49 protein-coding genes and 2 pseudogenes are annotated in these 56869 nt (G+C 68.9%); 21 read left to right on the top strand and 30 right to left on the bottom strand.

Translation table 11 applies throughout. The annotated features are described in order from the left end of the window. Positions 1–301: pseudogene (locus J1M36_RS10180) on the top strand (hypothetical protein); the annotation flags it as partial. Between the two features lie 120 nt (positions 302–421). On the opposite strand, the gene J1M36_RS10175 reads toward J1M36_RS10180, so the two are convergent. The 3 genes from J1M36_RS10175 to serS all read right to left on the bottom strand — a co-directional run bounded on the left by J1M36_RS10175 (position 422) and on the right by serS (position 3413). After that, entirely contained in the window at positions 422–1033 is a 612-nt protein-coding gene (locus tag J1M36_RS10175; RefSeq protein ID WP_064847367.1) for a hypothetical protein, read from the bottom strand. A gap of 73 nt (positions 1034–1106) precedes the next feature. Further along, positions 1107–2021 carry an HAD family hydrolase gene (locus J1M36_RS10170; RefSeq protein WP_098054238.1) on the bottom strand — a complete coding sequence of 305 codons (915 nt, stop codon included), beginning with the start codon at positions 2019–2021 and terminating at the stop codon, positions 1107–1109. An 87-nt stretch (positions 2022–2108) separates the two neighbouring features. Then, positions 2109–3413 (bottom strand): serine--tRNA ligase, encoded by a 1305-nt coding sequence (gene serS / locus J1M36_RS10165; RefSeq protein ID WP_064847366.1) that lies wholly within the window; start codon positions 3411–3413, stop codon positions 2109–2111. Positions 3414–3539: 126 nt separating this feature from the next. Between serS and J1M36_RS13130 the strand changes: the two genes are divergently transcribed. Next, positions 3540–4481, top strand: coding sequence for a diacylglycerol kinase family protein (locus J1M36_RS13130; RefSeq protein WP_206479315.1), 942 nt, complete (start codon positions 3540–3542; stop codon positions 4479–4481). 141 nt (positions 4482–4622) lie between these two features. Here J1M36_RS13130 and J1M36_RS10155 read toward each other — a convergent pair whose 3' ends face one another. The 4 genes from J1M36_RS10155 to J1M36_RS10140 form a co-directional block, all read right to left on the bottom strand. Continuing rightward, complete coding sequence (locus tag J1M36_RS10155; RefSeq protein WP_206479312.1) at positions 4623–6017, bottom strand: GntP family permease; 1395 nt, start codon at positions 6015–6017, stop codon at positions 4623–4625. 5 nt (positions 6018–6022) lie between these two features. Beyond that, positions 6023–7024 (bottom strand): prephenate dehydratase, encoded by a 1002-nt coding sequence (gene pheA / locus J1M36_RS10150; RefSeq protein ID WP_144998921.1) that lies wholly within the window; start codon positions 7022–7024, stop codon positions 6023–6025. Continuing rightward, positions 7021–7356, bottom strand: coding sequence for a rhodanese-like domain-containing protein (locus J1M36_RS10145; protein WP_064847362.1), 336 nt, complete (start codon positions 7354–7356; stop codon positions 7021–7023). Before J1M36_RS10145 ends, pheA begins: the two co-directional genes overlap by 4 nt. Positions 7357–7459: 103 nt before the next feature. Continuing rightward, positions 7460–7831, bottom strand: a complete 372-nt coding sequence (locus tag J1M36_RS10140) for a hypothetical protein (RefSeq protein ID WP_064847361.1) — start codon at positions 7829–7831, stop codon at positions 7460–7462. A 68-nt stretch (positions 7832–7899) separates the two neighbouring features. On the opposite strand from J1M36_RS10140, the gene J1M36_RS10135 reads away from it, so the two are divergent. Further along, entirely contained in the window at positions 7900–8709 is an 810-nt protein-coding gene (locus J1M36_RS10135) for a PLP-dependent aminotransferase family protein (RefSeq protein WP_206479896.1), read from the top strand. Between the two features lie 214 nt (positions 8710–8923). Next, complete coding sequence (locus J1M36_RS10130) at positions 8924–10552, top strand: amidohydrolase (RefSeq protein ID WP_206479310.1); 1629 nt, start codon at positions 8924–8926, stop codon at positions 10550–10552. Between the two features lie 133 nt (positions 10553–10685). Here the strand turns inward: J1M36_RS10130 and J1M36_RS10125 are convergent, their stop codons facing one another. Next, the gene (locus J1M36_RS10125; RefSeq protein ID WP_206479308.1) at positions 10686–11726 is read right to left on the bottom strand and encodes an Lrp/AsnC family transcriptional regulator; all 1041 of its coding nucleotides are present in this window, start codon (positions 11724–11726) and stop codon (positions 10686–10688) included. 356 nt (positions 11727–12082) lie between these two features. Here J1M36_RS10125 and J1M36_RS13035 point away from each other — a divergent pair, with 356 nt between their 5' ends. Both J1M36_RS13035 and J1M36_RS10120 read left to right on the top strand, forming a co-directional pair. After that, complete coding sequence (locus tag J1M36_RS13035; RefSeq protein ID WP_274606048.1) at positions 12083–12205, top strand: hypothetical protein; 123 nt, start codon at positions 12083–12085, stop codon at positions 12203–12205. A gap of 110 nt (positions 12206–12315) precedes the next feature. Then, the gene (locus tag J1M36_RS10120; RefSeq protein WP_206479306.1) at positions 12316–12651 is read left to right on the top strand and encodes a hypothetical protein; all 336 of its coding nucleotides are present in this window, start codon (positions 12316–12318) and stop codon (positions 12649–12651) included. A 105-nt stretch (positions 12652–12756) separates the two neighbouring features. On the opposite strand, the gene J1M36_RS10115 is transcribed toward J1M36_RS10120, so the two are convergent. Continuing rightward, positions 12757–14133, bottom strand: coding sequence for an NAD-dependent succinate-semialdehyde dehydrogenase (locus tag J1M36_RS10115; protein WP_206479302.1), 1377 nt, complete (start codon positions 14131–14133; stop codon positions 12757–12759). Between the two features lie 278 nt (positions 14134–14411). Here J1M36_RS10115 and J1M36_RS10110 point away from each other — a divergent pair, with 278 nt between their 5' ends. The 3 genes from J1M36_RS10110 (at position 14412) to gabT (ending at position 18956) form a co-directional block, all read left to right on the top strand. Next, positions 14412–15860 (top strand): APC family permease, encoded by a 1449-nt coding sequence (locus tag J1M36_RS10110; protein WP_206479301.1) that lies wholly within the window; start codon positions 14412–14414, stop codon positions 15858–15860. A 103-nt stretch (positions 15861–15963) separates the two neighbouring features. Continuing rightward, positions 15964–17439: an NAD-dependent succinate-semialdehyde dehydrogenase gene (locus tag J1M36_RS10105; protein ID WP_206479300.1), complete on the top strand. Its 1476-nt coding sequence runs from the start codon at positions 15964–15966 to the stop codon at positions 17437–17439. A gap of 173 nt (positions 17440–17612) precedes the next feature. After that, positions 17613–18956, top strand: coding sequence for a 4-aminobutyrate--2-oxoglutarate transaminase (gabT, locus tag J1M36_RS10100; protein WP_064847249.1), 1344 nt, complete (start codon positions 17613–17615; stop codon positions 18954–18956). A gap of 196 nt (positions 18957–19152) precedes the next feature. On the opposite strand, the gene J1M36_RS10095 is transcribed toward gabT, so the two are convergent. The 4 genes from J1M36_RS10095 to J1M36_RS10080 form a co-directional block, all read right to left on the bottom strand. Further along, a complete protein-coding gene (locus tag J1M36_RS10095) occupies positions 19153–19590 on the bottom strand; it encodes a hypothetical protein (RefSeq protein ID WP_144998911.1) in 438 nt (145 codons plus the stop codon). A 68-nt stretch (positions 19591–19658) separates the two neighbouring features. After that, complete coding sequence (locus J1M36_RS10090; RefSeq protein ID WP_206479294.1) at positions 19659–20477, bottom strand: AAA family ATPase; 819 nt, start codon at positions 20475–20477, stop codon at positions 19659–19661. Next, positions 20474–21880 carry a Mu transposase C-terminal domain-containing protein gene (locus J1M36_RS10085; protein ID WP_206479293.1) on the bottom strand — a complete coding sequence of 469 codons (1407 nt, stop codon included), beginning with the start codon at positions 21878–21880 and terminating at the stop codon, positions 20474–20476. The genes J1M36_RS10090 and J1M36_RS10085 overlap by 4 nt, the downstream gene beginning before the upstream one ends. A 1-nt stretch (position 21881) precedes the next feature. Further along, positions 21882–22484, bottom strand: coding sequence for a recombinase family protein (locus J1M36_RS10080; RefSeq protein WP_064847476.1), 603 nt, complete (start codon positions 22482–22484; stop codon positions 21882–21884). A 196-nt stretch (positions 22485–22680) separates the two neighbouring features. On the opposite strand from J1M36_RS10080, the gene J1M36_RS10075 reads away from it, so the two are divergent. The 5 genes and pseudogenes from J1M36_RS10075 to J1M36_RS13030 all read left to right on the top strand — a co-directional run. Then, complete coding sequence (locus tag J1M36_RS10075; protein WP_064847475.1) at positions 22681–23040, top strand: helix-turn-helix transcriptional regulator; 360 nt, start codon at positions 22681–22683, stop codon at positions 23038–23040. After that, the gene (locus J1M36_RS10070) at positions 23037–23636 is read left to right on the top strand and encodes a cadmium resistance transporter (protein WP_048683490.1); all 600 of its coding nucleotides are present in this window, start codon (positions 23037–23039) and stop codon (positions 23634–23636) included. Before J1M36_RS10075 ends, J1M36_RS10070 begins: the two co-directional genes overlap by 4 nt. A gap of 477 nt (positions 23637–24113) precedes the next feature. After that, complete coding sequence (locus J1M36_RS10065; protein ID WP_082943496.1) at positions 24114–25631, top strand: amidase; 1518 nt, start codon at positions 24114–24116, stop codon at positions 25629–25631. A 124-nt stretch (positions 25632–25755) separates the two neighbouring features. Then, positions 25756–27390, top strand: coding sequence for a phosphoglucomutase (alpha-D-glucose-1,6-bisphosphate-dependent) (gene pgm, locus J1M36_RS10060; RefSeq protein WP_098055800.1), 1635 nt, complete (start codon positions 25756–25758; stop codon positions 27388–27390). A 107-nt stretch (positions 27391–27497) separates the two neighbouring features. Further along, positions 27498–28058, top strand: a pseudogene (locus J1M36_RS13030) (GNAT family N-acetyltransferase); the annotation flags it as partial. 121 nt (positions 28059–28179) lie between these two features. Here J1M36_RS13030 and J1M36_RS10050 read toward each other — a convergent pair. The 3 genes from J1M36_RS10050 to J1M36_RS10040 all read right to left on the bottom strand — a co-directional run bounded on the left by J1M36_RS10050 (position 28180) and on the right by J1M36_RS10040 (position 31976). Beyond that, a complete protein-coding gene (locus tag J1M36_RS10050) occupies positions 28180–29715 on the bottom strand; it encodes a sulfatase-like hydrolase/transferase (protein WP_064847491.1) in 1536 nt (511 codons plus the stop codon). 246 nt (positions 29716–29961) lie between these two features. Beyond that, entirely contained in the window at positions 29962–30744 is a 783-nt protein-coding gene (locus J1M36_RS10045) for a metal-dependent transcriptional regulator (RefSeq protein ID WP_206479289.1), read from the bottom strand. Between the two features lie 377 nt (positions 30745–31121). Continuing rightward, positions 31122–31976 carry a 3-hydroxyacyl-CoA dehydrogenase gene (locus tag J1M36_RS10040; RefSeq protein WP_206479287.1) on the bottom strand — a complete coding sequence of 285 codons (855 nt, stop codon included), beginning with the start codon at positions 31974–31976 and terminating at the stop codon, positions 31122–31124. Between the two features lie 256 nt (positions 31977–32232). Between J1M36_RS10040 and J1M36_RS10035 the strand changes: the two genes are divergently transcribed. Next, on the top strand, positions 32233–33648 hold the full coding sequence (locus J1M36_RS10035; RefSeq protein ID WP_082943492.1) for a uracil-xanthine permease family protein: 1416 nt from the start codon (positions 32233–32235) through the stop codon (positions 33646–33648). Positions 33649–33656: 8 nt separating this feature from the next. Here the strand turns inward: J1M36_RS10035 and J1M36_RS10030 are convergent, their stop codons facing one another. Beyond that, positions 33657–34718, bottom strand: coding sequence for an enoyl-CoA hydratase/isomerase family protein (locus tag J1M36_RS10030; RefSeq protein WP_064847488.1), 1062 nt, complete (start codon positions 34716–34718; stop codon positions 33657–33659). 28 nt (positions 34719–34746) lie between these two features. Continuing rightward, the gene (locus J1M36_RS10025) at positions 34747–35769 is read right to left on the bottom strand and encodes a putative sulfate exporter family transporter (RefSeq protein ID WP_206479894.1); all 1023 of its coding nucleotides are present in this window, start codon (positions 35767–35769) and stop codon (positions 34747–34749) included. A gap of 274 nt (positions 35770–36043) precedes the next feature. Here J1M36_RS10025 and J1M36_RS10020 point away from each other — a divergent pair, with 274 nt between their 5' ends. Next, positions 36044–37012, top strand: a complete 969-nt coding sequence (locus J1M36_RS10020) for a LysR family transcriptional regulator (RefSeq protein ID WP_206479285.1) — start codon at positions 36044–36046, stop codon at positions 37010–37012. Here J1M36_RS10020 and J1M36_RS10015 read toward each other — a convergent pair. The 9 genes from J1M36_RS10015 to J1M36_RS09975 all read right to left on the bottom strand — a co-directional run bounded on the left by J1M36_RS10015 (position 36945) and on the right by J1M36_RS09975 (position 47389). After that, the gene (locus J1M36_RS10015) at positions 36945–38111 is read right to left on the bottom strand and encodes a serine hydrolase domain-containing protein (protein WP_206479283.1); all 1167 of its coding nucleotides are present in this window, start codon (positions 38109–38111) and stop codon (positions 36945–36947) included. The two genes, J1M36_RS10020 and J1M36_RS10015, sit on opposite strands and share 68 nt — an antisense overlap. 9 nt (positions 38112–38120) lie before the next feature. Further along, positions 38121–40238, bottom strand: coding sequence for an ABC transporter ATP-binding protein (locus J1M36_RS10010; protein ID WP_206479281.1), 2118 nt, complete (start codon positions 40236–40238; stop codon positions 38121–38123). Continuing rightward, the gene (locus tag J1M36_RS10005) at positions 40235–41098 is read right to left on the bottom strand and encodes an ABC transporter permease (protein WP_098055782.1); all 864 of its coding nucleotides are present in this window, start codon (positions 41096–41098) and stop codon (positions 40235–40237) included. The genes J1M36_RS10010 and J1M36_RS10005 overlap by 4 nt, the downstream gene beginning before the upstream one ends. Next, a complete protein-coding gene (locus tag J1M36_RS10000; protein ID WP_206479276.1) occupies positions 41095–42051 on the bottom strand; it encodes an ABC transporter permease in 957 nt (318 codons plus the stop codon). Before J1M36_RS10000 ends, J1M36_RS10005 begins: the two co-directional genes overlap by 4 nt. A gap of 4 nt (positions 42052–42055) precedes the next feature. Then, positions 42056–43588, bottom strand: coding sequence for an ABC transporter substrate-binding protein (locus tag J1M36_RS09995; RefSeq protein WP_131333465.1), 1533 nt, complete (start codon positions 43586–43588; stop codon positions 42056–42058). 510 nt (positions 43589–44098) lie between these two features. Beyond that, on the bottom strand, positions 44099–44998 hold the full coding sequence (locus J1M36_RS09990; RefSeq protein ID WP_206479275.1) for a glycerophosphodiester phosphodiesterase family protein: 900 nt from the start codon (positions 44996–44998) through the stop codon (positions 44099–44101). After that, positions 44991–45860, bottom strand: coding sequence for an HAD family hydrolase (locus J1M36_RS09985; RefSeq protein ID WP_064847467.1), 870 nt, complete (start codon positions 45858–45860; stop codon positions 44991–44993). Before J1M36_RS09985 ends, J1M36_RS09990 begins: the two co-directional genes overlap by 8 nt. Positions 45861–45863: 3 nt before the next feature. After that, positions 45864–46385, bottom strand: coding sequence for a YbhB/YbcL family Raf kinase inhibitor-like protein (locus J1M36_RS09980; RefSeq protein ID WP_064847466.1), 522 nt, complete (start codon positions 46383–46385; stop codon positions 45864–45866). A 71-nt stretch (positions 46386–46456) separates the two neighbouring features. Further along, positions 46457–47389: a carbohydrate kinase gene (locus J1M36_RS09975; RefSeq protein WP_144932031.1), complete on the bottom strand. Its 933-nt coding sequence runs from the start codon at positions 47387–47389 to the stop codon at positions 46457–46459. A 205-nt stretch (positions 47390–47594) separates the two neighbouring features. Here J1M36_RS09975 and J1M36_RS09970 point away from each other — a divergent pair, with 205 nt between their 5' ends. Continuing rightward, complete coding sequence (locus J1M36_RS09970; RefSeq protein ID WP_241247056.1) at positions 47595–49010, top strand: glyceraldehyde-3-phosphate dehydrogenase; 1416 nt, start codon at positions 47595–47597, stop codon at positions 49008–49010. A gap of 178 nt (positions 49011–49188) precedes the next feature. Here J1M36_RS09970 and J1M36_RS09965 read toward each other — a convergent pair whose 3' ends face one another. From J1M36_RS09965 to J1M36_RS09955, 3 genes are all read right to left on the bottom strand, one after another. Beyond that, positions 49189–50628: a M18 family aminopeptidase gene (locus tag J1M36_RS09965; protein WP_206479271.1), complete on the bottom strand. Its 1440-nt coding sequence runs from the start codon at positions 50626–50628 to the stop codon at positions 49189–49191. Next, positions 50618–51955, bottom strand: a complete 1338-nt coding sequence (locus tag J1M36_RS09960; protein WP_206479270.1) for a type II CAAX endopeptidase family protein — start codon at positions 51953–51955, stop codon at positions 50618–50620. The genes J1M36_RS09965 and J1M36_RS09960 overlap by 11 nt, the downstream gene beginning before the upstream one ends. Before the next feature lie 263 nt (positions 51956–52218). Next, positions 52219–52953 carry a glutamine amidotransferase gene (locus J1M36_RS09955; RefSeq protein WP_035959302.1) on the bottom strand — a complete coding sequence of 245 codons (735 nt, stop codon included), beginning with the start codon at positions 52951–52953 and terminating at the stop codon, positions 52219–52221. A 208-nt stretch (positions 52954–53161) separates the two neighbouring features. On the opposite strand from J1M36_RS09955, the gene uraD reads away from it, so the two are divergent. The 4 genes from uraD (at position 53162) to J1M36_RS09935 (ending at position 56584) form a co-directional block, all read left to right on the top strand. Beyond that, entirely contained in the window at positions 53162–53656 is a 495-nt protein-coding gene (gene uraD / locus J1M36_RS09950) for a 2-oxo-4-hydroxy-4-carboxy-5-ureidoimidazoline decarboxylase (protein WP_206479269.1), read from the top strand. Continuing rightward, entirely contained in the window at positions 53653–53979 is a 327-nt protein-coding gene (gene uraH / locus J1M36_RS09945; RefSeq protein WP_206479264.1) for a hydroxyisourate hydrolase, read from the top strand. The genes uraD and uraH overlap by 4 nt, the downstream gene beginning before the upstream one ends. A 77-nt stretch (positions 53980–54056) precedes the next feature. Then, positions 54057–54941: a factor-independent urate hydroxylase gene (pucL, locus tag J1M36_RS09940; protein WP_206479261.1), complete on the top strand. Its 885-nt coding sequence runs from the start codon at positions 54057–54059 to the stop codon at positions 54939–54941. 95 nt (positions 54942–55036) lie between these two features. Next, positions 55037–56584 (top strand): nucleobase:cation symporter-2 family protein, encoded by a 1548-nt coding sequence (locus tag J1M36_RS09935; protein ID WP_206479259.1) that lies wholly within the window; start codon positions 55037–55039, stop codon positions 56582–56584. The last annotated feature ends 285 nt before the right edge of the window (positions 56585–56869 follow it).

The raw sequence follows: 56869 nt of genomic DNA, 5'->3' as shown, positions 1-56869 counted from the left end.
CCCCCGCGACCCCTCTGACCGGCCCGGTGATCCCGCCCGCCCGGAGCCCGGAGGCACCGGCGTGGGGCTGTTCCAGCTCACGGACCTCGAGTCCTTCTGGGTCTTCGCCCCCGAGGCGGACGTCGCGGACATCATGGCGCGCTGCGAAGCGCTCGCCACCGATCACCCCGCCTTCACGTGGCTCACCGGGTACTTCGACGCCCGGGACATCGCCGGGTCACTGCGGCTGCCGTCCCCGTGCCTGCCCGTCCTGGAAGCGGACCTCGCGAGCGCGGGTTATGCCGTGGACACGTGGTGGTGACGCCGCAGCCACCCGCTCACGCGAGCGGGCATTGACGTGTTCGACCGCTGACCCGGCCGCCGTTCCCCGACCGGGCATCGCCTCGGACGCCCATAGCGCGGGTACCCATTGGCCCAGGGCTCACTCGCACAGGCGCAACAGCGTCGCGGCCGCCGGACGGGCCTGCCACTCCTCGTTCCACAGGGAGCGCACCACGGCCTTGGACACCGCTTGGGGTGTGATCCCGAGCTGCTGGGCCACGGTCTTCTGCTGACCTCTGGCTCCGGGGACCAGCAGGTCCACCACGCGCCACTCGGCCTCGCTGCGCTCGCTCACGATCCGGCCCACGAGCTTGAGCACCGCCTGGGCCTGCTCCGCGGCCGTCGCGTCCACCGCGCTGACCCGCACGGCCGCCCGCTCGGTGTCACGGCCCGGTTGCGCGGCGAGGTGACCGTGGTTCATGCCCGGCCCCTCGGCGGTCACGGCCACGCGGCCGTCCTCGTGGTCCACGCGCGTGAGGAACACGTCCCCCACGCCGATGCCCACCGCATAGCGGTCCTCGCGCACGGCGATCATGGCCGCCGCGACCGCGGCGTGGGCGTCCTCGGTCAGACCGCGCACCTCACCCGGCGCCATGGGCTGGAACGGGGCGCGCGCGGGCACGTCACGCAGGCGCCGACACAGTTCGTGGTCCATGGCGGGGTCGGGGCGGGACGCGTCCGCCACACGCTGGGTCAGGGTCAGGACGAACACGGTTCCAGTATCGCAGTTCCGCACCGGGCAACCCGGCCACGACGCCGCGCATTTCCCGAACCGGACGTCCCGCTCAGAGCAGCGTGCGCAGAATGGCCGCGGCGCCGTCGTCGTACACGCTGCCGGTGACCTCGCGGGCGACCTGCTCGACCTCGTCCGGGGCCTGACCCATGGCCACACCGCGCGCGGCCCATTGCAGCATCTCGATGTCGTTACGCCCGTCCCCCATGGCCACGGTGTGCGCGGGGTCCACGTCCAGCTGCTTGCGGATCTGCTCCAAAGCGCTGGCCTTGGAGACGCCGTTCGCGGCGACGTCGAGCCACGAGGACCAGCCCACGGAGTAGGCGACGCCGTGCAGACCGGCCTGCTCGATGGCCTGGGCGAAGTCCCCGGGGGCGTCCGTGGCGCTGTAGACCACGAGCCGCACCGCGGGCATCTCGGAGAGCTCCTGAAGGTCCACGCCCACGGCCTCGATCCCGAAGGACGAGTCCTGGAAGCGTTCGGTCGAGTAGAACTGCCCATCCACGCCCTCGAGGGCGAACTTGGCGGTGGGCAGCTTGCTGGACAGCGCCCGCAGCGCGTTGGATGGGTCGAAGCTCACGCGGTCGGTGATCTCGTAGCGCTGCTCGAGCTGCGGGTCCAATCGCAGGGTCACGCCCCCGTTGGAGCACACCGCGAACCCGGAGTGGATGTGGCCCTGGCGGATCACGGGCAGCGTGGCGCCTTTGGAACGGCCCGTGGCGATCACCACGTGGTGGCCGGCGCCCACGACGGCGCGCAGGGTGTCCTTCACGCCGCGGGACATGTGGCCGTCGTGGTCCACGAGGGTCCCGTCCACGTCCAGCGCCACGAGGTACCGGACGCCCTCTTCCCTGGTCCAGGAACTCGAACGGGGGGTCTGTATTTTCATGGGCGCGAACGCCGCTGCAGCACTCTGCGCCTTCTCCTCGGTGTGCCGGTCATCGATGCCGGCCTGGATATCAGTCATGACAGTCATGGTGTCACATCACCATCGATGTATGTCTTGCCATGGACCGCCCGGTGACGGGAGCATGAAGTTCCCGGGCGATGTGCGTCACCCGACCGGGCGCAGGACCTCCTGGCCGCGCAGGTACGGGCGCAAGATCTCGGGGACGACCACGGAACCGTCCTGTTGCTGATGAGTCTCGAGGATCGCCACGAGCCAGCGGGTCGTGGCGAGCGTCCCGTTGAGCGTGGCTACCGCGCGGGTCCCGCCCTTCTTTGTCCTGCCCTGGGCGTCCGTGGTCTCAGGCAGGCGTTCCCGGATGTTGAGCCGGCGCGCCTGGTATGTGGTGCAGTTGGATGTGGAGGTCAGCTCACGGTACTTGCCCTGGGTGGGGATCCACGCCTCGCAGTCGAACTTGCGGGCCGCGGAGGTCCCGAGGTCCCCGGCCGCGGTGTCGATCACGCGGTAGCTCAGCCCACACGCCCGCAACATCTGCTCCTCCCACGCGAGCAACCGCTCATGCTCGGCGGCGGCGTCCTCGGGGTGACAGTAGACGAACATCTCGAGTTTGTTGAACTGGTGCACGCGGATGATCCCGCGGGTGTCCTTGCCCGCGGAGCCGGCCTCGCGGCGGTAGCACGAGGACCAGCCGGCGTAGCGCAGCGGCCCGTCGCTGAGGTCCAGGATCTCATCCGCGTGGTAGCCCGCGAGCGCGACCTCGGACGTGCCCACGAGGTAGAGGTCGTCCTTGCCCACGCGGTAGATCTCGTCGTCGTGCTCCACGTCGAATCCCGTGCCGTTCATGATGGCCGGGCGCACCAGGTTGGGCGTGGACATGGGGATGAACCCGTTGTCCAGGGCGAGGTCCTGGGCCGCGAGCAACAGGGCCGTCTCGAGGCGGGCGACGTCCCGTTTGAGAAAGTAGAAGCGCGAGCCGGAGACCTTGGCCCCGCGTTCCATGTCGATCCCGTCCAGCAACTCCCCCAGCTCCAGGTGGTCCCGGGGTTCGAAGCCCTCGGCCTCGAAGTCGCGCGGGGTGCCCTCGGTGCGCAACAGGACGAAGTCGTCCTCGCCGCCGGATGGGATGCCCTCCACGATCAGGTTGGGGAACTGGGCCACGAGCTCCTGCTGGGTGAGCTGGGCGGCGTCTGCTTCCGCCTGGGCGGCCTTGACGTCCGCGGCGAGCTGCTTGACCTGGGCGAGCAACTGCTGCTTCTCCTCACCCTGGGCCTTGGCCACCTTCTTGCCGAACGCGTTCTGCTCCGCGCGCAGGGACTCGAAGTCGGTGATCGCCCCGCGCCGCCGGGAGTCCGCCTCCAGGATGCGGTCCACCAGTCCCGCGTCCGCCCCCCGGGCGGTCTGGGAAGCACGGTAGGTCTCAGGGTCGGCGCGCAGGTCGTTGATGTCGATCACCCGTCCAGGGTATCCAACGAAACGCACGGGTGCGCGATCCGACGTGGAGGCGGCGCCCGGCCCGCGCGCCAGTAGACTGGCCGCGTCCGACAGCCGCCTTTCGAACGATCCAGGAAGGGGACTCCCGTGCCGCAGCACACAGTGGAACCCCAGCGAGTGGCCGTGGTGATCAACCCCATCAAGGCCCAGGCAGACGCAGCACGGGACGCGGTGATCATCGCGTGCCGCAAGGGTGGTTGGGCGGATCCCGTCTTCTACGAGACAGAAGTGGACGATCCCGGGTTCTCCATGGCCCGCGGCGCCGTCGAGGAGGGCGCGGACGTCGTGCTCGCCGCGGGCGGTGACGGCACCATCCGTGCCGTGGGCGAGTCGCTGGCCGGCGGGGACATCCCGCTGGGGCTCGTGCCGCTGGGCACCGGCAACCTGCTGGCGCGCAACCTCAAGGCGGACCTCGCGGACCCGCACCACTCCGTGGATGTGGCGCTGTTCGGGTCCCAGAAGGCCATCGACACTGTGGCCGTGCACCTCGAGATGGACGACGACCGCACCGAGGACCACCGCTTCCTGGTCATGGGCGGCGCGGGTTTCGACGCCCAGATCATGGCCGACACCAAGGACGACCTCAAGGACCTCGTGGGGTGGGCCGCCTACGGCGAAGCCGGCTTCCGGCACCTGTTCAACCGGCCCCGCTGGGCGCGCTACAGCATCGACGACGGCCCCTGGGAGTCCAAGCTCGTGCGCTCCGTGATGGTGTGCAACTGCGGCGAACTCACCGCCGGGTTGATCCTGGTGCCGGAGGCCAAGATCGACGACGGCGTGCTGGACCTCGTGGTGATGACCCCGCGCTCGCTCGTGGGCTGGCTGGGCATGGTTGCCAAGGTCGCGTTCCGCCACCGCCACGAGCTGCCCGTGATCGACTACCGCAGCGGCAAGAAGGTCCGGGTGGAGTTCCACGAACCCATCGAGTACCAGGTGGACGGCGATCCCCTGGGGCGGATCAAGGCGTTCGAGACCACCATGCACCACAAGTCCCTGCAGGTCCGCGTGCCACCGACCCAGGCCGACTGATCCGCACGCGAACGGCCCGGTCCCTCCTCTCGGAGGGACCGGGCCGTTCGTTCATGCGGGCCTCAGGGCCGACGACGCCGCGCGGGCATCATGTGCCGCACGGGCGCCACGCCCTGCACAGGCGCCACGCACCGCGCCGGCTCAGACCGCGCCTGCGAGTCCGAAGATCACCGCGGCGATCGCGAAACCCAGCACACCGATGATGGTCTCGAGCACCGTCCAGGTCTTGAACGTGGTGCGCACGTCCATCTCCAGGAACCGGCCCACGAGCCAGAACCCGGAGTCGTTCACGTGGGAGAGCACCACGGAACCGGCGGCCACGGCCACGACCATGGCCGCGAGCTGCACCACGTTGTAGTCGGCGGCTAGCACCGCCGGGGCGATCAGACCCGCGGCCGTGGTCAGCGCGACCGTGGCGGAACCCTGCGCCACGCGCATGACCGCGGCGATCAGGAAGCCCGCGATGATCAGGGGGATGCCCAGGTCCGCGAGCACGTCCTCGAGGGCGTTGCCGATCCCGGAGGTGCGCAGCACACCGCCGAACATGCCGCCGGCGCCGGTGATCAGGATGACCGAGCACACGGGGCCCAGGGCGGACTCGAACGTCTTCTCGATCGCGGAACCGCTCACCCCGCGGGCCTTGCCGATGGTCAGCGCGGCAATGATGAGCGTGAGCGTCAGGGCGATGGGCGTCTCACCGATCGCGCGCAGCAGCTCGAACCACGCCTGGGACGAGGTCTCCTCGGAGACCGCTCCGGACTTGGCGAGCGTGCCCAGGCCGGTGTTGAGGAAGATCAGCAGCATGGGCAGCAGCAGCATGGCCACCACGGTGCCCACCGCAGGAGGGTTGCGGACGTCCTCGGCCTGGCCCAGGATCGCAGGGACCGGGAGCTTGATCCGGCGCCCCGAGAACTTGCCGAACAGGTAGGAGGAGACGTACCACGTGGGGATCGCGCAGATCAGGCCCACCAGGATGATGTAGCCCACGTTCGCCTCGAAGAACGTGGCGGCGGTGACCGGACCCGGGTGGGGCGGCAGGAACACGTGCATCACGGAGAACGCGCCCACGGCGGGCAGCGCGTACGTGAGCACGCTGCCGCCCAGTCGGCGTGCGACCGAGAAGACCACGGGCAGCATGACCACCAGACCGGCGTCGAAGAAGATGGGGAAGCCGAACAGTAGGGAGGCCACACCCAGGGCCAGCGGCGCGCGCTTCTCCCCGAACGCGCGGATGAGCCGGTCCGCGAGCACCTGGGCGCCGCCCGAGGTCTCGAGCAAGCGGCCCAGCATGGCTCCCAGCCCCACGAGCAGCGCCACGCTGGCGAGCGTGTTACCGAAGCCGTAGAGCAGGACGGGCACCACCTGGGAGGTGGGGATGCCCGTGGCGAACGCCGTGAGCGCCGAGATGATGATCAGCGCGAGGAAGGCGTGCACGCGGAATGTGATGATCAGCACCAACAACACCGCGATGGCCGCCGCGGCGATCAGCAGCAACGGCCCGGCTGTCAGTGTCTGACTCCAACCCTCGATCTCCATGGACGTCAATGTCCTTTCAGGTTGTTGACCCACGAACGGGCCTGGATGAAGGCGGCGTCGCTGTAGTGCTTGGCCACGTGGACCGCGCGCCCGTCGGCGCGGGGGTAGGACCCGAGGAATCGGGTGCGGGGGCAGATCCGGCGCACACCCATGAGGGCTTCGGAGACCCGGTCCTCCCGGATGTGGCCGTCGATGTCCACCGAGAAGAAGTAGTCGCCCAGGTGGGTGCCCGTGGGGCGGGACTCGATGCGGGTCAGGTTGACCCCGCGCGTGGCGAACTGCTCGAGGATCTCCAGCAGCGCCCCGGGACGGTCCTCCCACAGCGGGATCACCAGGGACGTCTTGTCCGCCCCGGTGGGCTCGGGCATGGGTGCATCTGGGCGGGCCACGAGCACGAAACGCGTGACCGCGTGCTCGTTGTCCCCGATGTCCTCGGCCAGCACGTTCAGCTCGGGGTGGCGCTGCACGACCACGGGGGAACACACGCCGGCGTCGTAGCCCAGACCCTCGGTGCTCACCCCGCCCGTGCCGTCCAACATGTCCATGGCCGAGGCCGCCGTGGAGGACGCGGGGACGTAGCTCACGCCTGGGAGGTTCTGTTCGACCCAGCCGCGGATCTGCGCCCAGGCGTGACTGTGGGTCGCCACGGCGTGGACGTCGGACAGGCTCACGCCCGGCGGGGCCACGAGGACGAACTGGATGGGCACCAGGATCTCGCGCAGGATCCGCAGTTCGGCACCGAAGGAGACGTCGTCGAGCGTGGCGGTCACGCCGCCCTCCACCGAGTTCTCGATGGGCACCACGGCGGCGTCCACACGTTCCTCTCGAACGGCCGCGAGCGCGGCCGGGACGGAGCTCATGGGGGTGCACGCGGCGTCGTCGACCCCCGGGACCTGCCTCAGTGCCGCCTCGGTGAACGTGCCCTCGGGGCCCAGGAAGGCGTACTCACGAGCGCATGGCCCCGGGCCCACAGGACCCGAGGCCACGCCGGACAGTGCTGCGTTCACAGAACGCGCGCCGTTTCCCCGGTCTCGGACACGATGGGCTTCTCCGCGTCCGCCCACGCGCCCATGCCGCCCACCACGTTGACGGGGTCGTACCCGTACTGCGCGAGGTACGCGGTGGCGCGCAGCGAGCGGCCGCCGGAACGGCAGATCACGTAGACGTCCTGGTCCAGCGGGACCTCGTCCGTGCGCTCCGCGAGCTGCGACAGCGGCAGGTGCTGGGCACCGTCGATGTGCCCGGCATCCCACTCGTCCTGTTCGCGCACGTCCAGGATGGGTGCGCCCGCCGGGATCTCGTCCACGGTGGCGGACGGCAAGTTGTTCACGTTGTCCATGGCGTCCCTCGTCGTTCGACTGCTCAGTTCACTCGGACCCCCACCATAGCGGCAGGGCGCGGTGTTCGGCGCCGACGGCGCGGGGTGCCGCGGGCGACGTCGCTCAGCGCACGTCGGTGCCGGTCTTGTCGTGCTCGGACGGGTGCGAGCGCCCCAGCTCGGACAGGCCGTGCTTGGCCACGTGACGCGTGGAGATCTCGTAGCCGATGTCGGTGCCCACGAGGATCACGATGCCCGCGATGAGGCTGTAGTACCAGTGCGGGTTGGTCATGTCGAACATGATGTACAGGCTCAGCAGGATCAGGAACGCGAGGCACACGTAGTTGGTCACGGGAGCGTCGGGCAGCTTGAAGGACACGCCGCGCGCCTGACCGTGGGCCGCGAGGTTGCGCAGCGAGCGGGCGCACGCGTACAGCGTGGCGTTCACGCGTGAGAACGCGCTCGTGACCACCGGTTCCCAGAACGGTCTGGACACCCTCGCCCGCGTGATGATCGATCCGGGGGTACGTCATCCTCGCGGAAGCGCCTTCCTACTCGGGCGCCATGGCCGTGTTCGCGGGCGCCCAGGCGGAGGTCGTCCACGTGGCGATCGACCACGAGGGGCTGACCCCGGACGAACTCGAGGAGACCATCGAGGAGCTCGAGTCCCAGGACCGGGGCATCAAGTTCCTGTACACCATCCCGAGTTTCCAGAACGCGGGCGGGACCATGATGCCGCAGCAGCGCCGCGACCGGATCTGTGAGGTCCGCGCCGCGCACCCCGTGCTGATCGCGGAGGACAACCCCTATCGCCTGCTGGGCTTCGAGGGTCAGACTGCCCGTGCCATGCGCGCGGACGACGAGAACGTGGTCTACCTGGGCTCGGCGTCCAAGATGTTCACGCCGGGTCTGCGCGTGGGCTGGACCGTGGCCCCCGATTCGCTCGCCACGATCCTGTGTCTGCAGAGCGAGGCCCCTGTGCTCAGTCCCTCGGCCTTCGCTCAGGAAGTGGTCGCCGGGTGCCTCGAGAAGTACGACTGGCGTTCCGTGCTGGACGAGTACCGCGTGCTGTACGGCAAATGGGCCCAGACCCTGATGGACGCGTTCGACGAGCACATGCCCGACGGTGTGACCTGGACCCGCCCCGAGGGCGGCTTCTACTCGTGGATCACCCTGCCGCAGGACGTGGACTCCTCCGACCTGTGCATGGAGGGCATCGACAAGGGCGTGGTGTTCGTCCCGGGCACCGCGTTCTCCACGGACTGCCGCGGTGAGTACGAGGTGCGCATGTCCTTCTGCCACCCCGCCGATGGCGAGATCCACAAGGGTGTGGAGATCTTCACCACCACCCTGAAGAAGGCCATGAACGCCTGATCGGTTCGCCCGAACGCCACGGCGCCGGTGTCAACAATTCTGTGGCCCGGCGCCGTCGTTCTGCCGGGCCGTATCCGCTGCGACCTAGACTGATGGATCGAGGACCGCGGTTGCCCGATCCTTGCACCCCGCTTCGTGGGGGCGCCGTCGCGGGGGTCGGCGCACCATCACACAACTGTGTCGGCGCCGGGGCCGGCCGATAGGAGCCCGTTCCATGTTCCGCCTCTTCCACAACGCCACGGTGCACGCCATGAATCCGGCCACCGGATGGACTCCCCAGGCCCAGTGGCACTCCCACGACATGCCCCATCCGGACGCCATCCTGACCTCCGACGACCGCATCGTGGCCGTGGGCGACTACCAGCGGCTCAAGGACCTCGCGCCGCTCGGCACCGAACGTACCGATCTCGGCGGCACCTACGTGCTCCCGGGCATGGGCGACGGCCACATCCACTCGGCCATGTACTCCCGCTCCCTCATCGAGCCAGACATGCGCCACTGCACGTCCCTGGAGTCCGCGCTCGAGGTGCTACGCCCGTTCGTGGAGCGAGGCATGGCGGATGAGTCCATCACGTGGATCTTCGGCGGGCAGTGGAACGTCAACGCGTGGGACGTCCCCGAGCTGCCGGACCGCCACGCGCTGGACACCGTGGCCCCGGACATCCCCGTGGCCCTGGGGTCGCTGGACTGGCACACCCTGTGGTTGAACTCCAAGGCGCTGCAGGAGCTGGGCCTGGACCGGAACGTCAAGGACCCTGACGGCGGCGAGTTCGTGCGGGACGAGCACGGTGAGCTCACCGGCGTGATCCGGGAGGCCGCGGCCATCCCCATCCGGGACGGGCTCATGCAGTCGGACGTCTCCGGCAACATCGACGACTACCTGCCCCTGGGTCAGCGTGAGCTGCTCAAGCGGGGCATCACATCCATCCACGACATCGACGGCGCGGACTGCCTGTACGCGTACCAGAAGCTGCGCGAACGCGGCGAGCTGGACATCCGCATCCACAAGGTGCTGCACCAGGAACAGGTCCACGACTTCATCCGGCGCGGGATCCGCACGGCCTCCGGGGACGAGTGGATCTCGATCGGCCCGCTCAAGCTCTTCGCGGACGGCGCCCTGGGCTCGCACACGTGCCACATGTCCGAGGCGTGGCCGGGCACCGAGAACCACGGCATGACGGTCACGTCCCCGCACGAGCTCGAGCACTGGATCGGTCTGGCGGCGTCCGCCGGGATCGCCACGGCCGTCCACGCGATCGGTGACCAGGCCACCACGGAGGTGCTGGACGCGTTCGCCAAGAGTCAGTCGATCGCCCGGGTCTTCGGCCTGCGCCAGCGCGTGGAGCACGCCCAGTACATGAAGCGCTCGGACGTCCCCCGGTTCCGTGAGCTGGGAGTCACCGCGTCCATGCAGCCCATGCACTGCACGGCGGACATCCCCATGAACGACTTCCTGTCCGAGCGCGACCTCGTAGCCTACGGGTGGAACAGTCTGCGCGAGGCCGGCGCCGAGCTCGTGTTCGGTTCCGACGGCCCCGTAGAGGACCCCAACCCGTTCCAGGGCATCCACGCGGCCATCACCCGCACACGGGACGGCGCGCCCGAGGGCGGGTGGCAGCCCCACGAGCGGCTCCCGCGCGCCGAGACCGTGTACTACTACACCCACGCGGTGGCCCGCGCGTCCTACGAGGAGAACCTCAAGGGCTGCCTGGCCCCGGGGATGCTCGCGGACTTCGTGAGCGTGGACCGCGACATCTTCTCCGAGGACGCCGAGGTCGTGAAGGACACCGTGGTCGAGGCCACCGTGGTGGGCGCCCAGATCCGCTACCAGCGCGCGGACTGACAGCGCGGGGCACAACGACGACGCTCACCCACGTCCCACGGGCGACGTCGCCCGCGTGCGTCCCCGGGCGACGTCGTCCGGGCGGGCGACCCTGCGGCGTCGTACCCCGCGACCGCGCAGACCGACCGCGCGCTCAGCTCAGGTGCAGGTGAGGGGCCACGAAGGTCCTGGTGGCGTTACGTTCGTTCTCCAGGACCCAGCCCATGCGCTTGAGCGGGCGCAGGGAGATCACCGATTCCTGGATCTCCACGTCCGAGACGAGACTCTGGATGGCCTGCTCGGCCTCGATGATCTCCCCCACGGAGGAGAGCCACATGACCACCATCATGTTGGAGCGCCCCGTGATGGAAGAGACCACGCGGGTGCGTGGGTCCTTCGCGAGTGCCTCGGCCGCGTCCTCGTGCCGATAAGCATTCAAACGCATGAACCACTGCGCGGTCACAGGGGAGGACGAGAGCCCCTGCACCAGGTCGCAGCGGATGCTCAACAGCCCGGAGGCCAGGACCTTCTGCAGGTAGCGCCGGGCCGTAGCCGGGTGCAGCCCCGTGCTGCGGGCGATCTCCGCGGCGCTCGCGCGGCCGTCACGCATGAGGGCCTCGATCACCGGGCGCTGGGCCTCCCCGAGCGCGGTGGTTGAGGTGGGCAGGGCGGCCTGTTCGGCGGAGGTCCACGCCTGGGCCGCGGCGCGCTGCTCGTCGCTGAGCTGGTCCAGTCGCCACTTGTCGCCCGCTCGGTGCAGGCGTGACGAGAGCATGAGCTGCACCTTGGCCACGCCCGGCACCTGCGAGATCTGTTCCTCCACGAAACGGGACAGCGATTCCAGGTCGTGACTGAGCACGGTCAACCCCAGGTCCGGGGACGGCGCGAACGCCTCCACGGAGATTACCTCGGGCATCGCGGTGAAGGTGTCCGCCACGTGAGCCCAGCCTCCCGGATCGCACGAGATCTCGATGAAGCTGAGCTGGTTGCGGGTGTCCGAGAGGTTGACCTGCGCCGTGATCCATGCGATGCCCGAACGTTCCAGCTTCTCCCACCGGCCGGCGAGCGTGGTGGCGTGCGCGCCCAGGATCTCGGCCGCCTCCCCCCACGTGATGCGCGGCGCCCACTGCAGCAAACTGATCAGTTCCTGATCCTGGGGGGAGAGCTCGCTCTTGATGTGGCCGTTGCTCAGCATGGGTCCTCTGTTTCCTGGGCTCGTGGCACGGGTGGCGGCGCGGGCGGTGCCGTTCAGCCGTCCCAGGATGGCGGCATGCGACCCGTGGGACGGACGTACTCCCGGGCCCGACCGCGGCTCCCAACGCCCCATGATGAGTGCGAGGACCGTCCGGTGCCAAGTCGTAACCGAGACGTTCGGACACCCGAGTTGAAATAAGATCGATTCAAGCGACCCAAAATTGTAGAAATTTATGTCATACAGTTGGTTATTTGTATCACATCATGCAGAGCGGCTAGCACGCTGCATGACTGTTGCCCGCAGTGACGACTTGACAGGGCTGATCTGACCCGCCCTCACCTCTCAGGATGCACGACATGTCTACTTCCGCTGCTTCCTCTGAGATAGCCACCGAGACCCACCTCGGCGGCCCGGCGGTCTCCTCCAGGAAAACACTCATCCACACCGGTATCGGCAACGCGCTCGAGTGGTACGACTGAAGCATCTACGCAACGTTCTCCATCTACTGCGCGCGTGAGATCTTCAACCCCCAGGCCACCGCCCTGCAGGCGAGCCTGTTGGCCAACGTGGTCCTGATCATTCCCTGCCGTTGTGGGGCAAGCTCTCCGACATCTGGGGCCGGCGTTCGTCGCTGATCATCGGCAATCTGGTGCCGCTGCTGCTGTTCTTCCCGCTCAACGCCATGGTGGGCCAGATGTTCCTCTCCCTGTTCCTGCCCACCACGAGCGTACGCACCGTGGGCGTGGCCTTCCCGTACGCGGTGGCCGTGGCCATCTTCGGCGGCCCCGCCCCGTACCTCCAGAACTGGATCAGCACGCAGTACTCGGCGGGCATGTTCTCGCTGCACATGGGCCTGCTGCTGGTGGTCTCCACCGTGGTTGCCTCCATCCTGCCCGAGACCAAGGCCAACGACCTGCGGCACTAGGGTCCGCCTTCTCTCGGTACGACGTCGCCCCCGCACCTTCTCGGTGCGGGGGCGACGTCGTCGTACAGGGCCGGGTCCCGGATGTGGAACCCGGCCGCGCGGGAATTACTTCTTGGGGGTATGCAGCAGCTTCTTGTTGGCGAACTCCTCGATGCCGAACGGGCCGAGCTCACGGCCCACACCGGAGCGCTTGACGCCGCCGAAGGGCAGGTCCGGAGCGGTGCCGGTGACCTCGTTGACGAACACCATGCCGGAGTCCACACGCTTGGCGACCTCCAGGGCCTCGGCCTCGTCGGCGCCGAACACGGAACCGCCCAGACCGAACGAGGAGGAGTTGGCCAGCTCGATGGCCTCGTCCACGTCCTTGACCTTGTAGACCACGGCTACCGGGCCGAAGATCTCCTCGGCGTAGGCGCGCATCTCGGGGGTCACGTCCGCGAGCAGCGTGGCCTCCATCCAAGCACCGGGCTTGTCCAGCTTCTTGCCGCCGGCCAGCACCGTGGCACCCTTGTCCACGGCGTCCTGGACCTGCTCCATGATCTCGTCACGCGCGGACACGGTGCACAGCGGGCCCAGGAAGGTCTTCTCGTCCGTGGGATCGCTCGGGGTGATCCCCTGCACGGCCTCCGCGAAGTTCTCCACGAAGGTCTCGTACGCGTCCTCGAGCACGATGAACCGCTTGGCGTTGGTGCACGCCTGGCCGTTGTTGTTCATGCGCCCATTCACGGCCTGCTTAACGGTGCGTTCCACGTTCTTATCGTCGAGCACGATGAAGGGGTCCGAACCGCCCAACTCCAGCACAACCTTCTTAAGGTTCTTGCCGGCGGTCGCGGCCACGGAGGCACCCGCACGCTCGGAGCCCGTGAGGGACACACCCTGGACGGCGGGGTCCGGGATGATGATCTCCGCGATCTGGTCGCTGGACGCGAACACGTTGATGTAGACGTCCTCGGGGAAGCCCGCCTCGTGGAACAGCTCTTCCTGCACCAGCGCGGACTGCGGGACGTTACCGGCGTGCTTGAGCAAGATGGTGTTGCCCAGCATCACGTTGGGGGCCGCGAAACGGGCCACCTGGTAGTACGGGAAGTTCCACGGCATGATGCCCAGCAGGACACCCGTGGAGTCCAGGACCACACGGGCCTCTCCCCCGGTGGAGGGGGTCAGGCTGCGGCCCTTCATGAACTCCTCCGCGTTGTCCGCGTAGTAGTCGTAGATCGCGGCGACGATCTGGACCTCGCCCGCGGCCTGCGCGGCCGGCTTGCCCATCTCCTCCGTGAGGATCGCGGCGAGCTCGTCCTGACGCTCGCGGTACAGCTCCGCCATCTTGTGCATCAGCTGAGCGCGCTCGGCCACCGGGACATTGCGCCAGGAGGAGTATTCCTCGGCGGAACGCTGGACGGCGTCTTTGATCTCCTGATCCGTGGCGGTGTCGAACTTCTTGAGGGTCTCACCCGTTGCAGGGTTGATTGTTGCGTAAGCCATGCTGTGAGCGTATGCCCCGCCACACTCTCACGACATAGCGTTCACCGAGGGCGAGACTTCATGACACCTGCCCCCCCACCCCGCGCCGTCATTCCCCTCTCTGCCGGGACCTGCTGCCCACCGACGACGACGCCACTCCCACCGCCAAGGGGACCCAGCGCCGTCGCCCTCCGCCCGCTGTCGATGACACGAACTCGCCCACAAGCCCCGGGGGCGCCGTCCGCGCGGACAATGGAGCGCAACAACCTCGACCTCCTCGACATCCCAGGACGGCATGCATGACACACGAACGCCATCTCCCGGAGCACGGCGCAGGGTTCAAGAAGGTCCTGGGGCGGCTGGACGCCATCGCCCTGGGCGTGGGGGCCATGATCGGCTTCGGCTGGGTGGTCCTCACGGGAGGCTGGCTGAACGACGCCGGGACCATGGGCGCGGTGCTCGCCATGGTGGCCGGAGGGGCGATCATGGCCGTGGTGGGCCTGGTGTACGGCGAACTCGTGGCCGCGATGCCCGCCGCGGGCGGTGAGCACAACTACCTGCTGCGGGGCATGGGTGCCAGGTGGGCATTCATCGGCTCGTGGGCGATCACGGTCGGGTACATCACGATCGTGGCGTTCGAGGCCGTGGCCGTACCTCGCACCGTGGAGTACATCTTCCCGAACCTCAGCCACGTCCCGCTGTGGACGATCGCCGGATTCGAGGTGAACCTCACGTGGGCGCTCGTGGGTGCGCTCAGCGCCGTGGTGATCACGTGGATCAACCTACGCGGTGTGAAGCAGGCGTCCACGGTGCAGGTCTTCGTGATCATCTTCCTGGCGATCGTGGGACTCATGATGGTCTTCGGCGCGTTCACGCGCGGCTCGGAACAGAACATGGAGCCCTTCTTCCACAACGGTGTCTCCGGGTTCTCCCTGGTGCTCGTGGTGGTCCCGTTCCTGTTCGTGGGCTTCGACGTGATCCCGCAGGTCTCCGAGGAGATGCACCTGCCGCCCAAGAAACTGGGCGGCACGATCGTCACCTCCGTGCTGATAGCGACCGCGTGGTACGTGATGGTCATCCTCACCACGTCCTCGGCGATGTCCGCACATGACCTCGCGAACGCGGACATCGCCGTGGCGGACGCGTTCGGCAACCTCTTCACCTCGGGCGCCATGGCCAACGTGCTGCTTGCCGGTGGCCTGGCCGGGATCCTCACGTCCTGGAACTCCCTGCTCATGGGTGCCTCACGTCTGCTCTGGGCCCTGGGCAACTCCCGGATGCTGCCCCGCTGGTTCGCCAAGCTGCACCCCAAGTACGGGACCCCCTCCAATGCCCTGCTGTTCGTGGGGGCGCTGTCCTTCATCGCCCCGTTCTTCGGCACCGAGATGCTCGGCTGGCTCGTGGACTCCGGCTCGCCCTCGATCGTGGTGGCGTACCTGCTGGTGTCGATCGTGTTCGTGATCCTGCGACGCCGCGAACCGGAGATGGAGCGGCCCTACCGGATCGGCGGGAAGCACCACGGCGGTGTGGTGATCGGTGTGCTGTCCGTAGTGCTTTGCCTGGGACTCGCTGTGCTGTACCTGCCCGGGATGCCCGCGGGGTTGGGCACCGCCCCCTACGTGATCTTCGCGCTGTGGTGGGTCCTGGGGCTGATCTTCATGCTGCGCATCCCGCGCGGGATCGCCCCCGGCGCGGACGCCGAGGAGCGGCTCGTGGCAGCGAGCGAGTCACGAACCCGCAGCCGCTGATCGCACCGTTGCGGCCGGGCATACCATGGAGGAAGGGAGCTATGTCCCACGAGTTCGAGACTGCACCGGACCACGCCGAGTGGAGTTCCCAGAAAGGAACCAGATGAGCATCAAAGACCGGGTTTCAGAAGTCCTCGAGGCCACACCCAAGGGCCTCCTGATCAACGGCGAGTGGCGAGATGCCTCCGACGGCGGGACGTTCGACGTCGAGAATCCCGCGACCGGCGAGGTGCTGGCCACGCTGGCCTCCGCGACCGAGGAGGACTCGCGCGCGGCCATGGACGCCGCCGCGAACGCCCAGGAGTCCTGGGCCCGCACGAGTGCTCGCGAGCGTTCCGAGATCCTACGCAGGACGTTCGACCTCGTCCAGGAGCACAAGGACGATCTCGCACTGCTGATGACCCTGGAGATGGGCAAGCCGTTCAAGGAGTCCCAGGGCGAGGTCGTCTACGGCGGCGAGTTCCTGCGCTGGTTCTCCGAGGAGGCCGTGCGTCACTACGGGCGCTACGTGGACACCCCCGAGGGCAACCTCAAGATGATCGTGACCCACAAGCCCGTGGGCCCGTGCCTGCTGATCACCCCGTGGAACTTTCCGCTGGCCATGGCCACCCGCAAGGTGGCCCCCGCGGTGGCCGCCGGGTGCACCATGATCCTCAAGCCCGCGCGCCTGACCCCGCTGACCTCACAGTTCTTCGCGAAGCTCATGATCGAGGCCGGCATCCCCGCGGGTGTGCTCAACGTGGTGTCCTCCGCGTCCGCGTCCAACGTCTCCGGGCCCATCATGGAGGATCCCCGGCTGCGCAAGATCTCCTTCACGGGCTCCACCCCGGTGGGCAAACAGCTCATGAAGACCGCTGCGGACCGCGTGCTGCGTACCTCCATGGAACTGGGCGGCAACGGCCCGTTCATCGTGTTCGAGGACGCGGACCTGGACAAGGCCGTGGATGGCGCCATGGCCGCCAAGATGCGCAACATAGGTGAGGCGTGCACCGCAGCCAACCGCTTCCTGGTGCACGAGTCCGTCGCGGACGAGTTCTCCAAGAAGTTCGCGGAGAAGCTCGACGCCCTCAAGCCCGGCAACGGTCTCGAGGAGGACACCACCGTGGGTCCCCTGGTCGAGAAGAAGGCGCGTGACAGCGTCGCCGAATTCGTCCAGGACGCGCTCGACAACGGCGCCGAGGCCGTCGTGGGCGGCAAGGCCGTGGACGGACCGGGGTACTTCTTCGAGCCCACCCTGCTGACCGGCGTGACCGAGCAGTGCCGCGTGTTCAAGGAGGAGATCTTCGGCCCCGTGGCCCCCGTGATCACGTTCAAGGACGAGGACGACGCCGTCCGCCTGGCCAACGCCACCGAGTACGGCCTGGCGTCCTACGTGTTCACCGAGGACATCTCGCGTGCCCTGCGCATCGGCGACCGCATCGAGTACGGCCTACTGGGCATGAACGTGGGAGTGATCTCCAACGCCGCGGCGCCGTTCGGCGGCGTCAAGGAATCGGGCCTGGGCCGCGAGGGCGGCGCCGAGGGCATCGAGGAGTACACCACCGTGCAGTACATGGGCATGCCCTCGCCCTGGGCCTGAGCACGCCCGCGCCCGCCTGACGGGAGGAGGGCCCCACGAGGGTCCGAACTCCCGGCACCGGCCGCACACGGACCCGCCTCGGCTGGAGCCCCGGATCACCGGGGCTTTCCGGGGCGGATCCGATTATCGAGTTTTCGCGTCCCCGTGCCGCTGTAGTGAAAGGGCAACCGAACATGGCTGACATCGAATACCGGCTCGAGCAGAAGCGCGATCTGAAGACCGCCCTCCCGGGCCCCAAGTCGCAGGAACTCGCGGCGCGGCGGGAGAAGGCGGTCGCGGCCGGTGTCGCCTCCTCCGTGCCCGTCTACGCGGACGAGCTCGACGGCGGCATCATCAAGGACGCGGACGGCAACCAGCTCATCGACCTGGGCTCCGGCATCGCCGTGACCTCCGTGGGCGCCACCGCGCCCAAGGTTGTGGAGAAGGTGCGCGAGGCCGTGGGTAAGTTCACCCATACGTGCTTCATGGTGACCCCCTACGAGGGGTACGTGGAGGTCGCCGAGAAGATCGCGTCCCTGACCCCTGGGGCCTTCGACAAGCGCGCCGCGCTGTTCAACTCCGGTTCGGAGGCCGTGGAGAACGCCGTGAAGATCGCGCGCATGCACACCAAGCGCAACGCGGTCGTGGTCTTCGACCACGCCTACCACGGCCGCACCAACCTGACCCTGGCCATGACCTCCAAGGTCATGCCGTACAAGCAGGGATTCGGGCCGTTCGCCAACGAGGTGTACCGCGTTCCCATGTCCTACCCCTTCCGCGATCCGGAGGGCATGACGGGCGAGGACGCCGCCAAGCGCGCCCTGTCCCTCGTGGAGAAGCAGGTGGGTGCGGAGAACGTGGCCGCGATCGTGATCGAGCCCATCCAGGGTGAGGGCGGGTTCATCGTCCCGGCCCCGGGCTTCCTGCCCGCCCTGTCGCAGTGGTGCAAGGACAACGGCGCGGTCTTCGTCGCGGACGAGGTCCAGGCTGGCGTGGCCCGCACGGGCAAGTGGTTCTCCTCCGAGTACGAGGGTGTCGAGCCGGACCTCGTGACCTTCGCCAAGGGCATCGCCGGCGGTATGCCGCTGTCCGGCGTGGTGGGCCGCGCGGAGCTCGTGAACGTGGTGCACGGTGGCGGCCTGGGCGGCACCTACGGCGGTAACCCCGTCGCGTGCGCGGCCGCTCTCGGCGCGATCGAGACCATCGAGGACTGGAACCTCGCGGACCGTGCCCTCGAGATCGAGAAGATCATCAAGGATGAGCTCGGCTCCCTGGCAGAGTCCTCCCCCATCGTGGGCGAGCTGCGTGGGCGCGGCGCCATGATGGCGCTCGAGTTCGTGAAGCCCGGCTCCAAGGAACCCAACGCGGACGCCGCCAAGCAGATCGCGGCCAAGTGCCTCGAGCAGGGCGTCGTCATCCTCACGTGTGGCACGTTCGGCAACAACGTGCGTCTGCTGCCGCCGCTCGTGATCGACTTCGACCTGCTGCGCGAGGGCCTACGGATCTTCTCCAAGGCCATCGAGGAGGTCGGCGCCTGATCCGCGCTTCTTGAGCTTTACCGCGTACGACGGCGGGCGGTCACCGGGGTTCCGGTGGCCGCCCGTTCGCGTGTCCGGCGCGCACGGCTGGGGTATCCGTCAAACGCACGACATCGACTGAGCCGCAGTCAGCCCGAAGGCGGGCTCTACCCCCCCCCACAGTTCCCCAGGGAGCGTCCGATCCGGAGCCCGCAGGCTACCTCACGTACACCGTGGCTTCCAGAGTCGAGTTGCCCAGGTAGTGGCCCACGGAGGCGACGCTGGTTTTGGTGGCAGCAGATGTGTCCGGTGACTGGATGACGGCGCAGGATCCCCCGTGAGAAAGTTCCGCCAGCGAGGCCGCCTCATATTCTTTGGACTTCGCATCGCCGCTGAGTGGGGGCGCACCGCTCTCAGTCACCGCGTACTGGAAGGGCCGCCAATTGTGGCCGTTCGCGTTGACGCCAGTCTCCATGAGCTGTTCCTGGGTGACGGCATGTGAACACAATGCGCCCCATGCGCCATTGAGCTGGGGAGGCATCACGGCGTTGAGTTCTTTCTGGGCATTCGGGCTGAAAATGCGGAAATTGATGTCGTTGCCCTTCAGCGTGGTGCCGTAGAGCTCAGCCAGCCGATCATTGCTGCCGACGGGCACCTTTGCCTCGGGGGCTCTGTGACTCTTGCCGGTAAATGGCGGGGTTCTGTTGATGCTTCGTAGCGGCCTCAAGTGGTACCGATAACGAGGGTGCTGGCGGCTGCTTCGATGACATCGTTGGTGATGGTGTCGAGCTCGTTGATCTTCATGACGCGCTCGATCTGCGGGAAGAGCCTCTCCAGCAGTCGGAAGTTCCCGCGGGTAATGCGGGTGATGGCTGCGATGGCCCGAGCGTCGGTGAAGTCTTCGGGGTCGAGGGTCTTGCCCAGGGAGCGCCAGTGACGCTGGAGGACGAACAGCAGCTCGTCCGTGCCCAGGGGTCGGTATTGGTGGGCGAAGCCGACACGACTGTAGAACTGCGGGTAGTGACTGAACTGCTTCTCCAGCCCAGGCATGCCGATCAGGATCAGAGCGATGTTGTCGCGGTCGTAGCGATCGCGCAGCAGCTCCAGCGCGGTGGGGCGGAGCCGTTCGGACTCATCGACGATCACCAGCTGCACGTGGTTCCTGCCGTGCCGCCATCCCCACGACTGCGGGGTGATCTGGCCGATCGCCTCCAGGTGCTGCTCGATGCAGATGTTGGTGCGGGTGATGGCCTGGGCGAGTTCGTCCTTGAGCACCCGTGGGGTGGTGAGCACACTGGGGGTGTAGAGCACGGTACGACTCCGAGCCAGGGCGGCGTAGACCTTGGCGTCGCTGTCGGCGCGCGGCCCCCAGTTGGTCAGCAGGTCGTAGGCCTTTTCCCAGTGTGCGTAGCGACGCGCGGACAGCGTCTTACCCACCCCGGCCGGTCCGAAGCACAGGCCGATGGTGTGGCCGCGGCGCACAGCGTCGGCGAACTGGGTGAAGCGGCGGTGCTCCTTGGTGACGATGAAGCGCTGGCTCACATCAGGTCCTCCCTGTAGACCTTCAGCTTCCGCCTCGGTGCTGGCGCGGGGGCCGGCGGCTCGGCTGTCGGCGGCGCCTCGGTGGTGTGTGCGGCTACGACGGCGATGCGTTCATTGATACCTTGGCGCAGGGCTCGGCGGCGGGCGTTGCGGGCAGCCTGGATCTCCTTGAGGCCGATCTTCTGGGCCTGGTGCTCCTGGCTCACGGCCTTGCAGAGGAACTCGTCATGGTCAAAGACGCGGATCTCCGTGATGTCGCGCGGGTCGTAGCGGATCACCACGGGCCGTCCGACGTAGCCGGCCAGCGTCGGGGAGACGTAGCGCAGCCCCTGGAAGCGGATGCCATCGCGCTGCACCACCCGGGACTGGGCAACCGTGAGCAGCAGCCCGTCGAGGTCTTCGAGGCTCTCGGGCATGCGCGGCAGCCAGCCCTCGGCGATCCACGCACTGCGCGGCGAGGTGTCAAGCTCGCTGTGCGACCGGTCGTTGTAGGTGGCCACGAACCCCTCCAGGGCGCTGTCGAGCTCGGCCAGCGACAGCTTCGGCGTCGGAGCAAGGTGGTCCTCGGTGATGTAGCCGGGCAGGTCAGCGAGAAGCTCGGTGTTGACGGTGCCGAAGAACCGTTCGATCTTGCCGCGGCCCTGGGGGCGGGCGACGGTGGAGTGGATCAGCCGGATATGGAGGTCGACGGTGGTGCGGGTGAGGTGGTGGCTGATGAAGTCGCTGCCGTGGTCGACGTAGAGCACGTCCGGCAGGCCGCACATCGGCCACGCCGGGTCGGGCTTGTGCCAGATCGCCTGCCTCAGCGCCAGCGCAGTGTTCATCGCCGAGGGCGCACCGAGAAAGACGGTGTAGCCGCAGATCGCGCGGGAGCAATCGTCAATGATCGCCGTCAGCCACGGCCGGGCGGGCTTGCCGTCGGTGCCCACCACGAGGATGTCGAGCAACGTGTGGTCGCTCTGCCACATCGCATTCGGGTGCTCGGCCTGCCGGCGCAACACCAGCTCGTACTTGTCACGGTAGGACCCCGCGCCCTCCAGGGCGAGAGTGACCATTCCCGGATCCAGGGCCGCCACGATCGAGCGGACCACGCCGTAGGAAGGCACCGGCCACCCGCGGGTACCGCAGATACGGGTGACCCTGCGGTGGAGAGTGGCGATCGCGGGGCGGGGTTTGCTCAGCGCCAGGCCCTCGATCAACCGCACGAGCTCCGCGGGAAGATGGTGAGTACCGGCATCCGAGCGCTGTCCTGTGCTCAGGCCCGCATACCCGTCAATGCGGTAGCGGGCGTGCCAGCGCTCCAAGGTGCGCAGCCCGATCCCGGTCTCGCGGGCCAGGGCGGTCAGCGCGATGCCGTCCTCGACGTGCAGCCGCAGGATGCGCCACCGCGCCGCCCCGTCCATCTCACACCTGCTCGGCGACAGCTGCTCGGGCGCGGGCCGCCTGCTGGTGGCGATACAGCGTCGCCCGCGACCAGCCGACGAGTCGGGCGGCGTCTTCGGCGGTGCGGCCCTTCGCGCGCGCATCGGCGGCGATGTCGAGCTTCTCTGCGACCACGGCCGGGTCGACCGGAGGTCGGCCGAAGCGGGTACCGTTCTGCTTCGCCGCGGCGATCCCGGCATTGACACGTTCGGTGATCAGCTCGCGCTCATACTCGGCCAACGTGGCGAGCATGCCCATCATCATCCGGCCCGACGTCGTCTCCGGGTCGATTCCGTCCGAGACCGATCTAATCTTCACGCCTTGCCCGCGCAGCAGCGTGACCGTGTTCAGGACATCGATGAGGGACCGGCCGAGCCTGTCGATACGCCAGACCACCACGGTGTCACCGTCCTGGGCGTAGTCGAGCAGCCGCTTCATCCCCGGTCGCTCGATCGCGGTCCGGCTACCCGAGGTCACATCCGAGAACACGTCCCGCTTCTGCACCCCGGCATCCACCAGCGCATCGACTTGCAGCTGCGCATCCTGAGTTGCCGTACTCACGCGGGTGTATCCCAGCTGCCTCATACCCCCAGCATGGGGCAGAAAGTCCTGGAAGTCACCACCCTGAGGCGCTTTTCGTCGAGACGACTTAGCGAGACACTTCCGGGTGCCCATTCACGCAGGGAGTGAACCTGAGGCCAACCGCGCGCTGAACGTCTAATCAACCTATAGCTTTACGAGGCGACTCTGTAAGTTCAGCTCATACTGTATAGTTCAGCGAATGCTGACTATTGTTTCTCGTGTTGACGTGATGAACCGGTTGGGCCGGGCGATGGCCGACCCCACCCGGTCGCGGATCCTGATGACCTTGCTGGAACGGCCGGCCTACCCGGCCGAACTGGCGCGGGACTTGGGGCTGACCCGGTCGAACGTGTCGAACCACCTGGCGTGCTTGCGGGACTGCGGGATCGCGGTCGCCGTGGCCGAGGGCCGCCAGACCCGGTACGAGATCGCCGATGCACACCTGGCGCGGGCGCTGACTGCTCTGGTCGAGGTCACCCTCGCGGTGGATGAGAGTGCCCCGTGCCTGGACCCGGCCTGCTCCGTGCCCGGCTGCTGCGAGAAGGGGGTGGGCGCGTGATCCTGTCCTCAACCCTCCAGGCGATCGGTCTGTTCCTGGTTACCAACATCGACGACATCATCGTGCTATCCCTGTTCTTCGGCCGTGGTGCGGGCCAGCGTGGGACCACCGTCCGAATCCTGGTCGGCCAGTACCTCGGCTTCGCCGGCATCCTGGGTGCGGCAGTGCTCGTGTCCTTAGGCGCGGGCGCGTTCTTGCCCCCGGGGGTCATCCCCTACTTCGGGCTCATCCCGCTGGGCCTGGGAGTGTGGGCGGCCTGGCAGGGGTGGCGCAGAGGCGAAGACGATGATGACGACGCCAAGATCGAGGGCAAGAATGTCGCCGTCTGGACCGTGGCCGGGGTGACCTTCGCCAACGGCGGGGACAACATCGGCGTCTACGCCCCGGCCTTCCTCAGCGTCGGCCCGGGGGCTGTGGCTGCCTACTGCATCGTGTTCCTGGCCCTGGTCGCGGTGCTGGTGGGCCTGGCCAAGTTCGTCGCCACCCGCCGACCGATCGCCGAGGTCCTGGAGCGCTGGGAACACATCCTGTTCCCCATCGTGCTGATCGGCCTGGGTTTCTTCATCCTGATCAGCGGCGGGGCCTTCGGTTTCTAACCACGCTTCCTGATCGGCAGCCTCCACCACAAAGAGATCTCCGGCCATTGTCGATGCCGACCTCCTGGCGATCGTTGCTGGCCCCAGCTTGCGGACAGTGTCGTTCCTGGATGGACGGCCCTTGCCGCCACGTATCTCAGCAAGAATGCCGCCACATACCTGCAACAGTCACAACGACGAAGGCCAAAACCGCGACGGAGAGCGACCGTTTCATGGGGGATCTACTTTCTCGGTGTGATGCGTGAGGGGAAATTCGAGCATACTGCGGCGATTTTGGCGTCGGGATCGAACAGGCGTCCATGACGGAGCTCAGAGGGTTGGACTGGTTCGATTCCCGGGTACGAGTCCTCGAGAACCTTTCCCAGGCAGTGTCGGTCCGACCGTCCTCGGCAGCGCCGCCCCCGCTCTGAGAACTTCATGACGCGCAATGGTTAGGCTGGGGTCCCCGCACACGTCCCGAACGCCATGGAGGACACGGTGGAACACTTCCCCACGTTGACCGAGACCGTTGCCGCCCTGCGCCGCGGGGAGGTGACGAGCGAGGAGCTGACCCGGCGGACGCTCGAGCGGATAACCGAGCTCAACGCGCACTTGGGGGCCTTTGTCCATGTGGCCCCAGAGACCACCCTCAAGCGGGCCCGCAGCGCGGACGAGCGGCTCTCGAGCGCCCGAGGCGACTCCGAGGAGGATGCCTCCGCGCTCCCCGCCCTGCTGGGTATCCCCACCGCGCTCAAGGACGGGCACGACGTCGCCGGGATGCCCACCACGTGGGGCTCACTGACCACGCGGGACGAGACCGGTACCGTGCCGCCCGCCGCCGTATCCGAGCCGCTCGCCGCGACCCTCGAAGCCTCCGGTGCGGTGATCCTCGGCAAGACCCAGGTCCCCGAGTTCCTGCTCAATTGCTATTCGGAGAATCGCGCTTTCCCTCCGGCCCGCAACCCGTTCGCCCTGGACTGCTCCCCTGGCGGGTCCTCCGGGGGTCAAGCGGCCGCCGTGGCCGCGGGGATCCTGCCCGGGGCCGTGGGTTCCGACGGCGGCGGCTCCATCCGGATCCCCGCGGCGGCCTGCGGACTCATCGGCCTGAAACCCAATCGTGGGCGTGTCCCGAGCAACGACGCCCTGTCCAACGTGGGACAACTTGGGGTCAACGGCCCCATCACGCGCACCGCCAGGGATGCCGCCCTGCTCATGGACGTGCTGTGCCACACCCCCGGACACGATCGGATCGACCGCCCCGTCCGGGCCGCGCCCGAGCCGTCCTTCACGGCAGTGGTCGACGCCGCCCTGGCCGGGCGGATGCCGTGGGGTGAGCGCCCGTTGCGGATCGGTGTCAGCACGGCGTCGCCCTTCGACGAGACCTACGACATCTCCGTATCACCCGAGGCGCGTGCCGCGCTCGACGACGGGGTGCGGCGCCTCGAGCGGGCGGGGCACAACGTCGTCGACGCCCGGATCTCCTACGACCCGGCCTACCCGGACGCGTTCTTCCGGCTGTGGAGCACCGTCATGGGGCAGCTGCCGCTAACCGGGCAGGAAGGACAGCTCACGGGCCTGGCCCGGGCGTTCCGGGACCGCGCGCTGACACGGTCCGCGGTGGATCTCGCCGATGCCGTGGCGGTCCTGCGGGACATCGAGGCCAATGTGATCAGCCAATATGCCCAGTACGACATGATCCTCACTCCGGCGCTGGCCATGCCCCCGCGCCCGATCGGCTGGTTCCACGAGGGCTTCGACATCACCGACCCCGCCGGTGCCGAGCAGGATTATATGCGGCAATGCCAGTACACCCCGTGGACCTCCCTGATCAACGTGGTGGGGCTGCCCGCGATCACGATCCCCACCACGTGGGCTACACCCGAGCGAGGCAACTATCCCGGGCCGGTGCCCATGGGCGTGCACCTGGTGGGAGCGGCGTCGTCCGAGGCGTGGCTGCTCGCGCTCGCGGCGCAGTTGGACCCGCCGACCACGCCGCGCGCGTCCTTGGTGGCCTGACGGCACCTGCTCTGAGTGCGAGCTGCGAGCCCGCTGCCACCGGCCGTTCGGGCCCCGGCGTGCGGTGCGCGGAAACCTGCGGAAAACGACTGACGGGCGCCGCGATCGGGACTAGGTTTGAACCATGACCAACCGTGCGGGCACCGTCGCCCAACCCAGTGACCTCGTGGACATCGACCAGCTCCTGGCCGCGTACTTCGACCGCGTCCCGGACGCGGACGATCCTGACCAGCGTGTGGTGTTCGGCACCTCCGGGCACCGCGGGTCCTCACTGAAGACCTCGTTCAACGAGCACCACATCGCCGCGATCACCCAGGCGATCGTGGAGTACCGCGCGGAGCAGGGGATCACCGGGCCACTGTTCATGGGCAAGGACACGCACGCGCTGTCCGGACCCGCGCAGGACACCGCGCTGCAGGTGCTCGCGGCCAACGGCGTGCGCACCCTGCTGGACTCCCGGGACGGCTTCACGCCCACCCCGGCGCTGTCCCACGCGATCCTCACGTACAACGCCTCCGAGCCCGCGGACCGCGCGGATGGCATCGTGATCACCCCGTCCCACAACCCGCCCACCGACGGCGGCTTCAAGTACAACCCCCCGCACGGCGGTCCCGCGGACACGGACGCCACCGAGTGGATCGCGAACCGCGCCAACGATCTCATCGCGGCGGGCCTCGATGGTGTGGAGCGGGTGCCCCTGGAGGAGGCCGCCGCCGCGGAGATCACCGGGACCTTCGACTTCCTGGACAGCTACGTCTCCGCGCTGCCGGAAATCATCGACCTCGAAGTCATCAAGGAATCCGGGCTGCACATCGGCGCGGATCCCATGGGCTCGGCGTCCGTGGCGTACTGGCAGGAGATCGGCGAGCGCTTCGGGCTGAACCTGACCGTGGTCAACCCCGAGGTGGACCCGCAGTGGGCGTTCATGACGCTGGACTGGGACGAGAAGATCCGCATGGATTGCTCCTCCCCCTCGGCCATGGCGTCCCTGATCGGCAACCGGGACGAGTACGACATCGCGACCGGCAACGACGCCGACAGCGACCGGCACGGCATCGTGACCCCGGATGCCGGGCTCATGAATCCTAACCACTACCTGGCCGTGGCCATCGACTACCTCTACCGCAACCGTGCCGGGTGGTCCCCGGAAGCCGGGATCGGCAAGACCCTGGTGTCGTCCTCGATCATCGACCGCGTGGCCGACTCGCTGGGCCGCCGGTTGGTGGAGGTCCCCGTGGGCTTCAAGTGGTTCGTGCCCGGTCTGCTGGACGGATCCATCGGCTTCGGCGGGGAGGAATCCGCGGGCGCGTCCTTCCTTCGGATGGACGGTTCCGCGTGGACCACTGACAAGGACGGCATCATCCTGGCGCTGCTCGCCGCGGAGATCACCGCACGCACGGGCAAGACGCCGTCGCAGCGCTACGCCGAACTCACCGAGCAGTTCGGGGATCCGGTGTACGAGCGCATCGACGCCCCGGCCGATCGCGAGCAGAAGGCCGTACTGAAGAAGCTGTCCGCCGAGCAGGTCACCGCGGAGACCCTCGCCGGGGAACCCATCATCGCCAAGCTCACCGAGGCGCCGGGTAACGGCGCCACTGTGGGCGGGCTGAAGGTGGTCACGGAATCCGCGTGGTTCGCGGCCCGGCCGTCCGGGACCGAGGACGTGTACAAGATCTACGCGGAGTCGTTCAAGGGCGCGGAGCATTTGGCGCAGGTCCAGAAGGAGGCCAAGGCGCTCGTGGATTCAGTGATCGGCTGAGACCGCAGAACGCGGGACGTCACGGAGGCGGCACTCACCGACGCGGCGTCCCCGAGCCGTCCCGGCGGTGTGGCCTCCCTGCGCAGCAGGGCCGTGAGCGGGAGGGCGTGCAACTGCACGCCCTCCCGCTCGTTGTCGACCATGAGCAGGTCCCGATTCCCGATGGAGGGCCCCCGTGCCGCACTCGAGCCCCCATTCTCGGACCCGCCGCCGTGCTGCAGTCCGAACCATGGCACCGCTTCCCGGCTGCCCTGGGCCCCGCCACCCACCTCTTCTCGGGGCCCGGCTGGCACGCCCTGGTCGTTGAGGAGACCTCACGGTCGGGGCGGCTCTGGTACGCGCCGTACGGCCCCGTGCTCACCCACCCGAGTGGCGCGCACGTCGTAATCGAGCTGCTGCACCACACGACGGGCCGCCGAGGTTTCACCGCGCACGGCTCCGACTCCCTGCGCACGGCCGCCCGCGTGCTGGGCGAGACCGGGGGCTGCACCGCCTTCACGAGCTCGGTGGGCGGCACCGTGGTCAGCGCGCTGCTTCCCTACGACTCCCCCACCACATGGGTGTTCGCCCCCTCCGGGATGGACTTCGCGCTGCGCAAGCTACGCCCCAACCAGCCGCTGATCGTCCAGGCGCTGCTCGACGCCGCAGCACAGGGTCAGCCCGTGGCCGACCTCTTCGGGGTGGCCTCCGCGAACGACCCCACCCACCCCTGGACGGGATGCAGCGCGTTCAAGCGATGTTTCGGCGGGGCGGCCGGAACCGTCTCCGGGGGTCGGACCGCCCGTGCCCTCAGCGCACCGGGTCCTGCGGGTTCCACGCGCGGGTGTAGAAATCGGTCGAGCGGGACTCGAGCAGCAGTGCGTACTCCTCCGGGTCCATGGCCTGGGCCGAGCCCTGGGGAGGCTGTTGCCGCCGGACGGACGTGCCGAGGCCCGCCGCGCCGTCGTGCACCGATAGCCCCGCCGCCTCTAGGAGGGTGGGGTACATGGACAGCTGGTCCGCGCCCGCCCGCAGGGGCTGGTCCGAGGATTCCCCCGGGATCCACACGCGGTTGAAGATGGTGCGGTTGGGGTGGTGGTCCAGCTGCTCGTGGAACGCGTCCCCGGCGCTCATGTGCTTGAGGTGGTCCCCCATGACCACCACGGAGGTGTCCTCCAGGTAGCCCTGGACCCTCATGTGCTCGATGAAGCCCGCCACCTGCGTCATGGAGCACGCGAACACCGAGGTCACCTGGTTCTGGGTGTCCACGCCGCAGGAGTCGTAGACGTGCACCGGTTCGTGGGTGTCCAGTGTCAGCATGGACAGGTTGAACGGCTGGCCCGTGCGCTCGGAGCGGGCGTGCAGACGGTCCACCTCGTCCTTCGCGTGGGCCATGAGCCGCTCGTCGCTGAGCCCCCAGTCGCCGCGGAAGTTCTGCTCCGGCTCGCCGGCGGCCCGCCAGTCCGCGAGCCCCTTGTCCTCCGTGTAGCCGTGCGATCGCAGGAAGGCGTCCTTGCCGGCGAACGAGGAGTTGGCCCCGCCCAGGAACGTGCTGGTGTAGCCGTGGTTCTGCAGCACGTCCCCCAGACACGTAACGCCTCCCAGGTACTGCTCCATCCCGGCGCCGATGTCACTCGAGCTGATGCCCTCCCCCGAGCTCTTGAGGGGGATGCCGCACTGGGTGGATGTGAGCCCGGCCATGGTCCATCCGCCGCCCTCATACTGCTGGAGGTCGGTGACGCTGCGCCAGCCGTCCTCCGCGCGGGTGACGTCCTCCAGGGGCTTGAACGCATTCTTCTCGAACAGCTGGTCGTCCGCGAGGGTCTGCTCCCCCGACTCGAGGTAGACCACCACCAGGTTGCGCTTGCCCGCGTCCCCGGTGACGGTGGGCTGGATGTAGCGCGATCCGATGTCGTGCGGGAACTTGGCGGCCTTGACGTAGCGGGGCAGGTCCACCGCGGACGCGAAGCTCGCGGTACCCCCCACCACCACCGCAGCCACCGCGATCGCGGAGATGGAGCGGACCACGCCGCGCGGGGCGCGCGCAGTATGCCCGGACAGGCGGCGGCGCCACACCCACCGGCCCAGCGCGACCGCCAAGGTCAGCAGCACGGGAAGCACGCCGATCAACAGCACCGAGACCCACACGATCGACCCGCCGCCGCCGTCCGTCTGCACGGACACCAGGTTCATGCGCATCTGCCCCACGGAGATCTGACCCCAGTAGTGCCGGATCACCCCGGCGGCCGCCAGCAGGGTGAGGCCCAGCCAGATCAGGCCGTAGCAGAGCCCTCGGCCCGTCCACCGGCCCAGCCGTCTGCTCGCACGCAGAAAACCCTCGGACATGTTGTGGACCTCGTGCTCCTCGATCACCGGTGCCAGCCGGCACCGCCGCGGCCCGGGCATGGTGTGCCGCCGCCTACATATTCGTGTTCCTTCAAGGGTAGGACATGTTCCGGTCACCTGCTGTTCACCTTGTGGGCCCGCGACGGCGCCGGACGCAGCAGGGGAGCCCACTGTCCGAGGCGGCGCCGCTCGGTCCAGCGCGAGCCTGATGCTGTCCGCAGCCGGGCCGGGGAGCGCCTGTCCCGTTCAGCTCGCGTGGGTGAGGGCCTGCACCCAGACGGCCTCCGCCACGAGGATGCCGAGTTCCACCGTGACCCCACCGGACGCTACCGTGCCCACAACGTCGGGCGGCCCCTGCATCGCCAGAGCTGCGGGCGAGCTGCCCCCCGGGACGTCACCGCCCGGCGTCGTGCCCCCGCCGGCTACGCGCACGCGCACCGTGGCGCTGCGGTCCGGACCCGGGAGCACCCGCAGCACCGCGCCCGGCCGAATCTCGGCCTCCGCGAGCACCCGCAGGGTCTCAGGGCTCTCGTCCGAGACGCGCGTGACCCGCACGGGCTCCGGGTGGGTGACGTCCCCGAGCGGAACGGCCGGGGCGGGAGTGATCACCCCGTCCCGCGAGGGGATCGCATCCCCGTGCGGGTCCTCGGACGGGTGGCCGAGCTTGGCGTCCACACGGTCGATGAATCGGTCGGTGACGGCATGCTCGAGAACCTCGGCCTCGTCGTGGATCTCGTCCCACGCGTAACCCAGCTCGGTGGCCAGGAACATCTCCAGGATGCGGTGGCGGCGCACCATGTGCACGGCCACGTCACGTCCCTCGGCGGTCAGCTCCACGACCCCGTATGCGGGCCGGGTCACCAGGCCCTGTGCGGTGAGCTTCTTCAGCGCCTCGGACACGGTGGAGGCCGCCAGACCCATTCGCGCGGCCAGCGACGTGGTGGTCACCCGCTCCGGCTCCCACTCGCCCAGCCGCCAGATGGTCTTCAGGTAGTCCTGGGTGGCCGGGCTCAGCTCTGCGGGGTGCACGCGTTAAGCCTAGCGGCCCTCCGGGGACGTCCCAAGGGTGCGCCCCGCGGCGTTCGCGCCGGGGATGGCAGACGGTGACGACGGCGCTGCACCCCCTCCGGGGGCCGCGCCCGGGGTGTGCCCGGGGTCGCTTCGGGTGCCGCGGCACCCGGCGACGCCGCGCCGTCGGCTGGGTGCGAGGGGTCACCGTGCGACGTCGTCAGGCCGTGCGACGGTGACGCGCCTGCGCGCCGGGCCGCTGCGGCGGAATGACTCCCGCAGGAGGCGTGCAATAACGGAGCAAACGCAGAAAATGGCGCTCAGATCTGCATGTGCTCCGTTATTGCCCATCGTAGGCCGCGGCCGTGCCGGGCTCCACACCGGGCTCGGCCGGGGCATCACTCGTACGTGTAGAACCCCCGCCCGGAGCTGCGCCCCATGTGACCCTGGTCGATGAACTCGCGCTTCACGCGCTCCGCCACGCGCTTGGAGTCCTCGGTCCCCGCATTCATGTTGATCTGGTAATAGGTCTCCATGCCCACGTGGTCCAGGATCTGGAACGGGCCCAGGGGAGAGCCGGTGGCGGTGCGCCAGGTCTTGTCGATGTCCTCGGCCTGTGCGATGTCGTTGACCCACAGGTGCGATGCCGCCGTCAGGAACGGCACCAGCAAGGTGTTGAGGATGTAGCCCGCCTGCTCCTTCTTGATGTGGATGGGCACCATACCGATCTGCCCGGCGAACTCCAGGACGGCCTCGGCCGCGGCGGGGTCCGTGCCCGGGTGCCCCATGACCTCACCGGTGTTGTTGCGCCACACCTCGTTGGCGAAGTGCAGCGCCAGGAACCGCTCCGGGTGGCCTGTGGACTCGGCAATGTCACTGGGCAGCAGCGTGGAGGAGTTGGTGCACAGAACGGTCTTCTCCGGCGCGGCCGCACCGATCTGGGACCACACCTTCTTCTTGAGCTCCAGGTTCTCGGGCACGGCCTCGATCACGATGTCCGCGTCCGCGAGGGCCGTCTCGAGATCCGTGGTGCCGCTCAACCGGGCCTTGGCCGCCTCCAGTTGCCCGGGGGTGGCCGCCATGTCCCGCGTGTACAGCAGGGACAGCTTCTCCCACTTGCCGGGCAGCGCCCCGACGATCTCCTCGCTGATGTCGTACACGGTCACGGTCTTGCCGAAGTACGCCGCCTGGAACGCGATCTGCGATCCGAGCACCCCGGATCCGATCACGGTCACGTTGGTCAGTTCAGCCATGATGTCCTCCCCCACTCCTGTGTGAGTCACGCTCGCGCGAGTCGGCCTCCCGCGGGCCCGGTGGCCACGGGCGTGGCCCCCGTCACTCACCCTACTCGCCCGTAGATTTCTCGCCAGGCGCCGAGGACGCCGCACGGCCACCTCCCGCGGCACCTCACCACCGCGCGCGGGCCCCGCACCACCAGTCGGGCCCCCACCCGCGCACTAGAATCCTCGGGGCGGCACTCACGGCCCGCCCAGGACAAGGAGAGCACCCATGAGTTCGCCGGTTTCCCCCGACCACACCCCGCCGCCGCAGGACGAGCAGCACGAGCCGCGCAAGCAGGACCGGCGCGGCGGCGTCGTCGAGCGCCTGGGCTTGAACTGGCGGCTGCACGGGGACGGCAGGCACGTGGCCCCGGGGGACGTGGTGACCCCGCGGGAGCGGCTGGCGTGGCCGCGGACCATCTCGATCGGCGCGCAGCACGTGGTCGCGATGTTCGGCGCCACGTTCCTGGTGCCGCTGCTCACCGGCTTCCCGCCGGCCACCACGCTGTTCTTCTCGGGCATAGGCACGGTGCTGTTCCTGGTGGTCACGGCGGGGCGGGTGCCCAGCTACCTGGGGTCCTCGTTCGCGTTCATCGCCCCGATCACCGCGTCCGTGAATCAGTACGGTCCGGGTGGCGCGCTCGGCGGCGTGATCATGGCCGGTGCCGCGCTGTTCCTGATCGGCGTGATCGTGCAGATCGCGGGCACGGGGTGGCTGCAGAAACTCATGCCACCGGCCGTCACGGGCACCATCGTGGCCCTCATCGGTTTCAACCTGGCCCCCTCCGCCAAGCAGAACTTCACCGCGGCACCCGTCACGGCCCTCGTGACCCTGGGTTCGATCATCCTGATCTCGGTGTTGTTCCGCGGGCTGCTGGGCCGCCTGTCCATCCTCCTGGGCGTGGCGATTGGCTATGTCACCGCCGTGATCCGCGGTGAGGTGGACTTCACTTCGATTCAGGCCGCATGGGATGAACAAGGCGTGTTCGGCCTGCCCCAGTTCCACTCCCCCGAGTTCCACCTCAACCTGGCCGGGTTGTTCATCCCGGTGATCCTGGTGCTCGTGGCGGAGAACATCGGTCACGTGAAGTCCGTGGCCCTAATGACCGGCGACGACCTGGACCCCTACATGGGCCGCGCCATCATCTCGGACGGACTGGCCACTATGATCGCGGGCTCCGGCGGCGGGTCCGGCACCACCACGTACGCGGAGAACATCGGAGTCATGGCCGCCACGCGCGTCTACTCGACCGCCGCGTACTGGGTGGCCGCGCTCGTCGCGATCCTGCTGAGCGTGCTGCCCGTCTTCGGCGCCGCGGTGGCCACGGTCCCCCAGGGTGTGCTGGGCGGAGCGGCCACGGTGCTGTACGGCATGATCGGCATGCTGGGTGTGCGGATCTGGGTGCAGAACCGCGTGGACTTCTCCAACCCGGTCAACCTCACCACCGCGGCAATCGCCATGATCGTGGGCATCGGCGACTACACCTGGTCCGTGGCCGGGCTCGACTTCGCGGGCATCGCCCTGGGCACCGCCGCCGCCCTGGTGGTCTACCACCTCATGGCGGCCATCGCCCGCGCCCGCGGCTCGGTGGGCTCGGACCCGCTCACCCCGGACTCTTCGCAGAGCCCGTCGCCGCTGGGCTGACGCGCGGCTCACACACTGATCGGCAGGTCCGATTCCTGGTCCGCCACGTCCCGGATCCGGGCCATGTCCACCTCGGCCACCGTGGCCGGCTCCCACTGCGGGTTCTTGTCCTTGTCCACGACCATGGCGCGCACGCCCTCGATGAAGTCGTGGCCCACCGCAGTGTCCTCCGCCATACGCAGTTCGCGGCGCAGGCAGGAGACGACGTCGTCGTCCTGCGCGCCGCGCTGCAGCAGCTCGAACACGCGCGCGAGCGACGTGGGGCTCATCCCGTCCAGGTCCGAGCCCGCGTTGCGCACGACCTCCTCGAAGCTGTCCGCACCGTAGGTCGCCACGATCTCGTCCCAGCGCCCCACGAGTTCGGATTCCGGGGCCTGCTTGGCGTACGACGACGTCGCGGCGTCCACTCCGTCCGCCAGCACGGTGTCCACGAACGCGTCCACGTCCGCGGAATCGATGTAGGTGTCCGCCAGCCCCAGCGCGATCGCATCCGCGCCGTTGATCCGCGCACCGCTCAGCCCGAGGTAGCGGGCGACGGCGAGGGATTCGTGGCGAGCGGCGTCGTCGTCGGTCGAGGAACCGGCACCCCGGGTGACGCGCGGCAGGAAATAGCTCGCGCCGATGTCCGTGAAGAAGCCGATGGCGGTCTCCGGCATGGCCATCTGCGTGGTCTCCGTGACCACTCGGTGCGAACCGTGCACGGACAGGCCCATGCCGCCGCCCATCACGATGCCGTTCATGATGGCCACGTACGGCTTGGGGTAGCGCGCGATGATCGCGTTCATGGAGTACTCGGTGCCGAAGGCGTCGCGGATCTCGTCCTGGCGGCCGCCCAACGCCGCCTCGCGGACCTCCTTGATGTCCCCGCCCGCGCAGAACGCTTTGGCGAGCTGCGAGCGGATCACGACCTGCGTGATCGCGGGATCGTCCCGCCACATCTGCAGCGCGCTGACCAGCTGGTGGTACATGCTGCGGTTCAACGCGTTCAGCGCCTTGTCACGGGTCAGGGTCAACAGCCCGGTCTGGCCCTGGATCTCGGCCCGGACGAACGATTCTTCGGTTGCCTTCATGTTCCCCATGCTAGCCAGCACCATGGGCTCATGTGACGACCAGCACGCCCCCGAGGGCGGTGGCCGCCACGACGACCGTGGAGATCGCACCGAGCAGCACGGGCTTGAAACCCACTCGCACGAGTTCCTTGGCCTTCACCCCGAGCCCCAACGCAAACATCGCCATGCTGAGACACCACGTCTCCAGCGTGCCCAGGGCTCCCATGACCGGTTCCGGGAGGACGCCGCTCGAGGCCACCAGCACGGCGAGCACGAACCCCACCACGAACAGGGGCACGATTGGGGGTCGCTTGCCGTTGCGGGCGGCGGTGCCCGAACGGCGCGCCCGGATCCCCACGATCGTCATGATCGGCGCGAGCATGACCACGCGGGTCAGTTTGACCAACACCGCGGGCGCCAGTGCCGCCGAGCCGATGGTCCCGCCCGCGGCCACGACCTGGGCGACCTCGTGGATCGAGCCGCCCGCCCACAGACCGGCCTGGTGTTCGGTCAACCCCAGGACCCCGCTGAGGAGCGGGATCACCGGGATCATCAGACTGCCGTAGAGCACCACGAGTCCCACGGCGGTCGCGACGTCCTCGTCCTCCGAGTCCGTGACCCCCTCCACCGCGGCCACGGCGGCGGCCCCGCAGATTGAGAACCCGCACGCGATCAACAGGCGCTGTGCGCGCGGGACCCCCATCAGGCCGCCGATCCACACCGTGGTCAGGATGCCCACGCCGACCACGGCCACGACGACCGCGATCATCCCGAAGCCAAGTCCCGCGATGTCCTGGAGCGAGACGGACAGGCCCAGCAGGACGATGCCGACGCGCAGGACTCGCTTGGCGGCCACGGCGATCCCCGGAGCCAGAACCCGGGGCAGCCGGACCACGTTGGCGATCAGGGCGCCCACGACGATCGCGATCAGCAGCGGGCTCACCCCCGGGATCAACCACCCGAGCACGAGGGATACGGCCATGCCCGCAGCGCAGAACGCCAGCCCGGGGAGGGCCGCAGCATGGGAACCCGGTTGCCGTTCGGTGCCAGGGGCAGCCGGGGGCGCGGGCATCGTCGCACGCGCCACTGGAACAGGATGCATGGCCGATGCCGAGGCTGCGGCGGTTGCCGAGGTCGAGGCCGCTCCTCGCGGGACGGCTGCGCCACTGGGAGCACCCCGCCCAGCGAGCGCACCAGTCCCACCGAGTATGCCTGCCCCGCCGAGGGCGCTTGTCCCGTCAGGGGTGCCGTGGGAAGTTTCGTGACCCGTCGCCATGCCTCCACTGTGCTCGCGCGAACACCCGCCGGGTAGTCGTGATCTGAGCATTGGGTCATACACTGCTGATATGGCCGAGGTCGATCTCTCCCTGCTGCGCGTGATCGTGGCCGTCATGGACCACCACTCCATGGGCGCGACCGCCCGCGCGCTGGACATGGCCCAGCCCAATGTCTCACGCGCCGTGGCCCGCGCCGAGCGGATGTGGCGGCTGCGCCTGCTGGACCGCTCACCCACCGGGTCCAGACCCACCCCCGAGGGCCGCGCCGTGGCCGAGCGCGCCCGCAGGGTCCTCGCGGAGTACGACGGGTTCACGACCGAGATCGAGAAACTGCGCCTCGAGTGGGCCCAGCACGTGAAGGTCGCGGCATCCGTGACCGTGGCCGAGTACCTGGCCCCCACGTGGTTGTCCCGGTTGCGGGACTCCCACCCGGGGCTGGAGCTGCAGTTGTTCGCGTGCAACTCCGCGGAAGTCATGCGTCGCACGCGCCGGGGCGTGGTGGACGTGGGCTTCGTGGAGAGCCCGGATCCCGCGGAGGGGCTGCGAGAAACGGTGGTCGCTCGGGACCGACTGGAGGTCGTGGTGGCCCCGCTCCACCCGTGGGGTCAGCGCACCGAGCCCTTGACGGCTGCGGAACTCGCGGCCACCCCGCTGGTCATGCGTGAAGAAGGATCGGGAACGCGACGCACACTGCTCGCCGCGCTCGCGCCCCTCGTCCCGGTGCCCCCGGCCATGGAGCTCAGCTCCAACGCGGCGGTCCTCGGTGCCGTGCGGGCCGGGGTGGGCCCAGCGGTGCTCAGCGCGCTCGCCGTCGCCGCGGAGGTCGAGCGCGAGAACCTGGTGCGCGTGCCCGTGTTCGGCGGCGTGCTGGACCGCGATCTGCGCGCGGTGTGGCGCGCGGGTCTGGACACGGACGGCGCCGCGTGGCACCTCGTGGAACTCGCAGCGCACGCGCACCGCGCCACCCCGTTCAGCCCAGATCGCACTGCGCGAGCGCGGCCAGCAGATCCTTGGCCCGGCGGTCCACGTTCTCGCTGAGCATCTCGTTGGTGTGGAACGAGAAACCGATCCGCGCGTCCGGCCAGACCCCGTGCAGGCAGCCGCCCGCGCCGGAGTGACCGTAGGCCCGCTCCACTGGGCCGTACGTGCACAGGGGGTCCTGCACCTCAAACCCCAGCCCGAACGCCACGGGCCGGTCGTTCACCGCGTCCCTGCCGTGGGACCACGTGCGCGTGAACGTCTCGAGGGTCGCCGGTGACACGAGTTCACCCGATGCCACGAGCGAGTAGAACCGCGCAATCGCATCCGCACCGGCGATCCCGCCTCCCGAGACCAGTCCGCTGACGTGGAACGCGCGGGAATTGGCGGGCAGTTCCTCCCCGAGCAGTGCGTTTCCGTACATCCGCTCCACGATGGCGCGCCTTTGCGGATCCTCCAGGAACGTGCTGATCGCGTACCCGGGGGCGCGGAACACGGGAGCCACCCGGTCCTCGAGCTCGGCGGGCAGTCCCAGGTGCAGTTCGAGCCCGTGGGGCCGGGCCACGTGCTCGCGCAGCAGCTGTCCGGCGCGGTGACCCGTGACCCGCACGAGCAACTCCTCGACCATGTGCCCGAACGTCACCGCGTGATACGCCACCTTGCTCCCGGGCTCCCACAGGGGCTCCTGCCGCGCGAGCACCGCCGCATGCGCGGAGGCGTCCAGCATCCCGGCGGGAGGTTCCGGATCCGTGTACACGAGTCCCACGGTGTGATCGAGGACCTGCGCCACGCTCACATGCTCCTTGCCGCGGGCCGCGAACTCGGGCCAGTAGCGCGCCACGGGCTCGTTCACATCCAGCAGCCCTCGGTCCACCGCCATGGCCACGAGGGTTGCGGAGACCCCCTTGGTCCCCGAGAACATCACGGCCAGGGTGTGCTCGTCCCACGGCCGCTCGACCGCGTCCCCCGGAAAGGACCGGCGGTCGAACGATCCCCCGTGCAGCCGGATGAGCGGGCGCCCGTCCCGGTACACGCAGAAGGACATCCCTCCGTGTGCGCGGGACAGGTGCTCCTCGAAGGTCTCACGCACCCGGCTCACGGCGGGGTCGCGCAGGTTCGTGTGCGCCGTCGTCAACTCGGCCCGGCTTCGGACGGTCATCGTCCCACCTCAGCCCGCGCTCTCGAGGGTGGGTACGTGCTCGAGCAGGGACCGCGTGTACTCGTGCCGGGGATCGCGCAGCACGGTGTCCGTGGGCCCGTACTCCACGAGCTTCCCGCGCTCGAGCACCGCGAGCCGGTGCGAGATGTGCCGCGCCAGGGCGATGTTGTGGGTCACGAACAGCATGGCCAGCCCGCGCTCGCGCTGGATTTCCCGCAGCAGTTCGATCACGGACGCCTGCACGGACACGTCCAGCGCGGACGTGATCTCGTCGCACACCAACAACGACGGCGCGTTCACGAGCGCCCGCGCCACGGCCGCCCGCTGCCGCTCCCCGCCCGAGAGGTCACCGGGGCGACGGTCGATGTAGCTGCGTCCCAGCCGCACGGCGTCGAGCGCATCCGCCACGGCCGCGCGCCGCTGCGCTCGGGAGAGCTCCCCGTTCATCTCGAGCGGCACCTGCAGCGAGTCACCGATGCTGCGCCGCGGGTTCAGCGACGAGAACGGCGACTGGAACACGTACTGGATCCGCTGCCGCTGCTCCCGGGTGCGCTGGCGCGTCCCGGGCGCGAGCACGCGCCCGTCCAGCAGGACCTGCCCGGTGTAGCGGTCGTTGAGCCCGGCCACACTGCGGGACAGCGTGGTCTTGCCCGAGCCGGACTCCCCGAGCAGCATGGTGGTCCGCCCGGCCGGCAGGTCCATGCTGATACCGTCGAGGATCACCGCCTGCCCGTACGCCATCCGCAGGCCCCGCACGGCGACCACGGGTTCGACGGAGGCGCGGTCGCCGCCCGCCGCCCCGGGGCCGGACGCCGCGGGCACCTCGGAGGCATCCCGCGATGGGTCGGAACCTCCAGCTTCAATGCTCGCCCGGGGCTCGACGACACCGCTCCCGCGCACCCGCGTCGCCTCCTCACTGCGCGGGGTACTCGCGTCGCGCGACCGGCTCGGCCCGGCGACGTCGTCCCCGCCGCGCCCGTCTTCCCGACCGAGGCCGTCGTCCCACGGCGCACGCACCGAGTGGACGGGTGCCACCGAGGGACCGCCGCCCATCTCGCGGGCGCCCGCCATGTCAGGGACCGCGTCCAGCAGCGTGCGCGTGTAGGGGTGTTCCGGGTGGTGCAGCACCTGCCGGGCCGAGCCCCGCTCCACGATGGTGCCGCGGAGCATGACCGCGACGTCGTCCGCGACCTGCGCCACGACCGCGAGGTCGTGCGTGATGTAGAGCCCCGCGACGTCGTGCTTGGTGGTCAGCTCGTACACGGTCTTCAGCACGAGGTCCTGCGTGGCGACGTCCAGACCCGTGGTGGGTTCGTCCAGGATGATGACCGCGGGGCGGCACGCGAACGCCATCGCGATCCCGATCCGTTGCTGCTGCCCACCGGAGAGCTCGTGCGGGAACCGGCGCTGGTACGCGCGATCGCTCGGCAGACCCACCTCGGTGAGCACCTCGGCCACGCGGGCGTCACGCACACGGGCATCGCGGCCGAACTCGTGGGCGCGCAGCACCTCCGCGATCTGCTCACCCACACGCAGGGACCCGTTGAGCGACAGCGCGGGGTCCTGAGGCACGTACGCGATGGTCCCGCCCCGCAACCCGCGCGTCCGGCGTTCGGTGAGCGTCAGCAGGTCCACGGCCTCGGGGTGGAAGCGGGACGCGCCCGCGTGCAGTTCCACGGTGCCGCGGCGCAGTTCCAGCCCGGCGCGCAGGTGGTTCATGCACGCGAGCGCCGCGGTGGTCTTGCCGGAGCCGGACTCCCCCACGAGCGCGAGGATCCGCCCGGGGTGCAGCCGGAAGCTCACGTCGTCCAGGATGAGCTCGCCGCCAGTGACCCCCACACCCAGGTGGGACACCGTGATCGCGGTGTCCACGCTCGCGCGGGGCACCACGGTGCGGGGGACGCCGCCGCCGCGGTCGTCGGCGCGTCGGTCCGTCGTGGCGGAAGTGGGGCCCCGACCCGTCGTGCGCGGGAAGTTGTCCCGGCCTACAGTGGGGCGGGCGTTACCGCCGCCCGTTGAGTTCGCAGCATTGCGTGGGGCGTTGGCACCGGAGGCGTTGTGCGGGCCGTCGGCACCGGACGCGTTGGCTCGAGCCGCGGCGCGGGCCCTCTGTTCCGAGCGTCTCATCGAGTTCCCTTCCCAGTGGTGCGCACGCGGCCCGCGGAGGCGCCGGCCACGGCGTCGGCGATCAGATTGGTCCCCACCGTGAGCACGGCGATCGCGATGACCGGCAGGATCACACCCCACGGTTGCAAGGACAGCGCGATCCGGTTCTCGTTGATCATGAGGCCCCAGTCCGGGGTGGGCGGTTGCATCCCGAGCCCCAGGAAGGACAGGGAGGCCACCGCGCCGATCGAGTAGGTCAGCCGCAGTCCTACCTCCACCATGAGCGGGCCCATGATGTTGGGCACCACGTCCCGGCCCAGGATTTTCCACTGGGGGACGCCGTACATCTGGGAGGCCAGGACGTAGTCCTCGGCCACGACCCCGGCGGTCGCCGCGCGGATCACGCGCGCCACCCGGGGAGCGTGGGTCACGCCGATCACGAGCACCAGCACCCAGCCCTGCGGACCCAGGACGGTCACGGCCAGCAGCGCGAAGACCAACTGCGGGATGGCGAGCAACACGTCCCCGCAGCGCATGATCACCGAGTCCAACCACCCGCCGCGCAGCGCGGCGAGCATCCCCAGGACGGCGCCCAGGCCCACGCCCACGACGGTCGCGAGCGCGGAGTACAGCAGCAATCGCCAGCCACCGGCCAGGAACCGGGAGAGCACGTCACGGCCCAGGTTGTCGGTGCCGAAGACGCCGGTCTGAAACGGTTTGCCCGCGAACGAGTTGGTGCCGTACCCGGTCCACGCGGGCACGGCCAGCGGCCCCAGCACGGCGAGGAGCAGCACGATGGCGGTGAGCACGATGCCGAGTTTCGCGGCCGGTTGCCGCAGTACGCGGCGCGTGAACGACTCCGAGGTTCTCTGCGCGCTCATGAGCGGGACTCCGTACGCAGTTTCGGGTTCGCGAGGATCCCGACCACGTCGGCGAGCAGGTTCACGATCACGTAGAACGCCGCGATGATCATGGACAGCGCCTGTACCACCTGGACGTCACGTGTGTTCACGGCGTCCACCATGGCCTGACCGAGACCGGGATAGCGGAAGAGGAACTCCACGACCACGATGCCCCCGGCCAGCCACGCGAGCTGCATCGCGACCACCTGGGCCACCGGCCCGATTGCGTGCGGGAGGGCATGTTTGAAGATCACCTGGCGTTCGGGCAGCCCCTTGAGCCGGGCCATCTCCACGTACCCGGAGTCCAGAACGTCCGCCATGGTGGTGCGGGTCATGCGGATCATGTAGGGCACCACCACCAGAATCAGGGTCAGGGTGGGCAGGATCAGTTGCAGCGGGTAGTCCCACACACGCGTGCCCGGTGCGGCCATCGTGACCGAGGGCAGCAAGCGGAACACGGTCGTGGACAACAGCGTGGTCAGCGCCACGCCGATCACGAATTCGGGCAGCGCCGCCAACACGAGCGAGATCCCCGTGAGCCCCTGATCCGCTGCGCGGCCCCGGCGCATCGCGGACCACGTGCCGAGCAAGAGCCCCACGGGAATGGCGATCACGGCCGCGATGGCCATGAGCACCACAGACGCGGAGACCTTGCTCGCGAGCAACGCGTTGACGGAACCGCCCGTGGCGGCCGATGTCCCCAGGTCCCCCACGAGCAGACCGCCCAGCCACGAGAGGTAGCGCTCGTACCACGGGGCGTTGAGGTCCAGTTGTTCGCGCAGAGCGGCAAGCCGTTCGGGTGTGGCCTGCTGGCCCAGGATCGCCTGGGCCGGGTCACCAGGCAGCAACAGGGTAAAGAAGAAGACCAGAAGGGACACGGCCAGGAGCACGAAGACCGAGATGCCCAGCCGTTTCAGGATCATGGTGGCCACGCGATCACTTCCCTTCCCGGTCGATCCAGAGGGTGCGCAGCTGGAACCCGCTCACGGGCATCCCCGCGCGGTGCTCGGAACCGCCGCCCACGTAATTCTGGTACGCGTCCGCCTGGTTGAAGAACCCCCACACGATGTACCCGCCGGCGTCGTACAACTGCTTCTGGGCCCGCGCCACGAGGTCGTGCCGCGCGTCGTCGTCGAGCGTGGCCCGGGCCTTCTCGTACAGCGCGATGAACTCGGGATCCGCCCAGTGCGTCTCGTTGAACGGGGACGCTGGCAGGGTCCCGTTTGCGGTCTGGGGCAGGAAGCTGCGGGTGTACCAGAAGTCCTGGGAGAAGGGGTATTGCAGATAGCCGTCCCCGAAGAACGTGGTGGTGTCCACGCGGCGCAGGTTCACGGTGATCCCGGCCTCTGATGCCTGCTCAGCGAAGACCTGGGCGGCCTCCACCGCGCCGGACTGGATGGGTGCCGTCACGAGTTCCACCTCGAGCCCGTCCGGGTGACCCGCTTGCGTGAGCAGGTCCCGGGCCCGGGCCACGTCCCTCGTGCGCTGCTCGAGCCGCGGTGTCCCCGGGTCGAACGGAGCGTACATGTCATTGCCCACCGTGCCGTGCCCCGAAAAGACCTGCTCGACCATTTGTTCCCGGTCCACCACGAGGCGGAACGCCTCCCGCACGCGGGCGTCGTCGAACGGTGCTGTGTCCACGCGCATGGTGAACGGCAGCCAGTTACCGGTCTCGGAGACCACGGTGTACAGCCGCGGGTCCGTGTTGACCACGTCGATCAGGGACAACGGCAACTGCCCCACGACGTCCACCTGGGTGGAGAGCAGGGCGTTGACCAGCGCGTCCTGGTCGTTGAAGTTCACCAGGTGGACCTCATCCACGAACGGTGGTTCCCGCCAGTAGTCCCGGTTGGCCTCGAGCACCGTGAGTTGACCGGGTTCGAACGTGCCCAGCCGGAACGGGCCGGTGCCCACGGGTGCGGCGGGGTCGTAGTCCACCGGCACGATCCCCATGGAGTACTGCGCGGTCGAGTCCACGAACATGGCATCCGGTTCCGACAGTTCGAAGCGCACCGTGTGATCGTTCACCGCCACGGTGCGCCGCAACAGGGCCAGCCCGGACGCGCCCGTCTTGGGGTCCTTCGGGTCGGTGACCCGGTCGTACGTGGCCACGACGTCCCGCGCGGTGAACGGACGCCCGTCGTGGAATACCACGCCCTTGCGCAGCCGCACGAGCCACTCGCGCCCGCCGTCCCGCGGCGTGGCCGACTCGGCGAGCACGGGCACGGGGACGTAGTCGGCGTCGAACTCGTAGAGCCCGTCGTAGAGGTTGATCACGCGCCCGGCATCCGCGGTGCCCACCGGGACGTGGGCGTCCACGCTGTCGGACGCACCGCCGCCTGTGAGACCCACACGCAAGATGCCCCCGCGCTGCGGTGCGCCCGTGGCGCGGATCGCCGCCGCGCCCGGTTGTTCGCCCGCTGCGCAGCCGGCCAGGGCGAACGACGCCGCCGCGGCGCCCAGTCCCATGAACCCGCGCCGGGAGAACGCGCCGTACCGCGCGGACCCACCACCGGGACCCCGCGCCGCAGGGACCCCGGCCACCGGGGCCGACGGCGGGCAATCGGGTGGAGGTGACTCGGACGGTGCGGTGCGGGGTGGACGGAGTGACGGTCGTGGGTTCATGGTTCCTCGCAGGGGTGAACGATCCCGGGCACGCAACAGGGCGGCGACGAGCGTGACGCTCGGAGGGTGTCGCGGGACGCGCGACACCGATTGAGGGGCGGGCTTCGCCCAGCTACGGGATCTTGCTCAGGCGGGGGGCCATGATCCGGCGCCCGGCCGGCACGCATTGCGATGTCAGATGACGCAGCACGGACTTGCGGAACAGGGCGGACATGTTGGACGTGCGTCGCATACTTCCTCCCTGTGATCGAGGCCGACGAGTCGGTTCACACGGCGGGAACGGCCCACCGGTGCTCTGGATCACATTCAACCTACCCCGGAACGGCACACAAGTGTGCGCGATCCGGGTCGGTGTCACAGTGGGCCGGGCGGCCATTGACCCCGGCATTGCAGGACGTCCTTGAGCAGATCGGCCCGATCCGTGATCAGCCCGTCCACCCCCATGTCCAGCAGGCGCTTCATGTCCGCGGGGTCGTTGACGGTCCACACCTGCACCGACAGCCCCGTGCGGTGGGCCAGGTCCAGGAACGCGGGCGTGACGATCCGCAGGGTCAACCGGTGTCCCCCGGGCAAACGCACCGGGTGCTGTTCGGGCAATTGGAGGGTGTCGAACGGTGCCACGAGGCGCGACCACGCCGCGATGTGCGCCCGCCACAGCGCGGGCGCGATCTTCCGGGACACCCGGTCGGTCAGGGGTGCCACGACGGACACGGCCAGGAATCCCGCGGTGCCCAGGGTCCCGGCCGAGGACCGGACCCGTTCACCGGTGAGCCGGGTGATCCCGGCGAGCGCGCGGCGTCGTCGTGATTCGGAGAAGGACGTGACGCGCAACCGGTGCGCGGCGTGCTCGCGCGCCACGATCCCGGGCAGGGCGGCGACGGACGCCTCGTCCTTGACGTCGATGTTCAGGCACGCCTCGGGCAGCGCCCGCAGCAGCTCGGTGAGCGTGGGGATCTCCTCGGTGCCGCCGATGCGCAGTTCCCGCAGTTGCTCCCACGTGAGGTCGTTGACGTTGCCGCTCGTGCCCGTGACGCGCTCCAACGTGGGGTCGTGGAATGCCACGACCACGCCGTCCAGGGTCGTGTGCACGTCTGTCTCGAGCCACACGAAACCGAGCTCCGCGGCGGCCCGGAACGCGGCCAGCGTGTTCTCGTGACCGTCCGGGGAGAACCCACGGTGGGCGAGCGCGGCGGGGTGCCGCCGTGCACCGGGGTCCTGGAGGGCGGCCGGAACGGAACGGGACGACTCAGACACGGCGACCCTCCCGGGCCACGGGAACGATGTGCTCGTGCTCCAGGTAGGCCTCGATCACCTGCGCTACGCCGTCCTCGGTGAACGCCGGTGCGGTGCGTCCCACCGTGGCGACCACGTGCGGGTGCCCGTCCGCCATGGCGTAGCCGCGCTCGGCCCACGTGAGCATCTCGAGGTCGTTGGGCATGTCCCCGAAGGCCATGACCTCCCGGTGGGAGATGCCGTGCTCCGCGGCGAAGTGTTCGAGCGTGCGGGCCTTGGTGAGCCCGCGCTGCCCCATTTCGACGAGGGGTGCGGCGGCCACCGAATGCGTCACGGACAACCGCCCCGCCACGATCTCGCGGACGTGCTCGAAGTACCGATTAGGATCGGCGCCGTCCAGCTTGGCCAACAGCTTGACCACCTCGGTGCCGGGCGCGAGCGACTCCTTCACGGGCGCTTCGGTGATGTGGCGGATCTCCATACGGTCTGTACGGGACCACCCGTGATCCGTGTAGACGCGCTCCAGGGTCTCCGCGGCGAACAGAGAATCCGGGAACTCGCGGGCCACGTCCGCCATGACGGGCAGGGCCTCGCTCACGTCGAACAGGCTCGCCTCCAGGACACGCTCCGCGCCGGGATCGTAGATCACCGCCCCGTTGGAGCAGATCACGACCCCCACGTCATCGAGTTGTTCGTGCAGGGGGTCCAACCACCGCATGGGGCGCCCGGTCACGAAGACCACGTGAATCCCGGCGTCCCGCGCGGCGGTGATCGCGGCGACGGTGCGCGGCCGGAACCGGAAGTCACGGCCCAGCACTGTCCCGTCCAGGTCACTCGCGATGAGCCGGACGGGTGGCTGGTCCGCGGCGTGTTCCGGCGCCACGGGCTACTTCACTTCGTAGACGGGCGTGAGGAACGCGCGTCCCAGGGCGTGCGAGAACAGGTTGAAGTTGACCACTGCGGGGCTCGCGGACTCGTCCACCTCGAGCTCGGGAACGTCCACGGCCGTGACGCAGACGATGTAGCGGTGCGGGCCGTGGCCCTCGGGGGGTGCGGCGCCCAGGTATTCGTCCGTGCCGCCGTCGTTGCGGTGCTTCACGGCTCCCTCGGGCGGGTTCGACGCCGCCCCGGTCGCCAGTTCGGTGACGTCCGCCGGGATGTTGGATAGGCACCAGTGCCAGAACCCGCTGGGGGTGGGGGCATCCGGGTCGAACATCGTGACCACGTAGGAACGGGTGCCCTCCGGGGCACCGCTCCACGACAGCTGCGGGGAGACGTCCTCTCCCCCGGCGCCCATGATCCCGGAGACCTGGGGCGTGTTCATGCTCTCGCCCTCGGCCACGTCCGTGGACGTCACTGTGAACGTGGGCAGTTCGGGCAGATCGGCGTAGGGATGACGGTCGTACATGGGAGCGTTCCTTTCCTCGTTACGGTCATGACACAGCTGGGGGCCTCGCACGGCCACGGGAAAGCGGCGGATCAGGCGTGGTCGATCAGGTCCGCGCGCGTGGGCAGATCCGCGCCGGAGCGCGAGACCGTGACCCCGGCAGCGGCCGCGGCGTGGCGCAACAGCTCCGTGAGTTGCGCGCTGTCCAACTCGTCGAGGGCGCTCGCCGCAGTGGGGCCCAGGATGCTCCGGTCCGCGAGTCCCGAGAGCAGGGCCGCCATGAAGGAGTCACCCGCGCCCACGGTGTCCGCGACGGTGACCCGGGCGGCGGGGACCTCCACGCCATCGCGTCCGGTGCCGCGACTGACAGCCCACGGCCCCATGACCCCGCGGGTCACGACCACAAGCCGTGCTCCGGCCTTGAGCCACGCACGCGCGGAGTCCTCGATGCTGCGGTGCGGGTAGAGCCACAACAGGTCCTCGTCGGAGGCCTTGATCACGTGGGACAGCGCCACGATCTTCTCCGCGCGGGCGCGCGCGTCCGAGGAGTCCGGGATGATGGACGGGCGGCAATTGGGGTCGTAGGAGATCAATGCGTGGCCGCGAGCGCGTTCGAGTGCCTGGCCCACCACGGTGGCGCCGGGTTCCAGCATGGCCCCGATGGATCCGGCGTGCAGGGCGTCGGTGTCCCGCAGGAGCTCGTCGATCCGCTCCGGGGAGACGTCCAGGGACCAGTCGAGTTGGAAGTCGTAGCTCGCGGCACCGGTCTCATCCAGGGTCGCCTGGGCCACGGAGGTGGGCAGGGCGTCCGCGTCGAACGGCAACCGCACCCCGTTGCCCGTGAGGTGATCGGCCACCTGACGGCCGTACTCGTCCCGGCCGTAGCGGCCCAGGAACTGGACGTCGTGACCCAGCCGGGCCAGTCCCACGGCCACGTTCATGGGGCTGCCACCCACGTGGGCCCGGGGTTCTTCACCCTCGCGGGACACCACGTCCACGAGGGCCTCACCGATCACCGTCAACATGACCCCACGTTAGCAAAGCGTGCGGGGAGTCACCGGGGCTGTCACGACGCCGCACGGGCGGGAGAAGCCCCCCCGCGCACCGTAAACTTGGGGCCACGACGAGCAGCGCCGCTCCCGCGCGCGCCATCACCCGAGTCAGCGCACCGCCGCGCGACCCCCAACACGGCCCTCACGACGACGTCCGGGCCGAGGAAGAAGGATGCTCATGAGCGCCACGTGGTCCGAACGAGAAGCCTTTGCCGAGCAGCTGGTCCCCCTGGTGGGTCAGCTGCACCGCGGCAATAAGGTGGTCACCACGGTGTTCGGCCGTTCCCTGGTCCACAAGTCCGTCACGGAGATCATCAAGGTCCACCGCTTCACGCGCCGCATCCTGGGCGAGGAAATGCCCATCGACAAGACCCTCGAGATCGTCCACACGCTGGGCGAGCTCAACCTCGGCGTGTGCAACGTGGACGTGGCCAAGCTCTACCAGGGCTACACCGTGGCCGGCAGCGGTGACCTGCAGGCGTACCTGCGCGAGGCCCTTGCTCCCGCCGTGGACCAGCGCGGGCGCAACGAACCCGGGTCCCGCGACGTCGTGCTCTACGGCTTCGGGCGCATCGGGCGCCTGCTCGCGCGCATCCTGCTCAACCGCAACGACGGCACCGGGCTGAACCTGCGCGCCGTGGTGGTGCGCCGCAAGCCCGGCAACGACCTCGTCAAGCGGGCCTCGCTGCTGCGCCGCGACTCGGTACACGGCCCCTTCAACGGGACCATCACCGTGGACGAGGACAAGAACGTGATCACCGCCAACGGTGTGCCGATCCAATTCATCTACGCCAACTCCCCGGCGGAGATCGACTACACCGAGTACGGGATCGACAACGCCCTGGTCGTGGACAACACCGGCGTGTGGCGTGACGAGGAAGGCCTCTCCCAGCACCTGCAGTCCAAGGGTGTGGGCAAGGTCCTGCTGACGGCCCCCGGTAAAGGCGACTTGAAGAACATCGTGTGCGGCGTGAACGACAAGGACATCTCCCCGGAGGACACCATCCTCTCCGCGGCGTCCTGCACTACGAACGCCATCACACCCGTGATCAAGGTCCTCAACGACGAGTACGGGATCATCCAGGGTCACGTGGAGACCGTGCACTCCTACACCAACGACCAGAACCTGATCGACAACTGGCACAAGGGTGACCGCCGCGGCCGTTCCGCGGCCCTGAACATGGTCATCACCGAGACCGGTGCCGCCAAGGCCGTGGCCAAGGCGCTGCCCGTGATGAAGGGCAAGCTCACCGGTAACGCGATCCGCGTCCCCACCCCGGACGTGTCCATGGCGATCCTCAACCTGCAGTTGGAGAACGCCCCGGAGTCCAAGGACCAGATCAACGAGTTCCTCAAGGACATCTCGCTGAACTCCCCCCTGCGCAAGCAGATCGACTACGTGGACTCCCCGGACGTGGTCTCCACGGACCTCGTGGGCTCCCGCCGCGCCGGTGTGGTGGACGGACTCGCGACCATCGTGAACAACAACTCCGTGGTGCTCTACGTCTGGTACGACAACGAGTTCGGTTACTCGTGCCAGGTGGTGCGCGTGATGGCCCGCATGGCGGACATCTCCATGCTCCAACTCCCGTAAGGGTCACGGTCCCGCGCGCCGCTGGTGCGCTCGACGACGACGCCGCCCCGGCCACCTTCCGCGTGAAGGTCGCCGGGGCGGCGTCGTGCGTTCCACGGCGATCGCGGCGCATCCGATCCGGGCGCTCGCGCGGGCGCATTGTCCAGGGCCCGCGGGGCCGCTCACGAACGGCGTGCGGTCACGGGCGCCAGAACGCGGCGACCGCCCCGTGCAGGGCGTACAGGTCCCCGGTGTGCACGAGTTCGCGCGCCGAGTGCATGGACAGCAGCCCCACGCCCACGTCCAGCGTGCGGATGCCCAGACGGGTCGCGGTGATGGGTCCGATGGTCGAGCCGCACGGCACGGTGTTGTTGGAGACGAACTCTTGGTAGGTCACTCCGGCGCGTTCGCACACCCGGGCCCACTCGGCCGCACCCGTGGCATCGGTCGTGTAACGCTGCTGCGCGTTGATCTTGAGCAGCGGCCCTCCCCCGGGTTCGGGGGTGTTCACGGGATCGTGGTGGCCCTGGTAGTTGGGGTGCACCAGGTGCCCCGCGTCCGAGGACAAGCACACGGAGGCCGCGAGCGAGCGCCGATAATCGTCCGTGGTCTCGCCCCGCGCGGCGCTGATGCGCACGAGCACGTCCTCGAGGAACGGGCCGGCGGCGCCCGAACGGGTGGCCGAACCGACCTCCTCGTGGTCGAACGCGGCGAGCACGCTCACGTGCTCCGCGCTCTCGAGGTCGTGGGCGTGTCCGATCAGGGCGCGCAGGCCCGCGAACACGGAGGTCAGGTTGTCCAGGCGGCCACTCGCGAGCAGGGTGCGCTGCGCGCCGATGAGTTCTGGGGCCTGGGAGTCCGCCACGACGATGTCGTAGCCGAGGATGTCCGATGCCGTGATCGGTTCGGACACCGCCTCGTCGCCGGCCGCGGCACCCGGTGCACCCGTCACGGTCGTCCGGCTCGTTCCGCGCGACTCGTTCGCGGCATCCGCGAGCACGGTCAGGACGTCCGCGTCCTGGGCCTGCCCCACGCCCCACACGGGCTGCACGTGGCGCTGCTTGTCGAGCGTGAGACCCTCGTTCGCGCTGCGGTCCAGGTGGATCGCCAACTGCGGGATCCGGGCCACGGGGCCGGTCGCGGTGAGGACCTGCCGGGTCCCGCCGTCACGGCCACGCACCACGAGCCGACCGGCGAAGCGCAGGTCCCGGTCCAGCCACGAGTTCAACAGCGGACCGCCGTAGATCTCCACGCCGGCCTGGTACCACCGATGCGTCACGGTGGTGGGTCGGGGCTTGAGCTTGAACCCCGGAGAATCGGTGTGAGCCCCCAGGATCCGGTACCCCGCACCCGGTGCGGCACCGGACGGGATCACCCACGCGATCAGGGCGCCGTCGCGCACGGTGTAGTAGCCGCCCGCGGACAGGTCCGACCACGGCCGGGTCTCGTCCAGGGCGGTGAACCCCGCGGCGTCGAGCGCGGCGGCAGCCGTGGCCACGGCGTGGAACGAGCTGGGCGAGGCCGTGATGCACTCGCCCAGTGCACGCGCGAAGCCGGCCTCCGGAGTTCCGGGGCCGGGCTCCGGCGTCCCGTTCGCGGGGTCGGCCGGGGTGGTGGATTCGTACGAGCTATCCGTCATGACGCCCAGTGTAGGTGGGGGCGTCATCGCGCTCGCCCGGGCCGGCGGGCGGCGGCGTCGTGCCGGGCGAGGGCGGCGTCGTCGTACCGTGCGGGTCGGGGCCGTGGACCCGGGGTGCGCTTTCGTCCGAGGCACTGCCCGAGGGCCCACCGGGCAGCGCCACGGGGGCGTCGTCGTGCCCCGCGTGCGCGCCGTGGGCGGTACGCGTGTCCAGCAGACCCACGTAGCGGCCCTGCCCGTCCCGCACGGAGTACGGACCGTACTGCGGCGGCAGGACCAGGTAGCGTTGCGTGGCCGGGTCCAGGACGTAGGCCGCCAGGCCCGAGGCGTCCGCGGCCAACCGAGGGGGCCGGTGGCCGAGCTCGGGCAGCCGGGCCGGTTGCGGGGGTGGCGGCAGGACGATCGTGCGGGTCACGGCCACGGACCGGTTGCGGCGCACGAGCCAGAACACGAGCGCCACGTAACCACCGTTGATCAGCGCCACCGCGATCAGGTCCGTGGGCGCCCCGGAGGTGTCGTTCATGTCCGTGAGCCCCACCATGGCCATGAGGGACACCGTCATGTTGTTCACGGCGTGCAGTGCGATCGCCGCTTCCAGACCACCGGTGCGCCACGTGATGATGCCCATGGCCACGGCCATGATCCCCACCGAGGCCTGACCCCAGATGTCGTACGCGTGACCGAGCACGAACAGCGGCACCGGGAGCAGGATGGCCCACGCGGGGTGCTTGAGCCACCGGCCGATGGTCTGGGCCAGGTAGCCGCGGAACACGACCTCCTCCGCCGCGCATTGCAGGGGCACCACGAAGATCACCGAGGCCATGAGCCACCAGAAACCGGGGGCCGGTTGCAAGGACACGGGCCTGCCGCCCGCGGCGAGTTCCAGACCCACGGCGATCGCGTTGATCAGGGCGTAGATCGCGACCGCCGCCACGAAGCACGTGAACAGCCACTTCCACCGGATCCGCCCGGTCACGGAGAAGATCAACCCCAGGGGACGCGGGCCCAGTACCAGCCGGGCCAGCAGGGCGCTCGGGAGCATGAGGACCACGGAGCCGAAGAGGATGAAGAACACCACCGGATCCAGCTGATCCATGGCCAGGATGTCTCCTTCGATCCGTCCCGGGGCCGCGAAGACCATGATCAGGAAGAACCCGATGGTCAGGAGCAGGAGCACGGCCAGCAGGATGAGCCCCTCCACGAGCGGCATCCACCAGCGGTGCCGGGGATCCGCGTGCGCCAGGCGGTGGTAGAAGAGGGTGCAGGTCCGGGGCGGCTCCTGGACGGGGGGCGACGGACGGGACCACGGGGCGCTGGCGTGACTCATGACTCCACGGTAGCCGTCACGGGTGACGCTCAGGGTCCCCTGTGCAGGGCACTCGCCGTGAATCCCGGGTGGATCCGACGTGGAGCCGACGTGGGTCCGGCGTGGGTCCGGCGATTTCCGATCGCAGCATCGGAGCCAGGCCTGGGGCGGATCCGCCCGGTGGTCCCTCCCGGTGGTCCCTCCCGGTGGTCCCGGGTGGTCCGGCCCGCGGGCATGGACGTGCGGGGTCCGCGCCCGGATGTCTCACTCCGGCCCGGGTCCGGTCAGCGCCGGTAACGCTCCACGAACGCCCGCAAGATCCTGGGTGCCTGGTCCACGGCGGGACCGTTGACCACCCGGTCGATCACGGTGTCCGTGTCCTCCGGCCGGAAGTACCCCAGGTCCTTGTACGCGCGCACGCGACTCACGAGCCCCTCGGGGTCCAGTTCGGGGTGGAACTGGGTGGCGTAGAGGTTGTTCTTGATCCGGTACATCTGCACGTGGCACGCGGTTCCCGTGGCGAGCAGCACCGCATTGGGCGGCAGCACGCGGGTGCCCTCCTTGTGCCCCACGTACGCGCTGAACTCACGGGGCAAGTCCGCGAGCAGGGGATCCCGGGCCCCCTCGTCGGTCACGCTCACGGTGATGGGACCCACGTCCTCGTGGCACGACCGGTCCACCTTGGCTCCCTGGTGGATCCCCAGGGTGCCCACGCCGTAGCACGCGCCGAGGAACGGGAAGTCGCGGGCCACGACGTCGTCCAGCAGGGCACTGATCCAGGTCTCCGCGACGCGCTGCGCCCTGGACTTCTCCTCCGGCGGGTCCGAGGAGTTGAACGGCGACCCACCCACGATGATCCCGCTGTACCTGTCCAGGTCCAGCGCGGGCCACTCACCGGACTCCAGACGGATGCGCTCGAGCTGGTCCTCCTCGAGGCCCCCGAAGCGGGCCACGGCCCGGTATTCCTCGTCCGCGAGGACGTCGTCACCACGGGTGGCCAGCAGCACGAACGGTTTCATGGCTTACACCTATGTCACGGGGGCCTCGGGATGCAAATCACCCGGGCTCGGGGCCGCTTCCCGACGCTTCGGTGACACCCGTGGGCGGGTCCGGCGGTTACTCCGAAGAAACGTGGTCCCACCCCTTGACTTGCCCCGTGTGATCCAGTTCACTGTTCCTAAATGAAATTTAAATTTCACATCACGAAATACCAGAGGAGGACGGATCGTGGATCTGACCGAGTTCAACAGCCTCGATCGTGAGGCCGCCGTCGCGGCCGTACGACCGGCCCTGGACGTCCAGCGCTGGATCGAGGAACTCGTGTCCGGGCGCCCGTACGGGTCCACCGAGGCCCTGCTGGACGCCGCCCGTTCCGCCGCGAACCCCTTCACGGACGCGGAGGTCGCGCAGGCGTTGTCCCACCATCCCATGATCGGCCAGCGCGCCCAGGGGGATTCCGCGGAGGCGAGCCTGTCCCGCAACGAGCAGGCGGGTCTGGGCGGCGGGGACGACGCCGTCAAGGCCGAGCTCGCGCAAGCGAACCTCGACTACCAGGACACGTTCGGTCACGTCTTCCTGATCCGCGCGGCGGGGCGCAGCCTGCCCGAGATCCTCTCGGAAGCGCGCCGTCGGATGACCAACTCACCGGAGGACGAGCGCCGCGAGGTTGCCGAGCAACTGCGCCAGATCGCCGTCCTGCGCATCGAAGGGATGCTGTCATGAGCTTCATTTCCGCCCACGTCCTCGATTCCGTCCACGGCTGCCCGGCCCGCGGAATCGACGTCACCCTCCTCACCGGTGCCGGCGAGCAGATCGCCACCGCCACCACCAACGAGGACGGCCGAGTCACGGACCTCGGCCCCGAGACCCTGGAATCCGGCCATTACCGGATCATCTTCGCGACCGAGCCGTACTTCGCCGGCCGCGATCTGGAGACGTTCTACCCGTTCGTCTCGGTGGATTTCACGGTGCGCAAGGAACAGGGGCACTACCACGTGCCCCTGTTGCTGAGCCCGTTCGCGTATTCCACGTACCGCGGCAGTTGACCCAGGAGCCGACCCAACGTCGACGATTGCCGATCCACTAGGACAGCACGACCATCCGCTACACAGGAGTAGATCCCATGACCGAAGTAGTTCTCGGAAAGAACCAGTACGGCAAGGCACAGAACCACGTGGTGCGCGTGCACCGCGACACCGACCGTCACGTGATCCGTGACCTGGTGGTCACCTCCCAGCTGCGCGGCGACTTCGAAGCCGTGCACACCGAGGGTGACAACGGGCACTGCGTCCCCACGGACACCCAGAAGAACACCGTGTTCGCATTCGCCCAGAAGTACGGCATCACCTCCCCCGAGGAGTTGCTGCTCAAGCTCTCGGACCACTTCACGTCCGAGTTCGACTGGGTCTCCGGTGGCCGCTGGGCCGCTGACGAGCACGCGTGGGACCGGATCAACGACAACGACCACTGCTTCGTGCAGAACAAGCAGGAGGTCCGCACCGCGGTGCTCGTCACGGACGGTGACCAGAAGACCGTGATCTCCGGGTTCAAGGACCTCACCGTCCTGAAGTCCACCGAGTCCGGCTTCGAGGGTTACCCCAAGGACCAGTACACGACCCTGCCGGAGACCACGGACCGGATCATGTCCACGGACGTGGCCACCCGCTGGCGTTACAACACCACGGACGTGGACTTCGACGCCGTCTACGAGGACGTCAAGAAGATCATCCTGGACAAGTTCACCGATCACTACTCCCGTGCGCTGCAGGAGACCCTGTACCTCATGGGCAAGGCCGTGATCGAGGCCCACCCGGAGATCGACGAGATCAAGTTCTCGTGCCCCAACAAGCACCACTTCGTCTACGACCTCGGCTTCTGCGATCTCCCGAACAACAACGAGACGCACTACGCCGCGGACCGCCCCTTCGGACTGATCGAGGCAACCGTCCAGCGCAAGGACGCGCAGCAGGACGAGCAGGCCTGGATGGGTATCACCGGATTCTGCTGAGCCGTAGCCGCCGCTACCGCTCTCGCGGTGCCGGCCCCCGCCGTACGAGGCCCACGGCGGGGGCCAGCCCCGCGTACTTCTAGGAAGGCTTCCCAATGTCGTCAACCACCGCTACCCCGACCAAGCGGCCCGAGGACGAGTACCTCGGAGCAGGTCCGAGCCTCGGTTACGGGTTCCAGCACGTCCTCACCATGTACGGCGGGATTATCGCCCCGCCGCTGATCGTGGGCGGTGCCGCCGGGCTCTCCACCAACGAACAAGCTCTGCTCGTCGCGTGCTGTCTGTTCGTCGGCGGCCTCGCGACCGTGCTGCAGTCCTTCGGGATCAAGTTCTTCGGTTCCAAACTGCCCCTGGTCCAGGGGACCTCGTTCGCCGGCGTCGCCACCATGACGGCGATCGTCAACGGCGGCGGCGGGATCCAGGCCGTGTTCGGCGCCGTGATGGCGTCCGCGGCCATCGGTTTCCTCATCGCGCCCTTCTTCGCGCGCATCATCCGCTTCTTCCCGCCCGTGGTCACGGGCGTGGTCATCACCACCATCGGGCTCTCGCTCTTCCCGGTCTCGGCCCAGTGGGCCATGGGCGGTGCCGCCGTGGCCGCCAACGGGGACGAGGACACCATCTTCAGGAACGTGTGCCTCGCCGGTGCCACGCTGCTGATCATCATGCTCCTGTCCAAGGTCCGCAGCGCCGTGATCTCGCGTCTGTCGATCCTCTTGGGCATCGTCCTGGGCACCCTGCTCGCGCTCGCGCTCGGGATGGCGGACTTCTCCAAGGTCGGCGACGGCGCTTTCTTCGCCTTCCCGGAGCCCCTGGCCTTCGGCCCGCCCACGTTCCAGCCCGCCGCCATCATCTCCATGACCATCGTGGTGCTCGTGATCCTCACTGAGACCACCGCGGACATCATCGCCGTGGGTGAGATCGTGGAGACCAAGGTGGACCGTCGGCGCATCGCGGACGGCCTGCGCGCGGACATGGGCGCGTCCTTCCTCTCTCCCCTCTTCAACGGTTTCACCCAGTCCGCGTTCGCGCAGAACGTGGGTCTGGTGGCGATCACCGGCGTCAAGAGCCGCTTCGTGGTGACCGCCGGTGGCGTGATCATGCTGGTCCTGGGGCTGCTGCCCGTGCTCGGCCGCGTGGTCGCCGCCGTCCCCATGCCGGTCCTGGGTGGCGCGGGCATCGTGCTCTTCGGAACCGTGGCGGCATCGGGTATCCGCACGCTCGGCAAGGTCAAGTACGCCGGGACGCCCAACCTGATCATCGTGGCCACGTCCATCGGCATCGGTATGCTGCCGATCGCCGCGCCCGCGATCTACCACGGCTTCCCCACGTGGTTCGAGACCATCTTCCACTCGGGCATCAGCTCCGCCGCGGTGGCCGCCGTGGCCCTGAACATCCTGTTCAACGAGATCAAGATCGGCAACCCGCCCGCGGGTCAGGGCTCCGTGTTCACGGAGGCCCCGCCGCGCTTCGTGCCCATCGCGTCCATCGAGCACTTCCAGAATCACCTGCGGGAAGGTGACACCGTCAAGGACGGTAAGCTGGTGGACTCCGAGGGCAACGAGATCCCGTGCATCACCGCATCCGGTGAAGTGGTCCCGGCGCCCCTGGACTCCAAGAAGTCCGGGACCGCGGGCGACCACTGATTTCCCGCCGCGAACCGTGTCCTCACGCGATGAGCGGAAGGACACGGTTCGCACATGTCCTTCACGTGCGGTTGTCGGACCCCCACCCGGGGACCGACAACCGCACGGTCAGAACTGCCCCACCTCTCATGGCAGGAGAACAACACATGCAGCCTTCAAGCAATCACCACATTTTGAGTGGGTTGACGAATAATCTTCAGGACGCTGATGTTCAGGAGACGCAGGAGTGGATCGAGTCGTTTGACGCGTTGATCCAGGCGCAGGGTACCGCGCGGGCGCAGTACG

Source organism: Kocuria sp. KRD140, from assembly GCF_017168375.1.
GTDB classification, from domain to species: Bacteria; Actinomycetota; Actinomycetes; order Actinomycetales; family Micrococcaceae; genus Kocuria; species Kocuria marina.
Note: the sequence above shows the minus strand (reverse complement) of the source record. Positions and strands in the feature narration are given on the sequence as shown.

Excerpts from the sequence above, each read along its gene's own strand:
- J1M36_RS10170 (WP_098054238.1), bottom strand. The coding sequence starts at position 2,021 with ATGACTGATATCCAGGCCGGCATCGATGACCGGCACACCGAGGAGAAG.
- J1M36_RS10155 (WP_206479312.1), bottom strand. The coding sequence starts at position 6,017 with ATGGAGATCGAGGGTTGGAGTCAGACACTGACAGCCGGGCCGTTGCTG.
- J1M36_RS10145 (WP_064847362.1), bottom strand. The coding sequence starts at position 7,356 with ATGGACAACGTGAACAACTTGCCGTCCGCCACCGTGGACGAGATCCCG.
- J1M36_RS10135 (WP_206479896.1), top strand. The coding sequence starts at position 7,900 with ATGGCCGTGTTCGCGGGCGCCCAGGCGGAGGTCGTCCACGTGGCGATC.
- J1M36_RS10130 (WP_206479310.1), top strand. The coding sequence starts at position 8,924 with ATGTTCCGCCTCTTCCACAACGCCACGGTGCACGCCATGAATCCGGCC.
- J1M36_RS10125 (WP_206479308.1), bottom strand. The coding sequence starts at position 11,726 with ATGCTGAGCAACGGCCACATCAAGAGCGAGCTCTCCCCCCAGGATCAG.
- J1M36_RS13035 (WP_274606048.1), top strand. The coding sequence starts at position 12,083 with ATGTCTACTTCCGCTGCTTCCTCTGAGATAGCCACCGAGACCCACCTC.
- J1M36_RS10115 (WP_206479302.1), bottom strand. The coding sequence starts at position 14,133 with ATGGCTTACGCAACAATCAACCCTGCAACGGGTGAGACCCTCAAGAAG.
- J1M36_RS10110 (WP_206479301.1), top strand. The coding sequence starts at position 14,412 with ATGACACACGAACGCCATCTCCCGGAGCACGGCGCAGGGTTCAAGAAG.
- J1M36_RS10105 (WP_206479300.1), top strand. The coding sequence starts at position 15,964 with ATGAGCATCAAAGACCGGGTTTCAGAAGTCCTCGAGGCCACACCCAAG.
- gabT (WP_064847249.1), top strand. The coding sequence starts at position 17,613 with ATGGCTGACATCGAATACCGGCTCGAGCAGAAGCGCGATCTGAAGACC.
- J1M36_RS10085 (WP_206479293.1), bottom strand. The coding sequence starts at position 21,880 with ATGGACGGGGCGGCGCGGTGGCGCATCCTGCGGCTGCACGTCGAGGAC.
- J1M36_RS10080 (WP_064847476.1), bottom strand. The coding sequence starts at position 22,484 with ATGAGGCAGCTGGGATACACCCGCGTGAGTACGGCAACTCAGGATGCG.
- J1M36_RS10075 (WP_064847475.1), top strand. The coding sequence starts at position 22,681 with ATGCTGACTATTGTTTCTCGTGTTGACGTGATGAACCGGTTGGGCCGG.
- pgm (WP_098055800.1), top strand. The coding sequence starts at position 25,756 with ATGACCAACCGTGCGGGCACCGTCGCCCAACCCAGTGACCTCGTGGAC.
- J1M36_RS10050 (WP_064847491.1), bottom strand. The coding sequence starts at position 29,715 with ATGTCCGAGGGTTTTCTGCGTGCGAGCAGACGGCTGGGCCGGTGGACG.
- J1M36_RS10040 (WP_206479287.1), bottom strand. The coding sequence starts at position 31,976 with ATGGCTGAACTGACCAACGTGACCGTGATCGGATCCGGGGTGCTCGGA.
- J1M36_RS10035 (WP_082943492.1), top strand. The coding sequence starts at position 32,233 with ATGAGTTCGCCGGTTTCCCCCGACCACACCCCGCCGCCGCAGGACGAG.
- J1M36_RS10030 (WP_064847488.1), bottom strand. The coding sequence starts at position 34,718 with ATGAAGGCAACCGAAGAATCGTTCGTCCGGGCCGAGATCCAGGGCCAG.
- J1M36_RS10025 (WP_206479894.1), bottom strand. The coding sequence starts at position 35,769 with ATGCCCGCGCCCCCGGCTGCCCCTGGCACCGAACGGCAACCGGGTTCC.
- J1M36_RS10020 (WP_206479285.1), top strand. The coding sequence starts at position 36,044 with ATGGCCGAGGTCGATCTCTCCCTGCTGCGCGTGATCGTGGCCGTCATG.
- J1M36_RS10015 (WP_206479283.1), bottom strand. The coding sequence starts at position 38,111 with ATGACCGTCCGAAGCCGGGCCGAGTTGACGACGGCGCACACGAACCTG.
- J1M36_RS10010 (WP_206479281.1), bottom strand. The coding sequence starts at position 40,238 with ATGAGACGCTCGGAACAGAGGGCCCGCGCCGCGGCTCGAGCCAACGCG.
- J1M36_RS10005 (WP_098055782.1), bottom strand. The coding sequence starts at position 41,098 with ATGAGCGCGCAGAGAACCTCGGAGTCGTTCACGCGCCGCGTACTGCGG.
- J1M36_RS09995 (WP_131333465.1), bottom strand. The coding sequence starts at position 43,588 with ATGGGACTGGGCGCCGCGGCGGCGTCGTTCGCCCTGGCCGGCTGCGCA.
- J1M36_RS09980 (WP_064847466.1), bottom strand. The coding sequence starts at position 46,385 with ATGTACGACCGTCATCCCTACGCCGATCTGCCCGAACTGCCCACGTTC.
- J1M36_RS09975 (WP_144932031.1), bottom strand. The coding sequence starts at position 47,389 with ATGTTGACGGTGATCGGTGAGGCCCTCGTGGACGTGGTGTCCCGCGAG.
- J1M36_RS09970 (WP_241247056.1), top strand. The coding sequence starts at position 47,595 with ATGAGCGCCACGTGGTCCGAACGAGAAGCCTTTGCCGAGCAGCTGGTC.
- J1M36_RS09965 (WP_206479271.1), bottom strand. The coding sequence starts at position 50,628 with ATGACGGATAGCTCGTACGAATCCACCACCCCGGCCGACCCCGCGAAC.
- J1M36_RS09960 (WP_206479270.1), bottom strand. The coding sequence starts at position 51,955 with ATGAGTCACGCCAGCGCCCCGTGGTCCCGTCCGTCGCCCCCCGTCCAG.
- J1M36_RS09955 (WP_035959302.1), bottom strand. The coding sequence starts at position 52,953 with ATGAAACCGTTCGTGCTGCTGGCCACCCGTGGTGACGACGTCCTCGCG.
- uraH (WP_206479264.1), top strand. The coding sequence starts at position 53,653 with ATGAGCTTCATTTCCGCCCACGTCCTCGATTCCGTCCACGGCTGCCCG.
- pucL (WP_206479261.1), top strand. The coding sequence starts at position 54,057 with ATGACCGAAGTAGTTCTCGGAAAGAACCAGTACGGCAAGGCACAGAAC.
- J1M36_RS09935 (WP_206479259.1), top strand. The coding sequence starts at position 55,037 with ATGTCGTCAACCACCGCTACCCCGACCAAGCGGCCCGAGGACGAGTAC.